The following is a 54812-nucleotide window of genomic DNA, read 5'->3' as shown; positions in this document are numbered from 1 at the left end:
GGTTTCTCGGACCGAACGGCGCGGGCAAGACCACCACCATCCGCATGCTCGCCACGCTGATCCGGCCCACCGCGGGCCGGGCGCTCATCTTCGGCCACGATGTCGTCGCCGAGACAGCGGCGGTACGCGCCCGCATCAGCCTCACCGGCCAATACGCTTCGGTCGACGAGGATCTCACCGGCATGGAGAATCTCGTGCTGATGGGCCGGCTGCTCGGTCACCGGCGCCGCGCCGCCGCCGAACGGGCCCGCGAACTGCTGGCTGCCTTCGGCCTGGAAGCGGCGGCGGACCGGCAGGCGAAACGCTATTCCGGCGGTATGCGCCGGCGGCTCGACATCGCCGCGAGCATCGTGGTCACCCCGGCGCTGCTGTTCCTCGACGAACCGACCACCGGCCTCGATCCGCGCAGTCGCAACCAGGTCTGGGATGTGGTGCGGGCATTGACATCCGGCGGGACCACGGTGCTGCTGACCACCCAATATCTGGAGGAGGCCGATCGCCTGGCCGACCGGCTGGCGGTCATCGACCACGGCCGCGTCATCGCCGAGGGCACGACCGCCGAGCTCAAGGAGTCCGTCGGCGCCGGTGCGGTCCATGTCCGGCTGCGCGAGCCGGGACGGCGAGACGACGCACGGGCCATCTTGTCCCGGGTCCTGGCCGTGCCCGTGCACGCCGCCGAGGATCCGGTGGTGTTGTCGGCCCGTCTCACCGATCCCGGCCGCGCCGGGGCCGCCCTGAGTGAACTCGCCCGCGCCGGAATCGAAGTCAGCGATTTCGGTGTCGGCCGGAGCAGCCTCGACGAGGTCTTCCTGGCCTTGACCGGACACCACGCCCGATCCGACGCTCCCGAGGAGATCCCGGCATGAGCACCGTCGCCACCATCCCCGCTACGGCCGATCCGCTGCGGCCGCCCCGCCCCGGCGCAGCCGCCACCGCCGTGACCTTCGCCTGGCGTGCGGTGCTGCGGATAAAGCATGTGCCCGACCAGCTTTCCGACGTGACCGTGTTCCCGCTCATGATGCTGGTCATGTTCACCTACCTGTTCGGCGGCGCGCTGGCGGGTTCCACCGGTGAATATTTGCAGTCTGTGCTACCCGGCATTCTGGTCATGACGGTCACCATGACCACCCAATCCACCGCGGTGGCGCTCAATGCCGATATCACCAAGGGCGTCTTCGACCGCTTCCGCTCCCTGCCGATCTGGCAACCCGCCCCACTGGTCGGAGCGCTGCTGGCCGACCTGGCCCGCTATGCGATCGCCGCGACCATGATCGCGGGAGCCGGTGTGCTGCTGGGCTTCCGCCCCGACGCTGGCCTGCCCGGACTCCTTGCCGGCATGGGTCTGGTCCTGCTGTTCGCCTGGAGCCTGTCCTGGGTCTGGACCAGCCTCGCCCTACTGGCCCGCACCCCCGAATCGGTCATGTTCCTGGCCATCCTCGTGACCTTCCCGATGAGCTTCGTCAGCAATATCTTCGTCGACCCCGCCACGCTCCCCCGCTGGCTCGAAACGGTCGTCGACATCAACCCGATCACACACCTGGTCACCGCCGTGCGCGGCCTCATGCACGGCGACCCGGTCGGCACCGAGATCGGCTGGGTGCTCGCCACCTGCGCCGCGCTCATCGCGGTATTCGGCCCACTGACCATGCGGCTCTACCGCCGCGAACGCTGAGCCGGCGACAGCACTGCCCGCCGGGCGTGGCTCATTAGGCTGGCTTCGTGGATTTCACACCAGATTTCGAGCGCGGCGGGTGGCTGCTGGCGCGGGTCGGCGAGGACGGCGTCGGCTGCGTCGCCGGTACCGGCTTCGAGGCCTACGCCCGGATCCTGCACCCGGTCGAGGCCACCCGCCGCGACGCCACGATCACCGACGAGTGGGGCCGGCCCGCAATCGTGGCGGAGGCGATGTGGCCGTGGGCCGAAGTCGCCGCACGCAATGGCCGAGTCATGCATCCGCTCGTGCAGTGGCGCAACCTCACCGACGGCGAAGCCGAGGCGGCCAGGACCTTCGACGACGGCTGGACAGTCGGCCAAACCGTCGAGGGATGGTTCGACCCGACCCTGCTGGCCGCCCTCACCGTCCACCTCCGCGCCGCCACCGACACACCGGAACAGGTGACGGCCGCAGTCTGGAATGGCTTCGGCGAACCGAACGACTCCTCCACCGCCTTCTTCGTCTCCGCCACCGACGACGATCCGCAGCCCGCCGACCACGAGCGCACCCGATTCGCCACCGAACTCGCAGCCGCCGTCTCGCCGGCGGTCGAACGAGCAGTCGAGACAGGCCCTTTCCTGCACTGGCCGGGACGCGACTTCCTGCTCTTCGACACCGGCCTCTCCGACCTCGCCGACCCCACCTGGGTACACGCGGCGGACCTGGGATGGACCACCGACTCCCCCGGAGCGACCCCCCAACTACTCTGGCCCGCCGACCACACCTGGGTCGTCGCCAGCGAGATCGACTTCGACTCCACGATCGTCGCCGGCTCCCGCACTCTGATCGACGCGGTCCTGGCCGACGATCGCTTCGAAGCCTTCGAGATCGCCGAGGACTCGGACCTGAGCTGGGACGGCGACACCATCAACCCCGCACCGAAGCACTGAGAGTCCGGCAACCGCCGGCCGACCCTCGGCGTCCGATTTCTTCAAGACTGCGGGGTGCTGCCCTGCCTACGGTTTCGGTATGACTGTGCAACTGAATGTGATCGGAATCGTCGTCTCGGATATGGCTGCGGCCATTGGGTTCTATGAGCGGCTCGGGGTGGAGTTCGCGGACGGGGCTGCCGGGGAGCCGCATGTGGAGGCGCGGCTGGCCGGGGGGATGCGGTTGGCGTTCGATACGGAGGAGACCATTCGGTCGTTCCATGCCGAGTGGAGGGCGGGGCGCGGGGGCGGGCGGATCGGGCTGGCCTTCCAGTGTGAGAACCCGCGGGCGGTCGATGCGAAGTTCGAGGAGTTGGTGGGGGCGGGATATCACGTGGAGCTCAAGCCGTTCGACGCGTTCTGGGGGCAGCGGTATGCCACGGTTCTCGATCCGGATGGCAATGGCGTGGACTTGTTCGCGGCGTTGAGCTGATCGGGATTCTGTCAGGGTTCGAGCAGGCGGCTGATGGGCGTGCCGGCGAAGTCGCGGATGTCCCGGGACAGGTGGGCCTGGTCGGCGTAGCCGGTGCGGGCGGCTGTTTCGGCGAGCGGTGTGCCGGCGCGGGCCAGGGCCAGGGCGCGTTGCATGCGCAGGATGCGGGCCAGGGTTTTGGGGCCGTAGCCGAAGGCCGTGAGGGATATGCGGTGCAGGCGGCGGGGGCCGAGGTCGAGGAGGTCGGCGGTGGCGGCTACGGAGGCGCCGGCGCGCAGGTGGGTGACGATGTGCGCGAGCATCGGGTCGGCCGGATCGGTGCCGGCGGCCAGCCAGTGCGCGACGGATTCCAGGCCGCGCATGGGGTTTTCGGCGCGGGCGATCAGGTCGGTTGCGTGCCGGGCATCGGCGGGGGTGAGGACGTCGGCCAGTTCGGCGCGGGTGTCGCGGAGTTCGTGGGCGGGGACGCCGAGCAGGGCGGGGGCGGTGCCGGGGTAGAAGCGCAGGCCGGAGATGCGGACCGCGGGGCCGACCGTCGGCCGGTAGGCGCGGGTGTCGGGCCCGGCCACACGGAGAACGCCGTCTATCCACAGCAGGTCCATGCAGCCGTCGGGCAGAACCGCCGTGGCGGCGTCGAGGGCGAAGTCACGGGTCCACACCACCGCGCCCGGGACCTCGGAGGGCCGTTCGCGATAGCCGGGTGGTGGATGGACATCGACGCTGCGGGAGCCGTTTTCGATACCGACCTGGCGGAAAGCGTTGGAATCGGCCTTGTTCGGCATATCGCGCACGTACGCACACTGTGCATGATTGCACTCGATGCAATCATGCACAGGATGTCGTCGCGGGCTCTCGCTCATTCTTCCTTGCGTACCACGCGCTCGGGCCGGCCCGGCTTCCAGATGGTGATCTCGAGGTATTTGCCGTCGATGACCTCCACCGACGAGCCGCCGGTGAGGTCGGCGACGAAGAAGTGGTCGAAGGGTTTACCGCGGAAATCCATGCCGCTCTTCTCGAAGAAATCCTCCGCGAAGCGCTGGTGCAGCGCCGGATCCCGCAGATCCCGCACCACGCCGAACAGTTTGGCGTCGCCGTCGCCCACCATGGTGTCCATGGTGGCGGTGTGCAGGCAGAAACGCGCGTCGCGTTCCAGATCCTTGAACTTGGTGGTGCCGGGCATGCCGAGCAGCACCAGATTCCCCTCGAAGAAGACGGGTTCCATCGGGCTGATCCGGGGGGACCCGTCGGCCCGCAACGTCGCGAGCATGCACAGATTCTTGGCAGCGGCGTGGCGCCGCGTGAAGATCGTCGAAATGCGCGGCGCGGCTTTTTCGAACTCGGTCCAGTACGTCATGAATCGACCGTAACGCGGGCCGCGACCGGCTGCTTGACCGAAATTGCGCTGTGTGCCGGTCAGATCTTCGTGGCTGATTGCGCGAAGGTGAAAACGGCGTCGGGGTCGTAGCGCTGGGCGATCCGGCGCAGGCGCGGCGCGTTCGCGCCGTAGTAGGCCGTGGCCCACTCGGGGAGATCCGCCTCGATGTAGTTGACGTACGCGGTGTTGCCGACCAGATCGCCGAGGCCGGTGCGGACCTCGGCGACCGCGGCCCGCGCCTGCGGGGTCGCCGCGCCGACATAGATCTGGGCGGTGGCCAGCGCGCCGCGATGCGGGAAGGCGGTGTCGGTGGCGGCGATGCGGGCGGGCGCGCCGGTGAGGCTGTCGAACAGGACGTCCAGTCCTTCACGGTCCGTGAGCAGCGCCGTGAGGCGGCTCGGGTCCGGCAGCGCGGTGGTCAGGACGCGGGAGCCGGCCGTGAAGGATTCGCGGGGCAGGACGCCGGTGTCGTTCCAGCTCGGACGGCATTGCGCTGCCGAGTAGTTGGTGCAGCCGGCGAAATAGCGCATGGCCTGCAAGTAGTCCATGGCGATCGAGTAGCGGGCGGTGGGCCGGGTGCCGGTGGCCGCGATCAGCTTGTCCAGCAGGGCATTCGCGTCGGCCTCGGTGCCGACATGACAGCCGTTGATCCGGCAGGTGGGCGGGCTGCCCGCGGAGGTGCCGAGGGTGGACCAGAATTCGTCGGGTGCCGAGGCGGTGAAGGATTGCCATGCGGCCAGAACCTCGGTGAGCGATCCGACCGGGAACTGCGCCTGGAAGACGACCAGTCGCGGCGCTTCGGCGGTGCGGAAGGTGAACGAGGTGACAATGCCGAAGTTGCCGCCGCCACCGCCGCGCAGGGCCCAGAACAGGTCGGGTTCCGACTCCGCGGACGCGGTGCGCAGCACGCCGTCGGCGGTGACGATCTGCGCCGAAATCAGGGTGTCGCAGGTCAATCCGTACTTGCCGGTGAGGACGCCGAGACCGCCGCCGAGGGTGAGCCCGGCAATGCCGACGGTGGGGCACGAGCCGCCGGGCAGGCAGCGGCCCGCGTTCGCCAGGCCGGTGTAGACATCGATCAGGCGAGCGCCCGCGCCGATGACGGCGGTGCCGTCCGGGCCGACCTCGACGCTCGTCATCGATCCGAGGTCGGCGATGAGCCCACCGTCGGGTGTGGAGTAACCGGCATAGCTGTGCCCACCGCTGCGAGCGGCGATCGGAAGCTTCGACCGGGCCGCCGCCTCGACACACGCCTGCACATCCGACGCGGTGGCGCACCGGGCGACGGCGGCCGGTCGGCGATCGTCGAACGCCGTGTTGTACGCCAGTTTCGCGGTCGCATAATCGGAGTCGGACGGCAATGACAATCCGCCCGCGAGCCGATTCCGCAGCGCTCCCCAGTCCGGCTGCGCACCAGGCGAATCCGCGGACAGTCCCTTGCCCGCACCCACGCCGAGCGCCGCGCAGCCGACCCCCAATCCGGTCGCCCGCAGCATGTTTCGCCGACTGATACCCATAGCGCCGCCTCCCCCGAGGCAATACCCGGCGCCACTCGCGCCATGCCCCACCGCAACCCGAACTCCGACAGTCCGGTATCGCGCGGACGGCCCGCGTCGTTAAGGCGTCAGGCGAGCCACTCGTCGGCCAGTCGCGCCCAGTCCGACAGAACCTGCTTGCGGCGCAGGCGATCCCGCCCCACCATCTCGTCGAGGGTGGCGCCGCGCACCAGGTTGATGGTCAGCCAGAACGCGGACTCCAGCCGCTCCCGGGACACCTCGATCCGCTGCGCGCACGCATCCAGCAGCTCCTCGGTGAGGTCGTGCTGCACGCGCAGCATATTGCGCCGCAGCTCACGATCATTGGCGATCCCGACATACAACTCGACCGCCGCCTTGCCCAGTTTCCCCGCGAAGGGCGCGGTCACGAACTCCACCAGCGTCTCCCCCGCCGACGCCGCCCCCAGCGAGCGCACCCGCCGCTGCAGCGCCTCCCGCTGCCGCTCGGTCAGATGCTCGATGGTCTGCGCGAACAGCTCCTGCCGGGTATGGAAGTGATGCAGCTGCGCCCCGCGCGTCACCCCCGCCCGCGCGGTGATATCCGCGATCGAGGCGCTGGCGTACCCGACCTCCGCGAGGCTGTCGATGGCGGCATCCAGCAGCAGCGCCCGCGTCCGCAGGCTCTTCTCCTGATGCTTATTGGGGGGTAGGGCGGAAACCACGAGGTCAGTGTAACCAATCGAGGAAATTCCGTGCTGCCTTGCACGCAATTGGGTGTCGGTCGTACTGTGATGACCATGCCCGTCGATCGCCTGCTCCCGACCACCGAGGCCCGTGACCTCATCGAGCTCACCCGCGATATCGCCGACAAGGTCCTGGAACCGAATGTCGTCGAATTCGAGAAGCAGCAGCGCTACCCGGACGAGGCGTTCCGGGCGCTCGGCGCGGCCGGGCTGCTGAGCCTGCCGTATCCCGAGGAGTTCGGCGGCGGCGGCCAGCCCTACGAGGTGTATCTTCAAGTGCTCGAGGAACTCGGCGCCCGCTGGGCCGCCGTCGCGGTCGCCGTCAGCGTGCACAGCCTGTCCTGCCATCCGCTGTTCGCCTACGGCACCGACGAGCAGAAGGCGCAATGGTTGCCGGATATGCTCTCCGGCAACCTGATCGGCGCCTACAGCCTCTCCGAAGCGCACGCCGGCTCCGACGCCGCTGCCCTGCGCTGCCGCGCCACCGCGGCCGAGGACGGCTACCGCATCACCGGCACCAAGGCCTGGATCACCAACGGCGGCAAAGCCGACTACTACACCCTCTTCGCCCGTACCGGCGAAGGCTCGCGCGGCATCTCCTGCTTCCTGGTCCCCGCCGACACCCCCGGCCTCACCTTCGGCAAACCCGAGGAGAAAATGGGCCTGCGCGCCGTCCCCACCACCACCGCCGCCTACGACGACGCCTTCCTCCCCGCCGACCGCCTGATCGGCGCCGAAGGCCAGGGCCTCCCCATCGCCTTCAGCGCCCTGGACTCCGGCCGCCTCGGCATCGCCGCCGTGGCCACCGGCATCGCCCAGCGCGCCCTCGACGACGCCGTCGCCTACGCCAAGGATCGAGAAGCCTTCGGCCGCCCCATCATCGACCACCAGGGCCTCGGCTTCGTCCTCGCCGATATGGCCGCCGCCGTCGACTCCGCCCGCGCCACCTACCTCGACGCCGCCCGCCGCCGCGACGCCGGCCTCCCCTACTCCCGCCAGGCCAGCGTGGCCAAACTCGTCGCCACCGACGCCGCCATGAAGGTCACCACCGACGCCGTCCAGGTCTTCGGCGGCGCCGGCTACACCATGGACTTCCCCGTCGAGCGCTACATGCGCGAAGCCAAGATCACCCAGATCTTCGAGGGCACCAACCAGATCCAGCGCCTGGTCATCGCGCGGAGCTTGGCAAACGGCTGATTTTTCGCGGTCGCAGAGTCCGCGCGGCAGCCCGATTCACTGGTCACCGATGGCGGTGCTGCCCTACTGGTGGCGGTGCTGACGACCGTCTTCGCCGCCACACGCGCGCCGTGGGGAAATACGACGGAGAGATAACCTGCCGAGATCTCGCTGTGCCGATGATCTGACCGTCACCGCGCTGCCGGCCGATGGCTGAGCTGCTGAGATATCGTCCCCGGGCCGCTGCATCGCCGGTAAACTCCCTTATCGCACGCTGCCGGAGCGGATCGGGGTGGAACATGGGCGACGCAGGCGCGACGATCACCGTGGAGTCGGGCTGGATGCCCACGAACGAACTACTGCGCCTGCTGAATTCGGTGGAGCGGGAAGACGGGGTCGCGGTGTCCGCGGAAGGCGCCGAACACCGCGGGCTCGATCCGGCTATGGCGGTTGCTCTGATCTCCGGCAGTTTCGGCATGCTGGCCCCGTTCGTCACCGAATTCGCCAAACGGCTGTTCAAGGCGGAACCCGATGCGACGGTCGACATCGAGACCGACAACGGTCCGGTGGTGCTGCTGTCCTCGCTGCCGGAGGCGGTGCAGGCCCAGCTCATCAGCGACGCGATCAATTCCGGTGCGCTCCGGGTGCGGATCAACCTCGAACAGGAGGAGTGATGTCCACCGAGTGGGCGGCTCGGCTCGACCAGTTGGTCGAACAGGCGCTCGGCTCGGACCCGCCCGAACTGGATTTGCTGAACGCCGGCATGGCATACGCGGAAGCGGTGGATCCCACCGCGGTGCAGGACATCGCGCACGCCTGCGCGCGGATGCTGTTCCTGGCCGACAGACTGGCCCGACGGTACGGGATCGAGACAGCGGATCCACCGCTCATCGCTGGAATGAATGCATGCCTGTCCGCCTATGCTTCGACCGCCGATCCGGATCCGATGCTGGAGTACGCGCGGAAGTTGAATGGTTTTGGGTGGTCCGCACAGGCGATCATGCTGCTCGATTACGCGCTGCGGATCGACGCCCCGGTTCGCCCCGGTGCGCCGCCGCCGAGGGCGAGAGTGCACGCCCTACGCGGTGAGATGCTGCGTCGTCGCCGGGACCTGGACGGCGCTGATGTGTCCTTGACTTCGGCGCTGGCGGAGTTGACCGCGAATGATCTCGAAACGTCGCGCCTGCGCGCCGAGGTGCTCAACAATCTCGGCCTGCTCCACTACGACCGCGGTGACCTGACCGTCGCCAAGCAGATCTTCATCGAGGCACTCACACTCGGCGACCAGGTCGACCGCGATCCGGTGCATACGGCCATCACCCTGGACAATCTCGGCACCCTTGAATCGGCCATGGCCGCGGCGGCGGGCCCGCTGTGGATCGACGAGGAGTATGTGAATGCGGTGACTGCCGAACATCTCCGGGACGCCGAGTATTTTCAGGGCCGCGCCGCCGAATGCTTCGAGGCCGCATTGCCGGCTGCGGCCGAGCACTATGTCATCTCACTGCTCAACAGGGTCGACGTCGCCGCGCAGCAGCGCGAACACGATCGCGAGGACGAATACAGTCTTCGTGCCGTCGAGATCGCCGGTGAACACGAGATCTCCAGTGCCACGGTGAGCTTGGCGCTGGGTACCCGAGGCGATGTGCTCAACCGGCTGGGCCGGCAGCGCGAGGTCGTCGAGTTGCTCGCACCGCGCCTGTCCGACTGGATGCGCATGGCGCCGGAGGATCGCTCGGTCCCCGGCCTGCGGGCCCTGATGTCGGCCGCCTACCTCGAACACGACCCCGACCTGACCGCCCGGGCAGGACAGGCGCTCGTCGCCACCGACGAGGTCCTGCTGGCCCGCCGGATGGCGGGTGTACCGGAGACAACCGCCCGGACCATCTTCGCCGAGTACATGAGCCACACCGACGCGGTCATCGGGCATTGCCTTCCCCCCGAGCAGTCCGGTGACGCGCCGGAGTGGGTGTACGAGCTGCTGCTGAACCGCAAGGGCGTGCTCGCCGAGCGTCAGGGTCAGGCCTGGCTGCGGGCGCGAACCGAGGCGGGTGAACTGCTCGAGCAGGTGTGGGCGCTGCGCGCGGAGGTCGCACGCTGCGATCTCGAATGGACCGGTGAGAGCACCATCACCGCCGCGCGCCGCCGTCAGGAGGAGGCCGCGCGCAGGCTCGGCGCGGCGGAGACGCAACTGTTTCGGGCACTCGGAGAGGAATGGCGTCCGTTGCTGCGGGTCGCCGATGTCCGGTCAGGTCTTGGTGCAGGCCGTACGCTGCTGGACTTCGCGACCGAGCACACACCGAGTGGTCAGCGCGGCTACGTAGTCTTTCTTCTCGGCCCCGAGGGACCAATCCGCTATCGCAGGCTGGGCGATGTGCTCGAAGTCGACGTCGAGCTCGAGCGAGTGAGTTGGGAGCTGGCCGAACCGCCGACACCGGACACCGATCTGGACTGGAGATCGGTTGCCCGGCAACGGATCCCCGCAGTGGTGGCAGCGAGCCCGGAGCTCACCGAGGAAGTTCTGATTGCGCCGACCGGCGTGTGGGGCACACTACCGGTCTGGTGTCTGACGGATTCCGCGGGCACGGTGCTCGCCGACGATCATCTGCTCTCACTGGTGCCGAGCGCTCGTCGACTCGCGGACTCGGGCGGCAGCGCCTCCGACATCGAACCACCGGTCGTTCTCGGCGCGCCCGAATTCGATTTCGAGGTCCCCGAGGACGAACCGCTCGTCTTCTCCATGCGCCTCGCGTCCCTCGAGCACGCCCGCGCCGAAGCCGTCGACGTCGCCGCGCAACTCGGAGTCACCCCGATCATCGGCGCACAGGCCACGCGTGCCCGGCTGCTCTCGGTACGCCGTCCGCGCATTCTGCACATCGCCACCCACGGGATGTTCCTCGATGCCATCGGCCACCGCGCCGAACTCAGCGAACCCAAGGGCTACACCATGCGCTCCGTCGCCGGCGTTCCCGTCAAGATCGACGGCAATGAGCTGTTCGGAGACCGGATCGACAAGGCGCACACGGCGAGAACACGCCACCGCGCCCGGGTCCGCTGGCTGGAAAAGATCGGCCCGGCCGGGCAGCTGTCGCGCTCGGCCCTCATGCTCAGCGGATTCAACGCCTGGCTCGCCGGCGTCGAGACCACCCCCGAAGTGAGCGCCGGCATCGTCTCGGCGGGTGAGTTCGCGCTGCTGGATCTCACCGGAACCGAACTGGTGGTGCTATCGGCCTGCGAAACCGGTGTCGGCGCAGTGGATTACGCCGATGGCAGCCTGCTCGGCCTGCGCACTGCCGCACTAGCCGCCGGAGCGAAGTGCTGCATCAGTACCCTGTGGAAGGTCAACGATGCCGCTGCCGCGACCTTGATCTCGGCATTCTATCGGTATCTGTCGTCCGGTTCGTCGCCCGCCGCCGCGCTGCGCGACGCGCAACGCGACCTTCAGCGCACCCATCCCGCGCCCTACCATTGGGCCGGGTGGGCCGTGGAGGGCATCGGCTGATTCGGGCGGGGCACCAAGCCGATGGTGTCTCTTGTTCAGTACCGCCACACGAAATCCGGTACGAGCCCGATCACATCGTTCAGGAAGTCGGCGTAGAACAGCACTGCTTCCGGGCGCAGCCGGCCCGCGCGCACCGTGATCGCCCACTGGCCTTCGAACCTGAACCCGATTGTGTTCGCCCGGATGTCGGCCAGCAGCCACTCCATGGTCCGCGGGTTGAGCACGTGTGCCGATCAGCTTGCGATCCACTACAAGTCCTTCGACGGCCTCGGTCACACGGGCGTGGTAGCTGCCCTCCTTCTCACTGCCAGGCCACGGAGGAAGAGTGACGGACGGAGGCTGCGCAAGGATGCCCTCGACTCGCTGGTCGATCCGCTCGCGATAGTGACCGTCCATCAAGAACCAGTGACTGTCGCGCAGGAGGCGGAAGGTAGCGCTGTCGCTACCTCCGTTCGGGTGCTGGCAGGATGGGGTCGCACCCGCCGTCTCGGTACCGTGGCGGTGGTGATCAAAACCAGTGATGCCGCCCGAATGGCCTGGTCGAAGCCGGCCGCTGTAGCCGTGTTCGTCATTGCCGTGTTGACCCTCGGCTCCGCCTGTTCGGAGTCCGAACCCGGTGCGGGATCCGGTATTCCGCGCGACCAGCCCGGCACAACCCAGGGCGCGGGCGAAGTCCCCGGGACCACCCGGCCCCAGGAGCCCGAAGCGCCGTTTCCCTACCGGTCCGAGGACGTGACCTACCGCAACGGCGACATCACCATCGCGGGCACACTCACCGAACCCGAGGGCACCGGACCGTTCCCGGCGGTCCTGTTGATTCCCGGCAGCGGCTCGTCCAACCGCGACGAGGAAGCATTCGGGCACAGGCCGTTTCAGCTCTGGGCCGATACGCTCACCCGCGCGGGCTACGCCGTGCTGCGGGTCGACAAGCGCGGCACCGGCGGCACCGGCGGCGTGCTGCAGGACGCCACCTACACCGATCTGGCCGATGATGCCGCCGCGGGTGTGCGCTTCCTGCGTGGTCGCCCCGATATCGAGCACGATCGCGTCGGCCTGCTCGGGCACAGCGAGGGCGGCTTTCTGGCTCCGCTGGTCGCCGCCCGGCCCGATAGCGGTGTTGCGTTCGCCATCCTCCTCGCGGGCGCCGCCGTCCCCGGCGGCGACGCCGTGATCGAGCAGACCGAACTGGTGGCCGCCGCCGAGGGTGAGCCCGCGGACACCGCCGACAGCCAGGTGCGGCAGAACACCGAACTGGTCCGCCTGCTGCGCGCGGGAGATACAGCAGGCGCCAAGAGCTTTCTGAAGGACCAGGGTGCACCCGAGGACGAAGTCGCCAGGCTGACAAGTCCGTACTTCACCGCCCTCATCACTTACGACCCGGCGCCGGCTCTGTCCGCGCTCCGTATCCCGGTTCTCGCCATCTATGGCGGCAAGGACCTTCAAGTTCCCCCCGCCCAGAACGAACAACCCGCACGCGACCACCTGGCTGCCGGCCCGGACGCCACCATCCAGGTCTTCCCCGGCCTCAACCACCTCATGCAACCGACACAGACCGGGAAACCGAGCGAATACCCGACCATCGAAACCACCATCGCGCCCGAGGTTCTGACCTACGTCACGAACTGGCTGACACCACGCTTTCCCACTCGATAGCGCTGCCGCACACCGATCGACGGGAGATCATATTGCGTCGCTCGCCGGGTGCAGGCCGCCCGCGGGTGATACTGCTGGCGTGACCGGTTCCGGCGAGCAGGCGAATGATGATCAGGTTCCGGCCTGGGCGCGCAAGACCGCGGGGGAATCGCGGTGGGCGGCCACGGCGGCGGTGGTGGCGATCATTCTGATTCAGTATTACCTGCCGAGTCAGTTCACCCTGGGGCCGCGGTTGCTGATTCCGGGGCTGGGGCTGGCGCTCATGCTGGTGTTGATCGCGGCCAGCCCGTTCCGGATCGATCGGGAGGAGGTGTGGCTGCGGCGGGCGAGCTTGTTTCTGACCGCGGTGTTGAGTGTGGCGGTGGCGTGGTCGGTGGATCGGCTGGTGATCGGGCTCGTCGACGGGTCGGTGAGCAATGATGCTGCGGGGCTGCTGGTTTCGGGCGGGGCCATCTGGTTGACGAATGTGCTGGTGTTCGGGCTCGCCTATTGGGAATTCGATCGGGGCGGGCCGGCGGCGCGGGCGCATGCCCGGAAGCAGTATCCGGATTTTCTGTTCGTGCAGATGCAGAGTCCGGCGGCGGCGGATCCGGAGTGGGAGCCGCAGTTTCCGGATTATCTGTACTTGTCGTTCACGAATGCGGCGGCGTTCAGTCCCACCGATGTGATGCCGATGTCGCGGTGGGCGAAGTTCCTCATGATGATTCAGTCGGGGATTTCCCTGATCACCATGAGTCTGGTCATCGCCCGCGCGATCAACGTGTTGAAGTGACAGGGGTTTTCAGCGGTTGAACCAGCAGTCGACGACCACGAGCACGACGGCGGCGGCGACCAGGCCGAGGGTCACCGGTAAGGAGCCGGCGACGAGCATGAAGATCCAAGCGGCCTCGAGCAGGGCCGCGACGGGCAGCCAGACGAAGACATCGGGGCGGCCGAGCATGCGCTTGGGGGCGGCGGCGGCGCGCGGGGCGCGGGAGGGGGCCGACTGGCTGCGCCGGACGGGGGTGTTCGTCGCTCTGTTCACCCGCCGGAGATTACATTTCGAAGATCACATGCGCGCGGCGAGTGGGCGATCCGGTGTGGATCGCCCGGTTCGCTCACGGCCTCACAGCGGCTGGGTCGCGCTGACCAGCCAGCGACCGTCGGACTGCTCCTGCAGGGTCACCAGGGTGGGCGCGGTGAAGACGTGCGGGTCGGGGACGTCGATGACCGTCGTCGACTGCTTCACGACCACCAGCACCTTCGCGGTCTGCGCTTCCAGCGACTGCAGCGCGCAATTCGTTTCCAGCGGGTTGCTGCGGGATTGGGCGATGGTCATCGCCTCGCGCATGGGTCCGCTGTTGTTGGCGAAGTCCTGATTCCACGCGCCGGTGGAGCCGTTCAGGACGGCGGTGACGTACGCGTCGAGATTGCCGGCGTCGTAGGTGGTCAGGGTCGTCATGAAGTCGCAGGCGGCGCGCATGGCGGTCGCCTCGCGGTTCTCGGTCTTCTTGGCGTCCGAGATCTGCTGGCGCAGTTGGGTGATGGTGGTCTGCTGAGCGGTCACCGTGTCCTGTTCGCTCGAATACTTGCTGTAGTAGACGAGCGACCCGGCGATGCCCGCGACCGCCAGGACCGCGGCGCCCGCGGTGAGCGCGGTCCCACGCGAGGTCGCCGGTCGGCGCGGCGGCTCCGGGAACGGGACCGAATACGGCTGGAGCGGCGGAAGGGGTGGCCGTGAAGGTTCTTGCAACGACGGTGATTCGCCGCCTGGCGTGGACATGTGACTCCTGTCGGAATTGTTGTGCCCCGCGATGTTAGCCGCTGCATCGGCACATACCGACCGCACCGGGTGGGCGAGAATGGACGGGACCGATCCGGGAAGGGGACGTCATGCCGTTCGCCGCAGTACCGCCGACCGCCGCCTGGTCGCATCTGGGCTCGCGCACGGGATTCGAGGTCGCCTACTTCCGCCGGGCCGAGAACGGGTATCACATCCATGGCTGCACGACCGCCGTGGACGACGACCGCACCTGGTTCGTCGAATACGAGCTGAGTCTGGACGCGCACTGGGTCACCCGCGCGGCGCTGGTGCGCGGGCGCTCCGGGTTCGGACGGCGTACCGCGCTGTTGGAGGCCGATGGGGACGGGCACTGGATGGTGAACGGCGACAAGGCTGCCCGGCTGGACGGCTGCGTCGATGTGGATCTGGAATCCTCGGCGCTGACCAATGCGTTCCCGGTGCACCGGCTGGAGCTCGCGGTCGGGGCCGGGGCGGACGCGCCCGCGGCCTATGTCCGGGCCGCGGACCTGTCGGTGGGACGGCTGGAGCAGCACTACACCCGCATCGAGGACCATCACGGGCAGCAGTGCTACGACTATGTCTCCCCCGCCTTCGATTTCCGCGCACGCCTGGTCTACGACCGCTCCGGACTGGTCGTCAGCTATCCGGAGATCGCGGTCCGCGCGGCCTGAGCTCAGGCGACGATCAGCAGCACGCCGCCGACCAGGATGTCGACCACGCCGCAGAACTCGGCGAACGACCGCGCCACCGTGCGATCGGCGCGATGGTGTGCGAAATCCCAGAGGCCGTGCGCGATCCAGCCGCCGGCCACCAGATAGTGCGCGACACTCAGGTCGGCATAGTGGGCGGAGATCGCGACGGCTCCGAAGCCGACCATGCCGAGCACGGGAATCAGGAACGCGCGATCGAATCGTCCGGTGACGGCCGCCCATCCGCAGGTGAGGACGGCCAGCGCTACCGGGATCACGAAACCGGGAACCCGGCCCTGCAACCCGCTCAGCACGAAAACCACTCCCACCGCGCCGAATACGGGCCACGTGGCAGTCTGCCGCCCCGTGGCGGCGGTGAGCAGGTAGATCAACGGCATGAGCAGCAGAATCGCGGCCAGTACCCGCACGGTGGACTCCGCGCCGGTCGGCCAGATCAGCAAGGCCAAGACCAGCGCTAGCAGGCTCGGCCAGCGCTGCGCCGCGGCCGAAACCAGCTCTCCCGCAGTCCGATGCGCCGGTCCCGTCCGCGGCTTCCGGTCCATCTCGAGATCCCTCACATCCATGCCATCGACCCGCATGACCCCAGCGTCCGGCATCCGAGCCGACCGCTCGACCCCCACCGCCACCGATGTCCGTTTTCTTGGGATATAAGTCCGAACAGACACCGATCCCCCGTATCGTGAACCTCATGCGGGAGCGCACCGTCGCCGTCATCGGCTATGACGGCACCGAACTACTGGACATCGCCTGCATCACGTCAACCCTCAACGGCGCCAACCGCCTCGGCGGCACCCCGCCCTACCGCGTCCACCTCGTCACCCCCGGCGGCCGCCCCATCACCTGCGACTCCGGCCTGCGCCTCAATGGCGAACTCCCCCTGGAGCGCCTCACCGGCCCGCTGGACACAATGGTCATCGCAGGCGGCCTGGGACACCAAGCGGCAGCGGACAATTCCCGACTCGTCGCCCACATCCGCCGTCTGGCCGCCGTCACCCGCCGCATCTCCTCGGTCTGCACCGGCGCCACCCTCCTCGCCGCCACCGGCCTGCTGGACGGCAAACGCGCCACCACCCACTGGATAGCCGCCGACGACCTGGCCGCCCGCCACCCCCGCATCACGGTCGACCCCGACCCCATCTACATCCGCGACGGCGACATCTCCACCGCTGCAGGCATGACCAGCGCCCTGGACCTCATGCTCGACTTCATCGAAGAGGACCACGGCCCCGACCTCTCCCGCGCCGTAGCCCGCGGCCTGGTCACCTACCTCCAACGCCCCGGCAACCAAGCCCAGATGAGCATCTACACCGCCGCACCCCACCCCGACCACGCCCTGGTCCGAAAAGTCACCACCCACATAGCCGCCCACCTCTCCGACAATCTCTCCACCACCGCCCTCGCCACCCGCGAGGGCGTCAGCGACCGCCACCTCACCCGCCTCTTCGCCCAGCACCTCAACTCCACCCCCGGCCGCTACGTCCGCCGCGCCCGCGTAGAAGCCGCCGCCCACCTCCTGGCCACCACCGACACGCCAATAGCCTTGATAGCCACCCGCTGCGGCTTCGGCACCCCCGAATCCCTCCGCCAAGCCTTCCTCCGCCACTACGCCGTCTCCCCCACCCATTACCGCGCCACCACCTCCCGCCGCAGCCGCGAGTCCAGAACCGCGGACCTCTGAACTCACTGCATGTTCTCGAAATGCGGGTGGTCGAAGGAGGTCGGGCAGACGTAGATCTGCATGTGGTAACCGCGGCCGATAATCACCCTCGGCTGGTTCGACGCCTCGTGCAGCCCGACGGTGTCCAAAGGGTGCCTGCGGTCTTCGAGCGGGATCCAGCTGCGACTTCCCCCCTGCCATTCTCCGGAACTGATGGTGAGCAGCGGCCGATACTCGGCGTCGCAGACTTCGCAGTTCATGGGCTGCGGGTCGCAGAAGCTCCACGGTCCCCAACCGCCTACTTTCCACCCGGGAGCGACGGAGAGCTCGTACTGGTAGTAGGCGGAGCCGGGGCTCGACTCCCACTCCGGATCCTCTTCCGCCCAGTACCTGTCTCCCCAGTCGCGAAGTCGCTGCGCGAGTTCCTTCGGCAACTCGAGCGGCGCGGGGTACTCGCTCACGACTTCGGGATGCAGGACGCACGGGTCGAGAACGTAGCTCCCGAACTGCTCGACATCGGCGGGCTCCGGCGGATCGGTGAGCAGCTCATGGACGCTGCCGGAGCTCCTCCAGACGAGGCGGGTTGCGGGGAAATACTTTTCGTGGTCGAGGGGGCACCACAGCACTTGCAGGAGGTCCGTTCCCTCGGGGCCGGTCAGTCCGGGTATGTCCTCGAAATAGAGCTGAGCGACCGGGAGCATCGCATTCGGCTCGTCGTGCGCCGGATGTCCGGTCCGGAGGTCAGCGAGGTACTGCGGCGGTATACGATCGCGGGCTCCCTCCAGCATCCGGAGTCGGCGGATATTGGCGAGGGATTGCGGTAGGTCCCAGTGGATGTGCTCTTGCGCGCAGACCGGCCATTCTTCGTCGGCAGGCCAGAGCAGCCGACCGCCGATGGAGCTGTCGTGTTCGGTCGGCAAACCGAAACGGGGGTGCAGGCGCACTGCCCGCCGCACCAGCGGAGCCAGTTCCGGGAACACGGACGCGATGTCGACCGGCCGCGGTGGGGTGGTTCTCGCCATCGGAACTCCTTACAGCGCCAACGAGTTTCGGCGGCACTGTATATGCAGGGTCCGACAGAACCAGTCTTCTCAAGGTTCGGCGACCCAGCCTGCGACCAGTACCAGGCCGGTGGGGCGATGGACGGCGAGGAAGGCGAAGGGGCGGTCGAGGGTGAGTTCGAGGCGGCGGGACTTGGTTTCGGGTGGGTGCAGGAGGGCGGCGACCTGCATGGCGAAGGTGGTGACGGCGGCGGCTTCGAAGCCTTCGGCGGAGAATTCGGCGATGACGTCCTGGGAACCCGCACTGACGAAGAGGTCCTTGTCGAGAGTCGGGAATTGACCGGCGCGGGGGTCGGCGGCGGATTTCAGGCCGAAGAGGGGCGCGCTGGCGAGGAGGTCGTGGGCGGCGCGAATTTTGAAGGGGGGCAGGGTGAGTCGGAGGGTGTCTTTGGCTCCGTCGACGCTGCGGATGGTGAAGCCGTTGCCTGTCGCGCCTACGGGCAGGTTGGCGGCGGTGGTCGTCGGGATGGCGTTGACGAGGGCGGCTACGCCTTGGTCGAGGATGGCGCCGGGTTGCGAATCCGGTGTGCCCAGGAGGAGATGCACGTCGATGTCGTCGCGGCCGGCGACGATTACCCGGGTGACGGGGTTTTCGCCGTTGAGGACGGTTACCGCGTCGAGGTCGGTGGTGGTGCGGGTGAGCCAGTCCGGGTGGCCGGCCCATGAGCCGGTGGCCTTGTGGCGGGTCGGTTCGAAGAACTTGGTCCAGCGCGTCTTGACGGCGAGGGCCGTGGCCAGGACGAGCATGTCTTCGGCACTGAGCTGCAAAGGGAGTTGCTTGATGAGGCCCCGGGTGTGCTCGGCTACCCAGGAGTCGACCTGGGATTGGCCGGTCAGGGTTTCCACTGTGCCGTCGGGGAGGGCCGCGGACCAGGAGGGATCGGCGAGGGTGAGGCCCGGGCGCAGCCACAGGGCCAGGGCGGCCGAGGCGGCGTCGGCATGGTCGATGATGTCGAGCAGTTCGATGGCCTCGGCCTGGGCCGAAGCTGCGGGCCTGCCGATCGCGGCGGTCAATTCGGACTTCGCGGCATCGTCGGCGGCCGAGGCCAGCAGCGCGAGCAGCGGCCATAAACCGGCACCGGAGAGGACGGTGTTCGTGTCCGTCCGCAGGGTGTCGCACCAGCGGGCCGTCAGGTCGTTCGATGCGCGGACCGCCGCGCTGACCGTGGTCGCGTCCATGGCAATCAACGATAAACCGTTGCTGCGGCGCATCGGCCGCCGGACGCGCGTGATCGGCCCGGCGGATGCCGGGCCGATCACCGAACTGCGTTGGGAGACAAGGTCTGCGGCTGCTACCTCGCGGACTTCTTATTGTGCCTGCCTGCCATACCGGACCCGGCCGCGACCAGCTGCTCCTCGCGTTCCATGGACTGCTGGCCTTGCATCGACTGCTGGCCCTGGATGGATTGACCGACCTGATCGCGGCGGCCGGCGGCGTGTTTGCCGCCCTTGGACTTGGCCTTGCTGCGCTGTGACATCGAAACCTCCGTACCGATTCGATTCGGCCCGGCCTGAGCGGGCACATGAACCACCAACGGAACTCTCACAGCAACCGTTCAGACAACGGTGCACAGGAAATCGTGGTCCGGTACCGCGACCATGTCAACACCCCGCGCACAATCAGCAGGTCAGTTGCCCAATACGGCAGCGGTCCGGTCGCGAACGCGAGGTTTCCCGGGCGAGCGATCAGGACCGCACGGGACGGGCGGGGAGTTCGCAGCAACCGACGACGCACGGGGTCCCGTTCACCGTGCAGCCGAGGCTGGTGGTGGCGCTCAGGCGCAGCGGGGTGCCGCCCTTGCGGTACTCCTCGACGAGGTCGGCGACCATGCGGGCGAAGCGCGGGTCCGGACCGGGCGTGGCGGCGCGGGCGAAGGCCATGCCGTGCTCGGCGGCGCGCTCCTTGGCCTCGTTGTCCAGATCCCAGATGACTTCCAGGTGGTCGGAGACGAAGCCGACGGGGCACACCACGACCGCGTCGACACCCTGTTCGTGCAGGGCGTCGAGGTGGTCGACGATGTCGGGGGCCAGCCAGGGAATCTGCGGCGGGCCGGAGCGGGACTGCCAGACGACGTCGTAGTCGTCGAAACCGGTTGCGGCGGCGCACAATCGGGCGGCCTCGGCGACCTGGGCGCTGTAGAGGCCGGTGACTTCCGGTGGGCCGGAGGCATTGTCGGCCGAGATCGGGATGGAATGTGCGGTGAAGACGAGGCGGACGCGATCCCGGCGATCCTCGGGGATCTCGGCGACGGCGGCGCGGATGGCGTCGGCGAAGGCGTCGACGAACAGCGGGTGGTCGAAGAACTGGCGCAGCTTCACCAGATCGGGGGCGTCGGCGACGGCGGCGCGGGCGCGGACGATGTCCTCGTGGTACTGCTTGCAGCCGGAGTAGCCGCCCCACGCGGAGGTGGGAAACACCAGGGCGGAACGGATTCCGTCGGCGCGCATCCGCTCGACGGTGGCCTCGACCATCGGATGCCAGTTGCGGTTGCCGAAGTACACCGGCAGATCGATACCGCGGGCAGCGAATTCGGCCTCGATGGCCTTGATGATGTCGAGATTGAGGGCGTTGATCGGAGATACCCCGCCGAAGTGCAGATAGTGTTCGGCGACTTCGGCGAGGCGCTCGGGAGGTATGCCGCGGCCGCGAGTGACGTTCTCCAGGAACGGCATCACGTCCTCGGGGCGTTCGGGGCCGCCGAAGGACAGCAGTAGCAGCGCTTCCACCTGCTCGACGGCGGCCACGACAGAACTCCTTCGAAATCAGTGGGCGGCGGACCCGTTGGCGGCGAAGCCGTCCGCGGGGAACCAGGTGTTGTGGCTGGCGCCGCCGTCGACGTAGATGATGGAACCGGTGGTGCCGGGCAGCCAGTCCGACAGCAGCGCGCACACCGACTTGGCGACCACGGTCGGGTCGTCCACATCCCAGCCGATCGGGGAGGCGCCGTCCCAGTAGGTGTTCAGCATGTTCAGCTGCTTGGCGTCATCGGTGGCGGTGCCGGCGATGGCCTTGGCGGCCAGGGTCTTGATGGGGCCGGCGGCAATGAGGTTGGAGCGAATCTTCTTGGCCTCGCCCACTTCCCGCGCCACATAGCGGTTCACCGACTCGAGCGCGGCCTTGGCCACGCCCATCCAGTTGTAGTACGGCATGGCGGTGCGCGGATCGAAGTCCATGCCCACGATGGAGCCGCCCTCGTTCATGACGGGCAGCACGGCCCGCGCCAGCGAGGCGTAGCTCCACGCCGAGATCTCGAAAGCCTTGGCGGCGTCGGGACCCGGGCCCTCGAGGAACGGCCGGGCCTCGGGGCCCATGAGGGTGCGCGGGGCGAAGGCGATGGAGTGCAGCACGCCGTCCACGCCCTCGGGGGCGAGCTCACGCAGCTTGTCCGGCAGGGCCGCCAGATCCTCTTCGCTGGTGACGTCGAGGCCGATGGCCGGGGGGACCTCCTGCGGCAGGCGCTTGGCGATCCGGTCGATCAGCCGCAGCCGCTCCGGGATTCCGGTGATCAGGACCTTCGCGCCCTGCTCCTGCGCCTTGGCGGCGGCGTGGAAGGCAATGGACGAGTCGGTGATGATGCCGGTGATGAGTACGGTCTTGCCTTCGAGCAATCCACCCATGGGTTGGTCGGTTCTCCTCGTTCAGAAGTTGTGGTGGCCTATGGAATTGGTGTGCTAGCTCAGTGGCCCATACCCATTCCGCCGTCGACCGGGATGATGGCGCCGGAGATGTAGGCGGCGTCGTCGGAGGCGAGGAAGCTGATGGCCGCGGCGACCTCCTCGGCCTGGCCCATGCGACCGGCCGGGATGACCTTGAGGGCGAATTCCTTCATCTCGTCGGTCATCTCCTCGCGGGTCATGTCCGTGTCGATGAGGCCGGGCGCCACCACATTCGCGGTGATGTTGCGGGAACCGATCTCACGGGTGATGGCGCGGGCCATACCGACCAGTCCGGCCTTTGAGGCCGCGTAGTTGACCTGACCCGGTGCACCGCCCTGGCCGACGACCGAGCCGAGGAAGATGATGCGGCCCCACTTGGCCCGCAGCATGGCGCGATTCGCGCGCTTGGCGACCCGCCAGGCGCCGGTCAGGTTGGCGTCGATGACATCCGAGAACTGGTCCTCGCTCATGCGCATGAGCAGCGTGTTGGCCACGATGCCAGCATTGGCGACGACCACTTCGACCGGACCCTGCTTGGCTTCGACCTCGGCGAAGGCCTGATCGACCGACTCCGAGTCGGTCACATCGCATTTCACCGCGAGCAGGCCCTCGGGCGCACCCGAGCCGCGGTGCGTGACCGCCACCTTGTGCCCGTCGGCGAGCAGGCGCTGGGCTACCGCGAGGCCGATGCCGCGGTTTCCGCCGGTCACCAGTACCGACCGGGGTGTGATGTTCGACATAGAGGCAAACCTATCTGTTCGTGTTCGGGACTCGGCGCGCGGTACCGATTTACGGGCAGTTACGGCGTTTACGGCAAACGCTGACGATAGAGCAGTGCGGTCACCACACCGGAGGCGGTCACCAGCAGACCGAGCAGCAGCCACGGCCGGCTCGCATCACCCATCGTCATCTCATAGCCGATTTGTTGCTCGAGTGTGTCGTAGACCGCGGTGAGCTCTTCCAGGCTGGAGGCAGTGTAGAAGTCGCCGCCGGAGAGTCGCGCGATCTCGCGCAGCGCGTCGTCGTCGACCGGCACCCGGACCCGCTGCGAGCCCTTGCCGTCCTGGTCCGGGATCTCCACCGTGCCCCAGGTGGTGCCGAACGAAATCGTCGACACCGGAATGCCTTTCTCCTTCGCCAGACGCGCGGCGGTGAAGCCGTGGCGGGGATTGTCGACATCCTTGTCGTCGGGCACGGTCTGCTTGCCGTCGGACATGAGCACGATGCGCGCCGGCGGCGGGGTCTCCGCGCCGCCCAGCACCGAGGCGAGCGTGTCGATGGACTGCAGGCCGGCGAGGATGCCCTCACCGGTGGCGGTGCGCTCGGACAGCTTGATGTTGTCGATGGCCGCCTTGACCGCTTCCCGGTTGGTGGTCGGCGACATCTGCACCGAGGCGGTGCCGGCGAAGGTCACCAGGCCCAGATTGATTCCGGGCGTGAGGCCGTCGGCGAATTCCTTGGCCGCCTTCTGCGCGACCTGCAGGCGGCTGGGCGGCACGTCGGTGGCTTCCATGGACAGTGATACGTCCATGACCAGCACCACGGTTGCCCGGTTGCGCGGAACCTTCTTGGCCGCGGTCGGGCCGGCCGCCGCGACGGTCAGGAAGACCAGACCGACCAGCATGAGCGCAATGGGCACGTGCCGGAATCGCCCGGGCTGACTCGGCGCGACCTTCTCCAGCATCTCCATATTGGAGAAGCGCAGCACATGCTTGCGCCGCCGTTGCTGCACCAGCACGTAGATGAGCGCGATGAGCCCCACCACGATCAGGAAGGCCAGCCAGTATTGAGAGGTGAAATGCGAAATGCTCACTGTCGCGGCACCCGCCCGGCATTCGGGGCGCCGAAGGTGTGGCGCCGGGTGGACACGAACCGGACCACATCGGCGATCCAGTCCCGATCGGTTTGCAGCTCCATGACCGGCGCACCGCAACTGCGCAGCGCCAGCTCGACCTGATCGCGATGCTTGCGCGCGGCCTTGGCGTATTCATCGCGCAGTTTGGGCGTCAGGCTGAACTCGCGGGTGCGCCCGGTCTCGGGATCGTGCAGCACCACATCGCCGATATCGGGCAGCGAGATATCCCGGGGATCCAGCACCTCCACCGCCAGCAGGTCGTGGCGGCCGGAGATGGCGCGCAGCGGGCGCTGCCAGTCGATATCGCCGAGGAAATCGGAGATGACCACGGCCAGACCGCGTTTGCGCTGCGGCCGGCGCAGCGAGTCGATGGCGCCGCGCAGATCACCGCGCACACCGTCGCCGGCGTGCGGGGTGGTGGCGATCTTCTTCAGCATGGACTGCGCGTGCACCCGGCCGCTGCGGGCCGGAATGCGAATCAGCTGTTCGCCATTGGCGACGATGGCGCCGATCCGATTGCCGCCGCCGGAGGTCAGATGGGTGACCGCGGCCGCCGCGGCAATGGCGAGATCGCGCTTCTGGCAGGCGGCGGTGCCGAAGTCGAGGCTGGCGGACAGGTCCACCACCAGCCAGGTCTCCAGCTCGCGGTCGGCGATCATCTGCCGCACGTGCGGATGCGTGGTGCGGGCGGTGACCGACCAATCCATCTGGCGCACATCGTCACCGGGCTGATACATGCGGGCGTCGCCGGGTTCGGAACCCGGGCCCGGAATCAGTCCGAGGTGGTCGCCGTGCAGCACGCCGTCCAGACGGCGGCGCACGGTGAGTTCGAGGGTCTTCAACGCGGCCGACAACCGCGGGTCGGTCAGCTCCCCCGCACGGAAGGAGGGCGGGGCGTGTGAGGAACCGCTGGGCGATGACATAGTCACGGGCGCAACCTGATCCGAGGCTCGCGCCTCACTTGGGCTGCGGCTGGCCGGGCACCCCGGGCATCTGGCCGTTGGGCGGCTGCGGGATGGCGGGCTGCGGCGCGCCCTGCGGCGGCTGCGGAATACCGCCGTGCGGGCCCATGTTCGGGGCGGCGGGCGCGGCGGCCGGGGCCGGCATGGGCGCGGGGGCGGCCGAACCGCCGGGCGCGACGGCCTGGGTGGCCACCTGCGGCAGGCCCACGGTCTGCAGCACGCGGCGGATCACGTCGTCGGGGCTGACCTCGTCGGCGAGGGCGTCGTAGGACAGCACCAGGCGATGCCGCAGCACATCCGGGATCACCTCCACGACATCCTGCGGGACCACGTAGTCGCGGCCGCGGATCAGGGCTACCGCGCGGGCGGCGGCGATGATGCCGAGGCTGGCGCGCGGGGAGGCGCCGTAGGCGATCCAGCCGGCCACATCGTTCATGCCGAATTCGGCGGGCTTGCGGGTGGCGGCGATGACGCGCACGACGTAGTCGACCAGCGCGTGGTGCACGAAGGTATTGGCGGCCAGCTGCTGCAGCCGCACCAGCTCCTCCGGATCGAGAATGCGCTTGGCCTCCGGCGGGGTGACGCCCATCCGGTAGATGATCTCGCGCTCCTCCTCGACGGAGGGGTAGTCCACGACCACCTTGAACAGGAAGCGGTCGCGCTGCGCCTCGGGCAGCGGGTACACGCCTTCGCTCTCGATGGGGTTCTGGGTCGCCATGACCAGGAACGGGTTCGGCATCGGGTAGGTCTTGCCGCCGATGGACACGTGCCGCTCGGCCATCACCTCGAGCAGCGCCGACTGCACCTTGGCGGGTGCGCGGTTGATCTCGTCGGCGAGCACGAAGTTCGCCACGACCGGGCCCAGCTCGGTGTCGAACTCCTCGCGGCCCTGGCGGTAGATGCGCGTGCCCACCAGGTCGGTGGGCACCAGGTCGGGGGTGAACTGGACGCGGGAGAAGCTGCCGCCCACCACCTTTGCGAAGGTCTCCACAGCGAGGGTCTTGGCGATGCCGGGAACACCCTCGAGCAGTACGTGACCCCGCGCGAGCACGCCCACCAGCAACCGTTCGACCAGCCGATCCTGACCGACGATCACTCGTTTGACTTCGTAGATCGCCTTCTCCAGGGTCTGGACATCGCGCTCGAGGGTGCTGGGCGCCGGCTCCTTCGCCGTGCTGACCGTGCTCACACCATCTGTCGAAGCCACCAATTTCCCCGCTTTCGCCTCAGTCTCTGTGCGTTCCGCCCCAACTATTCCAGGTATCGGCGACTATTGCCGCACCCGGTTGGGATCAAACGCCCGCGCGCGCCTGTCGGAAGGGGCCGCGGGCGGCTTTCGAGACTGCCGCGGCGTGTCTCAGTGCCGGATCTCGGTGTCCGAATTCGCGCGATCGCCCTGCGCGACCAGGTCCCTGATCAGCGGCAATCGCGACATTACGAAGTCGACGCCGGGATTGACCACGCCGCGCAGCAGGGACAGCACTTCCCATTGGCGTGGCGCCACGACCTGGGCGGCGCGTTGCTCGATGCCGCGCACCAGGGCTGCGGCGCCCTGTTCCGGGGTCAGGCGCTGGCTCAGCGGCCACGGGACCAATCCGGTGCCGCGCGCGCCCAGCGGATCGGTCGACTCGTCGAATCGCACCATATCGGTGTCGACGAAGCCGAAATACACGACCGAGGTGCTCGCACCGTGCGGAGCCAATTCCACGCGCAGCGCCCGGCCCAGCTGCTCGACACCGGCCTTGCTGGCGGCATAGGGGGCCACGAACGCGCCCTGGGTGAAGGCGTAGATCGAGGCGACGAGCGAAATATGGCCGCGCCCTTCGAGAATGTGCGGCAGCGCCGCATCCGCGGTGTGGTAGGCGCCGAGCAGATTCACCCGGACCACGTTTTCGAACTCCTCCGGGCGCATACCGCGCACCGTGGCGACTTTGGCGGTAACACCCGCATTCGCGACCGCCACGTCGAGGCGGCCGAATTTCGCGACGGTCTCGTCCACCGCGCGCTGCACCGCCTCCCGATCGGCGACATCCGCGCCGATTCCGAGGACGCCGGTTCCGATGCTCGCGGCGACGGCGGCGGCATTGTCGGGATCGCGGCCGGTAATGGCGACTTCCGCGCCCCGCGCTTGCAGCGCCTTCGCGGTCGCCAATCCGATTCCGCGGGTTCCGCCGGTCACCAGCGCGACCTTGCCGCCCAATTCGAAGCTGCCCACGAGCGGTTCTCCCTTCCGGTCCGCGACCGGTGTCTCTGCGGTGGGCGAACAGCTCCGGGCGCCCGGAATACGTTACTTCAGCAGCGAATTATAGAGCGCTGCAGTCGGTTTCGCAGTTCTTCGCGAACCGTCCGGCGCTCGCCGCTCCCCCGGTTGTGCTCAGGCCTTACCCAATGCCTTGGCCAGTTGGGATTTCGTCATCGTGGAGCGGCCCTTGATATTCCGCTTCTTGGCCTCGTTGTAGAGCTGATCGCGGGTCGGCCCCTTCGGGCCCTTGCTCCCGGACCGCTGACCACCGCGCTGCTGCGGGGACTTGTCCTTGACCGAGCTGCGGCTGGCCGTTTTGCTCTGCCCCGACTGGGCGCGGTTCTTGTTCACCGTGCGGGCCGCGATTTCCTTCGCGCGCTTGGTGCCCTCGCCGCGCTCCTCGGCCGATTCCTTGATGTGCTCGTACTGGCGTTCCTGCTTGCCGGTCCATTCCTTGGGCATTTCACACCTCCCGGATCGAATTCGCCATCCGTGCCGTCGCCATACCCGGCCCGCGCCCGCGCAAACGAACGGCGCACACCGGGTATCGGAGTTCACGTCCGGATCAGGCGGCGCTCTCCTCGATGGAGATCACCATTCCCGTCATGGCGTCGACTTCCACCTCGTAATCGGTTCCGGTGCGGGTCCGCAGATCGATTTCCCAGGCCGGGCTGCCGTCGGCCATATCCAGTTCCACCGATTGCACGGTCGCGCCCATGAGGGCGTCGCGCGCCATCTCCATGGCCTGCTGGTCATTGACCACGGGCTGCACGGCCGGGGCTGCCAGGGCGGGCCCGGCGCCCACGCCGAGGGCGGCCGCGGCGAGGACCGCGCCGAACGCACAGCGGCGCACGGTGCCGCCGCGTCGATTGTTTGCCGTCATGATGATGCTCCTCCTTGATCACTGATCCCCGTGAGCGCGGACGGGTCGGTTTCGGTGAAGAGCGCTCTTGCGACGGCACTACCACCGATTCGCCGGTTCATGCCCCGATACGGCGGCCGACCGCGTCGTTCCGGGTCAGGAGAAGGAGCTCGGGCGAAGTTCTCAGCCCTGCGGGGGTTTCACGGCTCCGCGTTGTTCGGCGGCGGTTTCCAGATAGGCGCCGAGTTCGGTTTCGAGGGTTCGGTCCAGGGCCTGGGCGAGGCTGTTCTGGACCGCGGTGACGCCCAGTTCGCGCAGGTGATTGAGCATCTTCGTGGTCGCGGCGGTCTCGGCGTCGGTGTCCGGTAACCAGCCCGGGCCGTGGTCGGCGACGATCTGGTCCTTGGCGGCGGTGACCATGAGGCGGGCGATGTCCTCGACCCGCTGCACCACGGCGGCGTAGACGTCGATGAGGCCATTGAGGCCGAAGCCGTAGCCGTGTAGGGCGGCGAAGGTTTCCAGCAGTTCGGGCTGGGTGAATTCGACGGTCTCTTCGTCCAGTCCGGCCAGCCCCAGGGCGGCGAGGCGGTCGAGTTCGTCGCCGGTGACCGGATCGTCCTCGCCGCCGAGGAAGGTGTCCACCAGTTCTCGCGGAACCACCAGGGGCTCTTCGGATTTGCCCCAGGTGGCGGTGACGGCCTGTTGCAGGCCGAGGACTTCGCTCAGATCCTTGCCGGTTTCCCAGCTGGTGATGAAATCGGTGATGTGGGCGATGGTGAACCCGCGTTGCAATAGCGCGTCGATGATTCGCAGCCGGGCTAGGTGGGAGTCGTCGTAGATGAGGGCGCGGCCGCTGCGGCGGGTGGGCGTGGGTAGCAGGCCGCGTTCCTGATAGGCCCGCACATTGCGGGTGGTGGTGCCGGCGGCGCGGGCGAGATCGTCGATGCGGTACTCCGCCATCCTGGTCGCGCCCTCCCTGTCTCGCGGTTGCCGGTCGATGAAGCGCAGCGCCCACGCCCCGGTGCGGGTGAGCACCGAGGGCATGGGCGGCACACCTCGTGTCGACATTAGCCGAGGGTGGCGATCGTTCCGTGCCCGGCGCTCGGGGTCTCGGCATAATCCCGGGCGGTTCGCGCCGCATTGCCCGGATCCCGGGGCGTGAGGACGTAATCCTCGAGCCGGACCTGCGCCAGCTGCCGCACGAACTGGGTGCCGAAGCCGGGGTACATGGTGGCGTTGAAGCCGTCCTCGGTGAGATACCAGCTGCGGCAGCCGGAATTCCAGGTGGTGGCCGACAACCGCCGCTGGATGCGGGCGTTGTAGCGGTCCTGCCGGTCGCGGCGCACCTCGAGCATGCGCAGGTCCCGTTTCAGCAGCACCCCGATGGCATCGGTGAGGTACTCGATCTGCGCCTCCATGTAGACCAGTGCCGAATTGTGGCCCGGACCGGAGTTCGGCCCGAAGGTGAGGAACAGATTCGGGTAGCCCGCCACCGTCACGCTCTTGAAAGCGTATGCGCCCCTGCTCCATTCCTCGCCGAGCAGGCGGCCGTCGCGCCCGGTGACCGGGATCGGCGCCCCGGTCTTGGAGATGTCGAAGCCGGTGGCGAACACGATGCAGTCGAAGCGGTGCTCGATGCCCTCGGCGGTGCGGATGCCGTGCGGGCTGATCCGTGCGATCGGCCAGGTGACCAGCTTGCAGTTCTCCCGTTGCAGGGCCGGGTAGTAGTCGTTGCTGATCAGCAGCCGTTTGCAGCCGGCCCGGAAATCCGGGGTGAGCTGGCGGCGCAGCCACGGGTCGGCGACCTGGGAGCGCAGGTGCAGCCGGGCGACCGACTCCACCACCCGCGTGAGCGGGGTATTCCACACCACGCCCAGCGCCACCGATTCGTGGCCCCAGAACCAGGCGTCGCGCGCCAGTTTCTGGGTGACCGGCGCCTGGCGGTACAGCTCTTTGGTGAGGGGGTTGGTGCGCCGGTTCACTCGCGGCAGCACCCAGCCGGGGGTGCGCTGGAAGACCTTCACCGAGGCGGCCCGCTCGACCAGTTCCGGAATGATCTGCACCGCACTGGCTCCGGTGCCGACGACGGCGACCTTCTTGCCGGTGAAGTCGTAGTCGTGATCCCAGCGGGCGCTGTGGATCTTGTGGCCCTCATAGGTTTCGATGCCCGGTATGTTCGGCAGGCTGGCGTTCGACAGCGGACCGGAGGCGACGACGACACTGCGCGCCTTCACCTTTCGTCGCTTGCCCGCGAAGCTGATATCCCACAGCCCGCTCGGCTCGTCGAATTCCAGGCCGGTGACGGTGTGGCCGAATCGAATGCCGGGTCCGATGCCGAATTCCTCCACCATGGCCTCGATATAGCCGAGGATCTCCCCGCTGCCGGAGTAGGTGTGCGACCAATCCGGGTTGGGCGCGAAGGCATACGAGTACAGCCGCGACGGAATATCGCAGGCCGCACCGGGATAGGTGTTGTCGCGCCAGGTGCCCCCGACGCGGTCGTCCCGCTCGAAAATCGCGAAGTCGGTGATGCCCTTCTGCCGCAACCGGATCGCGGTGCCGATGCCCGCGAAGCCGGCGCCGATAATGGCCACGTCCAGTGGCTTGGCCGCGGCGTTCATGCGACCGGCTCGTAGGTGAGTTCCTTCGACCACGTGGGCTGCGGTTTCAGGAAGCGTTCCGGGATGCGGGCGGTCAGCCCGACCATGGCGTCGGCGAACAGGTGGTAGGGGTGGCCGCGGTCGATCACCCAGCTGGCGTGCATTTTCACAATGCGATACATGGGCACGCGGTTGGCGATCGGGGTGCGCTCGCCCACCGCGCGGAATCGGCGCATGGCGGCGTAGAGCTTCTCCTCGTCGACGCCCATCTCGACGATATTGTCGCGCATCTTGTTCAGCAGCGGCACGTAGCTGAGCACGCCGACGATGAACGACGGCTTGGCCCAGCCGCCGACCAGATCGATGGCGAGCTTGCGGGCGGTGGCGTGGCCCAGCAGCTCCATGACCGCGTAATCGGTTGCCAGATGCCGGGATTCGTCGGCATTGATCTTCTTGAAGACCTCCTGCGCCACCGGATCGGAGATCTCGTCGGTGATGAATTTGATGAGCGCGCCGTCCAGGGCCACCTCGAGCATGGGGATCACCGTGCCCAGGAACGACAGCGACATCTCGTCGGCGTGCTTGTCCAGGAAGTCGATCACGAGCTTCACATTGATATTCGGCTCGGGAATCTCGTCGCCGTCGAGCATCCCCCACCGGCGCATGAGCGCCAGTTCGGCATTGGCATGCCGCTGCTCCTCGGCGTGAAAGTAGCGGTAGATCTGCTTGAGCGTCTCGGTCGGGGCCTTCTGCGCCATGGCGGCGAAGCCGCGCGCGCCGACATTCTCGATCCACATGAGATCGGCCATGAACGGCTTGAGTTTCGCGTGTAGTTCGGGCTCGATGAGCTCCGCACCCGGTGCGTCCCAATCGATATCGGCCAGCGCCCACTGCCGGGACGCGATCTTGGCGAGCATATTGTCGAAGTCGAAGGACATGTCAGACTCCAATCTTCTCGGACTGCGGGAGCACCCGGTTGAGCACGCCGAGGGCATGGGTGTAGAGGGCCGGGAACTGCCGTTTGAGCAGCCAGACGGCGTGCGCGTCGAGCTGCGGCAGCACGTAGAGCCGGCCGTGATCGTGGGCGTCGAGGGTGGTGCGGGCGACCCGCTCGGGTGCGAACCCGGTCCAGCGCATGAGCTCATCGGCCAGGCGGGCCGACGCCGAGCCGATGCGACCGTCGCGCACCACATTGGTCTTGACGAAGGTCGGGCACAGCACGGTGACCGCGACCCCGCTGCCGGACAGTTCGGCGGCCAGGGTCTCCGACAGCGACATGACCCCGGCCTTGGACACGTTGTAGACGGCCATACCGGGTGCGGCGGCGAATCCCGCCGCGGAGGCGACATTGATGATGCCGCCGCGCCCCGCCGCGCGCAGCTGCGGCGCGAAGATCTCACAGCCGTGCACCACACCCCACAGGTTGATGCCCAGCGCCCACTCCCAGTCGTCGAAACCGATGTCGCCCACCGGTTTTCCGCCGATGCCGACGCCCGCGTTATTGATGACGAGGGTCGGCGGGCCGTCGAAGGCCAGCTCGGCATGGTCGGCCAGGGCCTCCACGTCCGCGCGGCGGGACACATCGCAGAACATCGAGTAGGCGGAGCGGCCGTAGGTGCGCTCGATCAGCGCCACGGTCTCATCGGCGCGGTCCTTGTCGATATCGGCGCACAGCACTTCGCCACCGCGAGCGGCGATTTCGAGCGCGAAAGCGCGCCCGATACCGCTGCCCGCGCCGGTCACCACCGCTTTCGCGTTCCGTGTCCGGCGTTCCCCGAATACCGGCAGGACACTGTCGAGAATCCCCATGATCAGCCCACTTTCGTCCGGGTCGACGCGTCCGCGCGCGATAGCGCCTCGGCAATGAAGTCCCGCGTGCGCCGCAGCGCGGGCACCGCTTCGGGAACCAGCAACGGCAGCGCCTGGAAGACGTGAATGCGGCCCGGCCACAGCTCGAGATCGCAGCGCACACCGGCGGCGACCGCCATATCGTGCAGCTGCCGGGCGTCATCGGCGAGCATCTCTCCCGCGCTGGCCTGCACCAGTAACGGCGGGAGCGCCGCGCCCGGCGGCACGCTCAGCCGCAGTCGCGGCGAATCCGGCTGCTGCCCTTCGGTATAGAGCTCGATGAGCCGCCGCCCGACGGGTGCGGGGGCCATGGGGTCGGGCAGCCGCCGGTCGCGGCGCTCGGCCAAGGTCAAGGTCAAGTCCAGCAGCGGCGAGTACATGAATACGCCCGCGGGCTGCGGTGTTTCGCCGCGCAGGTTCTGCAACAGCAGATCCAGCGCCAGATGCCCGCCTGCCGAATCCCCGCCGACCACCAGGTTCTCCGCGCGATACCCATTGGCCAGCAGCCACCGGTAGCCGGCCTCGACATCCTCGGCCGCGGCGGGGAACCGATGTTCGGGGGCGAGCCGGTAGTCGATCGAGAACACCGGCAGCCCGGTCACTTTCGACAGCCGCGACGCCAATCCCCGATGGGTGCGCGCCGAGCACACCACATAGCCGCTGCCGTGAATGTAGTAGATGGCCCGGTCGCCGTGCGCCACACCGGCCGCCCGCACCCATTCGCCGCGCACCGCACCCGCCCGCACCCGCGTGACGCGCGTGCCCGGCAGCGGCGGCCCGAACGCGGCCATCACACCGGCGATCAGTCCCCGTCCGGCTCGAATTCCCACCCGATTGGGCGGCAGTACGCCATTGATTCGTCGCAGGCCGACCACCGACGCAGCCGCCGCCACCCGCGCGCGCCGCGAGGCCGTTGCGGGTACCGCCGCCGAGCCGAAGGTCGCCGTTGACCCTGTTCTCGTCATGGTTAGAGAATCAGTTACTAATGTGCCACTTGTCAATGGCACATTCGTGGCAGGATCGAAACGGTGGTGTCACCCCGGCGGGAGCCGGAACCCCACTTCCGCGCCCCCACCGGGGTGATCGCCGGCGAAGACGGTCCCGTCGTGGGCGGCGATGATGTCGTGGACGATGGCCAGGCCGAGGCCCGATCCGGGCGTGGATCGGGTGCGGTCGGCGCGGTAGAAGCGGTCGAAGATCGCCTCGCGGTCGGCCGGATCGATGCCGGGGCCGCGATCGCGCACGACCAGGCGGGTGCGGTCGATGTGGACGGCGACCGGGGTGTCGGCCGGGCTGTATTTGGTGGCGTTGTCGAGCAGGTTGTCGACCACGCGGGCCAGGGCCTGCGGGCGGGCCGTCACGATCATCGGCTCGTCGGCGGTGACGGTGATCGTGCGTCCGGTGCGGCGGCGGAACCGTTGTGCGCAGTCCTCGGCCAGGTCGGCCAGGTCGACCGTGGCGAGCGGTTCGGCCGTGTGCTGGTCGGTGGCGAGATCCACGAGCTCGCCGACGAGGGCGTCGAGGGCCTTGGCTTCCTGGACGAGGGTGGTGAGGACCTGGGCTTCGTCGTCCGGGCTCAGTCTGCCGCGGGCGCGTTGCAGCAGTTCCGCGCTGCCGCGCACCGAGGTCAATGGCGTGCGCAGTTCGTGGCCCGCGTCCTGGACCAGGCGCTGCTGCTGGGCCCGGGACATGCGCAGGGCGGCGAGCATGGAGTTGAAGCTGCGGGTCAGCTCGCCGACCTCGCCGCTGCCCGGGTCGGGCAGCAGGGTGGACAGATCCTGGGTGGTGGTGATGTGCCGGGTGGCGGTGGCCAGGCGACGGATGGGACGCAGGATGCGCCCGATCAGCAGCCAGCTCAGCACCGCCACCACCGCGACGGCGGCGGCGGTGATCGAGGCTGTGCGCCAGAGGAATTCGTCGTCGATGCGTTCGATCTCGGCGTAGTTCTGGCTGACCATGACCGCTCCCCCGCCGTGCGGGCGGGCCTTGGTCAGCACCCCGTAACCGATTGCGTCGATATCGATTTCGGTTTCGTTGGCGCCCTGCCCGGCGGCGGCGATGGCACGGTCGGCGTCGGTGACCGGCAGGGGTGCGCGGCCCGGCGTCAGGACCTGCACCGTGCCGTCGGGCAGCAGCAGCTGCTCGGTCATGTCCGGGCGCACGGGAAGCGGGGCGCCCGCGTCCAGGATCGCGAGCACGGTGTCGGCGCGATCGGACAGGCCGCGATCGACCTCGGCGGCGATCAGTGGGGCGACACTGCGGTAGGCGGTGACCATCGAGACCAGGATGGCCGCGATCACCGCGGCCACCGCCACCGCGGTCAGACGGGCCCGCAACATCACGGCACCCGCACGGTGTAGCCGACATTGCGGACGGTGTGGATGAGCCGGGGCGCGCCGTGCTGCTCGGTCTTGCGGCGCAGATACCCGATGTACACATCCAGCGACCGGGATTGGGTGTCGAAGTCGAAACCCCAGATGTGTTCGTAGATCTGGCTTCTGGACAGCACCACCCGCTCGTTGCGCATGAGCAGTTCCAGGACGTCGAATTCGGTGCGGGTCAATTCGAGCAGTTCGCCGCCGCGGCGGGCCTCCCGGGCGGCCGGATCCAGCACCAGATCCGCGACCGTCAGCAGTCCGGCGGTGGCATCCTGGCCGGGATCGGGCGCGCTGCGCCGCAACAGCGCCCGCAGCCGCGCCAGCAACTCCTCGGTATCGAATGGTTTGGGCAGGTAGTCGTCGGCCCCGGCATCGAGCCCGGCGACCCGATCGCCGACCTGGTGCCGCGCGGTCAGCACCAGGATGGGCAGCCGGTCGCCGCGGCGACGCAGCATCCGGCACAGCGACAGCCCGTCCAGGCGCGGCATGGCCACGTCCACCACCGCCAGATCCGGTCGCTGCCGCTCCAGCAACTCCAGGGCCTGCCGGCCGTCGGCGGCGAGCACCACCTGGTAGCCCTCGAAACGCAGCAGCTGATCCAGGGTGGAACGCACATTCGGGTCATCCTCGACGATGAGCACCGTCGGGGCGGGCGCGGCGGAGTTTGCGGCAATCACCGGGTTATTCTGGCTGGCGGGGGACGTGGTCATCGGAATCGGCTCGCTCAGTCGGTGACCGGAGCCACCGCGATCGGCGGAATCGCGGCCACGCAACCGGTGTCGGTGGTGGCGCCGGTGCGAATGAATTCGCCGACGATGCCCACCACGCAGCCGCTGGGTTCCATATCCGGCACATGCCCGGTGTTGGGCACCGAAATGAACGTCGAGCGCGGGAATTTCGCGGCGGCGAGCTTGCCGTTGGCGTCCGGGGTGATGGCGTCCAGATCACCGGAGATGACCAGCACCGGCACATCCGGCATCGGGTCACTCACCTGGTCGGGCCGCTGGTGGTTCGCCACTCCCGGCCAGCGGATGCACGAGTCGCCGCCGTCGCGCTGCCCTTCGCCGAAGCCTTCGGCACTGAATGCCCCGACCCCCGCCGGCGCCTTGGCCAGCGCGTCACGATACTGCTGTTCCCGCTGCGGGATGCTCGCTTCCATCGACCACAGCGGCGCGTAGTCGTTGCAGGTCACCGTGACATAGGCATTGATGTTCTCGTAGGAGGGCTCGACAGTCGTGGCTTTCACGAATTCGACGAGCTTGCTGTCGTCACCGCGCACGGAGGCGTGCAGCGCCGCGGGCAGCATGCCCAGCGGCGTCATCGCCTGCGGATTCGCACCCACATTGCTGGTCGCGGCCTCGAAAACGAGTGTGGCGAGCTTGCCTTCGGTCAGCGCCACCGGCTTACCGACATCGACGGTGAGCGGCTGTGTCCGCAACCGCTGCGCCACCGCAGTCAGATCCGCCACCGCGGTATTCCCGTCACACACCCCGCTGCGCTCGCAGATCCGTTGCAGCGCCAGCGAAACCGCCTCGGCGTTGGGCCGCTGCAACCGGTCGAAATCACTCGGATAAGCACCCGAGAGCACCATCGATTGCACCGTCTCCGGATGCCGCTGCGCGTAAACCGGCGTGAGGTAGGTCCCATACGAGATCCCGTACAACACCACCTTCGGAATCCCGAGATGCTCTCGCACAGCATTGAAGTCGTCAGCCGTCGCCGCCGACGTATACCCCGCCGCCCGCGCCCCCAGCCGTTCCCCGCAGCGCCCCACCGCTTCTCGCTGCTGCTCCCGCGTCCCGAGCCGGAATTCCTCCTCCCCCACACCGCAATCCACCGGACTCGACAACCCGGTCCCTCGCGGATCGATCAACAACAGCGAGTGCTCATCCAGCACCCCCGCCGACAACGCCGCCGCCTCGGCCGCATGCGAAATCATCGGCACCCCCGGCCCACCCGGATTGGGCACGATCGTGCCCTTGTTCGCCAAGTCACTCCGCCCCTGCCGCACCAGCGCATAGTGCACATCCACCTTCCCGAGCGCAGGCTGCCCCTCCACCAAAGGCCGCTGCACCACCCCGCAATCCACCTGATGGCCCGGCACAGTCGGACACCACTCCGGCCGGCCGGCGACCGAGGACTCCCCACTCGAGCACCCCGCGATCACCCCACCCGCCACCACTGCGGCCATCGCCAGCCCCGCGGCCGAGCGCACAACCCCGCGCATACGAATCTCCCTCGTCGATCCCGATCCCGGAACCTCTCCGGAATGTCGAGACCGATCCTGCGCACCGGAAGTCAGAGCCACCGCAAGCCAACGGCAAAACCAGGTAAGAATCCGCCGGGGGCGGGTGGATTCCGCCCGCACGGTGTCGGTGCCGGGTGCGTGCGCCGTGCCGAAGCGCGCTATGGAATGAGAGCCAGCTGGCGGGACTGGGCTACGAGAGAGCCGGTGGAATCCCAGATTTCGAAGTCCTCTTCGTGAAAGCCGTCGATGACGTAGTTGGTGGCGATGCGGCAGCGGAGCCAGCCGGGGGCGGGACGGCGGCGGATGTGGACGGTGAGTTCGATGGTGGAGGAGCCGGGGACGCCGAGGTCGAAGATGACGGGGGCGGCGGCGTCGACGAGCAGGGCCAGGGCGATGGGGTCGGCGGGGCGGTCGTCGGTGAAGCGGGCCCAGCAGTCGACGGTGGTGGTGCCGCCGGGTTCGCCGCGCCAGAAGCCGGGGAGTTCGGGGACGCGGAATTCCACCTGTTCGCCGATGGTGGCGCCGCCGGGGGTGGCGCCGAGGGCGGCCATCGGGTCGACGCAGCGGTCGGGGGCGGGGAGGGACGGGGGTTCGTTGCGGACGAGAGTGCGGCCTCGAGCGGCCGAGAAATCGGTGAATGTGGCCAATACACGGATGATTTCGCGGTCGTCGCGGGTGAGGACGGCCTGGCCGGCGCCGGTGCGGCGGCCGATGCGGGCGATCTCGGTGCGGATGCGGGCGGGGCCGACGCTGCCGGGGCGCAGGTAGTGGGCGGAGGCGGAGAGCAGGTCCGGTTGCGGGAGTTCCCGGCGCAGGGCCTGCAGGCAGGCGGCGATCAGGTAGCCGCCATTGGCGTGGCCGCCGAAGGATTTCCAGCGATCGGAGACCTCGAGCCCGTACTCGTGGTCGCCGAGGCGGGTGCTCGCGGTGTCGGTGTCGAAGGCATGGGACGCGGTCGCGGTCATCGCAATTCCTTTCGCTCGCACCCATGCTCGGGCGGGGATCGCACGCGCGTCGATTCCCTGTGAGGTAATGCGCGGCACGGATTTCCGGGAAACGGCAACGAAATGATCACGGCTGGGTACAGTTTTTTGAAACGTCGACCCTCCAAAGAATCGATCGTTCGCCGGAGTCCCGGACTCCGCTGATCCACCGAGGACGTGCTGTGCCGCTTCACCGAGATACCCCCGGTTCCCTGTCCGTCCAGGATCTGCTCGGTGTGATCGACACCGGTGCGGCGACCAGTCATCGCGCGGACACCGGCGCGTCGTGGCGGGTCCGCTCCGTCTCCGGCGCCGCGGTCGCGGCCGGCGCGCTGCTCGCCACCACCGTGCAGATGACCCCGGCCGCCGCCACACCCGCGCCACCGCCCGTGGAGCCGGATCCGATTGCGAGCGTGCTGAAGTCGATCGAGGAGGCCATTGCGGCCGCCACCGGCGCCGCGCCGGTCGCCGCTCCCCCGGTCGAAGCGCCCGTGGCGGAACCGGAGCCCGAAATTCCCGCCCCCGCGGTGGAAGTCGCGCCCACTGCCGAACCCGCGGCCGCCCCGTTCGGATTGGCAGGTCTCCCCGCCGAGATCCGCGGTCCGCTCGCCCAAGCCGAACAAGCCATCAAGGGTCTGCAAGAGCAGGTCGCCCCGCTGGTGCCCGCACCCCAGATCGCGGCCCCGCCCGCCGTCCTGCCCGTGGGCGGCGCGATCAGCTCCGGCTTCGGAACCCGCTGGGGCTCATTCCATTACGGCGTCGACATCGCCGACGCCCTCGGCACCCCGATCCATTCCGCCATGGGCGGCACCGTGGTCGAGGCGGGCCCGGCCTCCGGATTCGGCCTCTGGGTGCGGGTCCTCCAGGACGACGGCACCACCGCCGTCTACGGCCACGTCAACGACATCTACGCCCACGTAGGCCAGCGCGTGAATGCCGGCGACGTGATCGCCTCGGTCGGCAACCGCGGCCAGTCCACCGGCCCGCACCTGCACCTCGAGATCTGGGACGAGAACGGCAGCAAGATCGATCCGGTGGCCTGGCTGGCCGCCAATGGCGTTCTCATGGAACAGCATTGGGGCGCGGACTGACGAGGAGCCGCCCGTGCGCACCGGCATCTTCCTGAGCTACGCCGGAGACTTTCCCGAGGCCGCCGGATCGACCCTGCCACACCTGGTCCCCCGACGGGCCACCGCACGATGCTCTTACTCCGCGTCCCCCGTGCGTGGTTCGTAGCGGGGGCCGACCACGGCGATGGCGGCGTCGACGGCGACGTCGATGATGTCGCGGATGTCGCCGCCCGCTTCGACGGTGGAGGCGATGAGTTCGCGGAAGCCGCCGTAGAGGAAGGTGGCGGTGCGGCGGTTCGGCGGGTGCTGCACGCCGGGGGCGTCGAATTCGGGTGTGGCGGCCAGTCTTTGGATGAGGTCTATGAAGGCTTCGGCGGCGTCGTGGTGGAGTTTGGCGGCGGCCTCGCCGAGGGCGGGGGTGTCGCGAATCCAGGCCAGGGTGATGGTGGGGTCGTGGCGGGAGGCGTCTATCCAGGCGTGAATGGCCTGGCGGACCTGGGTGCGCCAGGGGGCGGCGGGGTCGACGGCGTCGGAGATCTGCTGGATGGTTTCGCTGTTGCGTTCGGTGAGCAGGGCGATGAAGCAGTCCTGTTTGCTGTCGAAGTGTTCGTAGAAGGTGCGGCGGGAGGTGCGGGCATTGCGGACCACATCGGCGACGGTGGTCTCGCGGTAGCCGCGTTCGCGGACGGCCTCGGCCATGGCTTCCAGGAGCCGGCGCCGGAAGGCGGATTCCGGCGCGGGCTCGGTGGCGGTGCTGGTGGCAGGCTCGGCGCGGGTCACGACCAACAGGTTAGTTCGCCCCGCGCCGGGCCGATCACGGCGTGGCGCGCAGTGGAACATGAGCCGGATCCGTGGCTCGCGCGAACCGGATGGTGCCGTCCTCGATGCGGCCGTGGCGCAGGGAGAGCACATCGTGGGCGTAGTTCATGCCCAGCCGCCAGGGCCGGCGCGAACCGGCGGAGGGGAAGCGGTGGATGGCGCGCTGGACGTAGCCGGATTGGAAGTCCAGCAGCGGCGCCTTGGCGATATCCGGATCGGGCCACGGGGTGCAGCGGTCGTAGCCGCCCGAATCCATGTGGCGCAGTAGGCGGCAGACGAATTCGGCGGCCAGGTCGGCCTTCAGCGTCCAGGACGCGTTGGTGTAGCCGATGGTGAAGGCGAAGTTGGGGACCCCGCTGAGCATCATGCCCTTGTAGGCCATGGTGTCGGGCAGGTCGACGGCGCGGCCGTCGACGGTGAACTGGACTCCGCCGAACGCCAGCAATTGCAAACCGGTCGCGGTGATCACGATGTCGGCGTCCAGTTCGGCGCCGGAGGCCAGCCGCAGGCCGGTGGCCGTGAACCGGTCGATCCGGTCGGTCACCACCTGGGCGCGGCCCGCTCGGATCGAGCGGAACAGATCGCCGTCGGGTACCAGGCACAGCCGTTGATCCCACGGGTTGTAGTCCGGGTTGAAATGGACGTCCACCTCGTAGCCGGCGGGCAGTTGCGCCGCGTTCTGCTTGCGGATGAGCTCGCGGATCATGGCCGGGCGCCGACGGCTGAGCTGGTAGATGAGCGTGCTGATCAGCACGTTCTTCCACCGGGTGATGGTGTAGGCGCGCCGCGGGCCCAGCCAGGCGCGCAGCCGCGTGGCCACGGCGTCCTCGGTGGGAATGGACATGATGTAGGTCGGCGAGCGTTGCAGCATGGTCACCCGGGCCGCGGTCTCGGCCAGCGCCGGGACCAGGGTCACCGCCGTCGCGCCGCTGCCGATCACCACCACCCGCTTGCCGGAGTACTCCAAGTCTTCGGGCCAGTGCTGCGGATGCACCAATTGCCCTCGGAACTCCTCGATTCCGGCGAACTCGGGCGTGTAGCCCTGATCGTAGGTGTAGTAGCCGGTGCACATGTACAGGAACCGGCACGTGAGCATGGAGGTCCTGCCATCGTGCTCGACGGTCACCGTCCAGCGCCCGTCCGCCGTGCACCACGCGGCGCCGATCACCTTGTGCCCGAACCGGATACGCCGGTCGATGCCGCCATCGGCCGCGGTATCGCGAATGTAGTCCAGGATCGAGGGGCCGTCCGCGATCGCCGCGGCCTGCGTCCAGGGCCGGAAACGGTAACCGAGGGTGTGCATATCGGAATCCGAGCGCACCCCCGGGTACCGGAACAGATCCCAGGTTCCGCCGATTGCCGTGCGCGCCTCCAGAATCGCGTACCGGCGGCCCGGAAACGCCTCCTGCAGATGGTGTGCCGCGCCGATGCCCGACAGGCCCGCGCCGACGATCAGCACGTCGAAATGCTCGCTCATGTCGTGGCTCCCGCCCTGGCGCGGGCCTCGAGCCGCCGCTGCAGCACCGCGATCACGTCGTAGTAGTGGGTCGGTGCGACCCGCGTGAGCACATCGAACACGTACGCGTCGGGGCCGACCATGATGCGCGCCTTCCCGCGTTCGACTCCGCGGCAGATGATTTCGGCCGCCTTCTCCGGCGAGGTCTTGGCGAGCGCCTCGAACTCCGCGGCCAACTGCTCGGGGGTGCGGCCCAGACCCTCGGGATCCTTGCGGACCCGGGCATTGCGCGCGATATTGGTGGCGATCCCACCAGGGTGCACGTTCACCGCCGAGACCCCGGTCCCCCGCAGCTCCTGGCGCAAGGCGTCGGTGAACCCTCGCACCCCGAATTTCGCGGCACAGTACGCACTGTGATACGGCACGCCGGCCAGCCCGTACACACTCGAGGTGTTCACGATGACGCCCAGATCCTGCTCGACCAGGATGGGCAGGAACGCGCGGGTGCCGTTGACGACCCCGTCGAAGTTGATCCGCCGCAACCATTCGTCGTCCTCGGGGACCGCGTCGAGCACCGAGGACGCCACCGCCACACCGGCATTGTTGAACACCGCCGCCAGCGGCGCGGTCAGCCAGTCGCGGACCTCGGCGGCGAAGGCCAGTTGCGCGCCGGCGTCGCTCACATCGAGCACCCGGGTGAGCACCGGGCCGCTCAGCGAGGCCGCGGTCTGCTTCAGGCCGCTCTCGTCGATATCGGCGATCGCCACGGGTGACCCACGGCGAGACAGCAATTGGGCGAGACCGCGGCCGATGCCGGAGGCGGCCCCGGTGATCATGACGGGATGACCGGACAGTGGTCTACGCGTGCGGGGCATCGGTACTCCTGGCGGTGCGGATATGGGAGTCGATCAGATCGGTGAGCGCCGGCCAGACGCCGGCGGGCAGGTCGTGGCCCATCCCCGGCAGCGTCTGCGACCGCGCGCCCGTGATGGCCCGCGCGGTGACCGTTGCGCCGGTCGGATTCACCATCAGGTCCCGGTCACCGTGCAGGACCAGGGTCGGGGCGACGATGGCGGCGAGTTCCCTTGTGCGGTCGCCGGATTTGAGAATGCCCGCCAGTTGACGGCCCACGCCTGCCGCCGGGCGCGGGTCGCGATCCCAGGCGACCGCCGCCGCGGTGCGCACGGCGTTCTCGTCGAACGGGTAGCCGCGCGAGGAGATGTGCCGGTACATGCGGACCGCGCCGGCTATGTGCTCCGCGCGGGTGCGGGCCGGGCGGGCGAACATCAACCGCCAGGTCGACAGCGCCGGTCGGCCCACCCGTGCCGCGCCGGTGGTGGACATGATCGAGGTCAGCGAGGCCACCCGGTCCGGATAGCGGGCCGCGACGGTCTGCGCGATCATCCCGCCCATGGACATGCCCGCCAGGTGCGCGGACTTCAGCCCGAGCACGTCCAGCAGCCCGACCGTATCGGCGGCCAGCTCGCCGAGATCGTATTGCTCTGCGTGCCAGCGCTTTCGCAGGAAGTCCACCGCACCGGGCGGCCGAAACCGGAAATGCGTCGACCTGCCGACGTCACGATTGTCGAAGCGAACGACGTCGTAGCCGCGCCCGGCGAGCAACTCGCACAATCCATCCGGCCACTCGTGCAGCTGCTGCCCGAGTCCGGCGATCAGCACCAGCGGGACCTCGCCACCACCCGATCGCCGGTAGCAGAGCGTGACGCCGCGGCCCACATCCACGAGCCGCTCGGTCATGCGGTCACCTGCGCGCTGTGCGTGTCGGCCACGACAGCGGGGCGAGGCGGGCGGCGGTGCACCACGGCGCGCCCCTTCTTGGCGGGAGCCAATGCGACGCCGCGGAAGTGAGTGCGCTCATCCGGCGCGGTGGTCGGCTCGAGTGTGAAATCTCGCAGTAGCGTGCGCAATACGATGTTCATCTCCATCGTGGCGAAGGCCGCCCCGATACACCGCCGCGCGCCGCCGCCGAACGGGATCCACTTGAACGTGCCCGGCCGGACGCCGACGAAACGGTCCGGATCGAAGGCGCGGGCCTTCGGGAAGAGCTGCTCGTTGTCGTGCATGAGCCGAATGCTGACCAGGACGTTCTGCCCCTTGGGCAGCGTCCACCGCCCCAGTTCCAGCGATTCCGCCCGAACCTTGCGCACCGTCGAGTCGATGACCGGCCGCACCCGCTGCACCTCCAGCAGCGTCGCCTCCCGCAATTCCGATCCGCCCGCATCCACCTCGGCGACCAAGCGCCGCAACACATCCGGATGCCTGCGCAACCGCTCGACCGTCCAGGCCAGCGAGGTCGCGGTGGTCTCGTGACCGGCGGTGAGCAGGGTCAGCAGCTCATCGGCGATCTCACCGCGGGTCATGGCGCCGCCGTCGTCGTAGCGCGATTGCAGCATCATGGCCAGCACATCGTCGCGCTCCCCGAGGTGCTCATCGGCGGCCGCCCGGTCGATGAGCCGGCCGACGATCTCGTCGTAATGCCGCCGATGGGCGGCGAAGCGCGCCCACGGCCCGAAGCGGCCCAGGAACTTCTCCGGCACCGGCAGGGCGGCCAGCGCCGACCCGAGCAGCACGAGTTTGGGCACCAGTTCGCGCAGTTCGTCGAATTCCTTGCCCTCGGCGCCGAATACGGCCCGCAGGATCACATTCAGCGTGATCCGCATCATGGACTCCATGGTCGCGAACTCGCGCCCCTCCGGCCAGGTGGCGAACTCCCGGACCGCCTCCTCCTCGATCAACGCCTCGTAGACCTCGAGCCTGCGGCCATGGAACGGCGGCGTCAGCAGTTTGCGCTGTTTGCGGTGCTCCGCCCCGCGCAGCGAGAACAGCGAGCCCGGCCCGAGGAACTGCCCGAGATTGACGTCGACATTGTCGGCCGCCTCCGGGGACGCGGTGAACAGCGCCTTCACCTCGGCCGGATCGGACAGCACCACCATGCGACCGAATCGGGGCATGTAGATGGTGAAGGCCGAACCGTATCGGTCGTGCAGGCGTCGCCACGCGCGGGTGCGCCCGACCATCACCTCCAACCCTTGGAGAAAGTCCGGAGTCGTTGGCCCGTCGGGCAATTTCACCGTGGTCATGCCGCATCTCCCAGCGTGGTACACCTGTGTACCGGTCTGACGGTACAGCGACGTACCAGACTGTGGCAAGGGTCACTTTCGCGCCGGATGCGGCTGCGTCAGCAGCGAATTCCCGGCTCGCTCCAGATATCCGGGACCACCACCGCGATCGAGCGGCCCTGCGGGTCGAGCACGTGGCCGAGCAACTTCTCGTGCCGCAGCGTCACAAGGCGTTCGGCGATATCGAGCTCGGGATGCTCTGCGGTGAGCCGGGATTCGAAACGCAGCACATCGGCGACCGAATGCAGGCTGGCCTGCAGCACGAGATTGTGCGGGCCGCTCACCGCGGCGCAATTGCGGGTCTGCGGCAGCGCGACGAGGGCGTGGCCGATGCGCTGGATATCGGCCGCGGGCACGGAGGCGCGGAAGGTGACGGCCACGGGCCAGCCGCCGAGGGGGCGGGCGAAATCGCAGCGGAAGCGGAGCAGGCCGAGTCGGGTGAGCTCGTCCATCCGGCGTTTCACCGTGGCGGTGCCGGCGCCGAGGACGGACGCGAGGGCAGCGTAGGACGTGCGGCCGTCGTGAGCCAGGGCGGCGAGCAGGTCGCGGTCGAGATCGGTGACGCGATTGCGGTCACGGGCCGAGGGCGGCCGCGCGGACGGGGTGACGAGCTGGGTGCGCTGATCCGGGGCGAGGGCGTCGATGCGCCAGTCGCCGCCCTCGGTGAACAGGTGGGTGATCAGGTGTGCGCGGACGTCGGTGATGTGCGGGATGGCGGGCAGGACATCGAGGGTGTAGCGCGACATGGCGGCCAGGTCGCCGGTGCCCACGGTGGCCCAGATGTGGTGTCCACCGGCCACGCGTTCGAGCGTGAGCAGGTGCGGGTGCCGCGCCAGCTCGGCGGCCACGGTCGTGGCCCGCCCGGCGGCGCAGGCGATTTCGAGATAGGCGGTACAGATCAGTTCGAGCAGCCTGGGTCCGGGAGAGGTGCCGACCCACGCCGCGCCGCGGCCGTTGAGGCGCTGCCAGCGCCGTGCCGCGGTGACCGGGTCGACGCCGAGCGCGGCGCCGAGCTCGGTCCACGAGGCCCGGGGCCGCAGTTGCAGCGCGTGAATGAGCGCCAGCTCGTCCTCGCTCAATAGCTCGCGGTTATCCTGCATCAGAGGCACTCGATCCGTTTCTTTCCTGCATCTGCACCGTATCGACAGGTTAATCCTGCACGGTGAACGGCACACCGTCGAGGAAGGAAGGTCCCGGCAATGGCGTTCGGCGACTATCAGAACGAGATCTATTTCAACGGCCTGCGCGGCGTGGTCCCCACCCTGCCGGTGCACTTCGCGGAGCTGCGCGACCGCGCCCGGGCCGCGCTGCCGCCCTCGATCTGGTCCTATGTGGCCGGCGGCGCCGGCGACGAGCGCACCCAGGACGCCAATGTCGCCGCCTTCGACCGCTGGGGCCTGATCCCCCGCATGTTCGTCGGCGCCAAGGAGCGCGACCTGTCGATCGACCTGTTCGGAATGACCCTGCCCACACCGGTTTTCCTGGCGCCCATCGGCGTCATCGGCCTGTGCGCCCAGGACGGCCACGGCGATCTCGCCACCGCCCGGGCAGCGGCCCGCACCGGCGTCCCCATGGTCGCCTCGACCCTCACGGTCGACCCCTTGGAGGACGTCGCCGTCGAATTCGGCGACACCCCCGGCCTTTTCCAGCTGTATACCCCCACCGACCGCGACCTCGCGGCCAGTCTGGTGCAGCGCGCCGAAAAGGCCGGGTACAAGGGCATAGTCGTCACCCTCGACACCTGGGTGACGGGCTGGCGTCCCCGCGACCTGTCCACCGCCAACTTCCCTCAGCTGCGCGGCCACTGCCTGGCCAATTACTTCACCGACCCGGTCTTCCGCGCCTCTCTTCAGCGCACGCCGGAAGAGGATCCGCAATCGGCGATCCTGCGCTGGATCCAGGTCTTCGGCAATCCCCTCACCTGGGACGACCTCCCCTGGCTGCGCTCACTGACCGATCTCCCCCTGATCGTCAAGGGCATCTCCCACCCCGATGACGCCAGGCGCGCCGTCGACGGCGGGGTGGACGGCATCTACTGCTCCAATCACGGTGGCCGCCAAGCCAATGGCGGCCTCCCCGCCCTCGACACCCTCCCCGACGTCGTAGCGGCCGCCAACGGCGTCCCGGTCCTGTTCGACTCCGGCATCCGCAGCGGCGCCGACATCATCAAGGCCCTGGCCCTCGGCGCGACAGCCGTAGGCATCGGTCGCCCGTACGCCTACGGCCTCGCCCTCGGCGGCGCCGATGGCATCGTCCACGTCCTGCGCTCCCTGCTCGCCGAAGCCGACCTCATCATGGCCGTCGACGGCTACCCGGCGCTCGATGACCTGACGCGCGAAGCACTTCGGCCCGTTTCCTGATCAGTCCTGGCTGACGATGGTTGTCGTGGTGAAGGTGGGTGCGGGGTCGGGGTAGCACGCGACCGGGATGTCCAAGGGGCCGAAGGGTGTTCGAACGTTGGCGGTGAGCGTCAGGCCCGGGTCGGCGTAGCTGGTGCCCGCCAGCGTGGTGGTGATGGCGCCCGCATCGCCCGCCGTCACATTGGCCGTGATCGACGGCAGAGTGAAGGTGGAGCCGCCCCGGATCGGCTCGGTCACCCTGACCGCGAGCCTGCCGCCCGAGTCGTCGAGGGTGGCGGCGACCGTGCCGCCCGACAGCGAGGCGGAGACATAGGTCGAGTTGGCCGGGTACGGGGCCAGCAGCTGCATATCGCGCACATTGTTGATCGTGTAGCCGCCGGCGGTCGCGGGGACCGATCCCGCGGCCGGCGTCAGCGTAATCGCGACGGGGGCACCGGGATTGGCGGATGCGGGTGCTGTGCCCGTCACGTCGATGGTCATTGTCATGGTCTGGGGACCGCCGATCGGCGGCGTTGCCTGACATTGGAAATTGACCGTGGTCGTGTTCAGCGGCGCAGCACCCGTGGGTGATGCGAGCGCACTTGTGGCCGCGAGCGCCAACGGCGCGATGGCGGCGAGTTGAATGAGCAGGGACGCTTGCGATTTCATCGGTGTCTCCGTCCTCGAATAGAGGGCAAAGACTAACGTTTCGAACTGGACTTGCGACCATGTCGGCCGACTGGGGAGCCGCGATATCCCTCGCGCGGATGCATTCCCCACTTGAATTCCCCAGACCACCGCACAACCGACTGTGCAATGGTTGGCATCTCTCTCCACTGGACCAGAGGTGTGTCTTGCGAAATCTAATATCTCCCTTGGTATTCGGCGCGGCATTGGGCCTGGCGGTAGTCGGCCTGCCCGGCCTGGCCGATTCCGCCGCCGCAAACAACCCGCCGCCCACCGAACGCAGCGTGACCGATATCGTGCCCATCCCCGTACAGGCCGAACCGGACTCGACCGCGAATTTCACGCTGACCGCGAACAGCGTGATCCGCGCGGAGTATCAGGCCCAGGAGGTCGCCGACTACCTGGGCGGCCTGCTGCGTCCCGCCACCGGATTCTCCCTGCCGGTGGTGGATCCGAGCGACCGGGAGCAGCCGGGGATCACCTTCGAACTCGGCGACGCCGGACCGCAGGTCGGCGATCAAGGCTACCGGCTCGCGGTGGCCGAGGACGGAATCACCCTGAGCGCCAACACCACCGACGGGCTGTTCGGCGGCGTGCAATCGCTGCGGCAGCTGTTCCCGGCGGCGATCAACGAATCGTCGGTGCAGCAACGGGATTGGACGGTCGGGGGCGGCACCGTGCTCGACTACCCGCGCTTCGCACAACGTGGCGCGATGCTCGACGTGGCCCGGCACTTCTTCACTCCCGATCAGGTCAAGCGCTATATCGACCAGATCGCCCAGTACAAGATCAACACACTGCATTTGCATCTGACCGACGACCAGGGCTGGCGCATCGAGATCAAGAGCTGGCCGAAACTGGCCGAAATCGGCGGGCAGACCGCGGTGAACGGCGACCCGGGCGGCTATTACACCCAGGAGCAGTACACCGATATCGTCAACTATGCGGCCTCGCGGCACATCACCGTGATCCCCGAGATCGATATGCCCGGGCACGTCAATGCCGCGCAGGCCTCCTACGGCGAATTGAACTGCGATGGCAAACCGGTGCCGCCGCGCACCGATATCGAGGTGGGCTACAGCTCACTCTGCATTTCCAGCCCGACGACCTACCAATTCGTGGACGACGTCATCCGCGAGATCGCGGCGCTGACACCGGGACCCTATATCGATCTCGGCGGCGACGAAGCCCATAACACCTCGGCCGAGGATTACAACACCTTCTTCCAGAAGGTGACGCCGTTGGCAGCCCAGTACGACAAGAAGATTCAGGGCTGGCACAATATCGTCGTGACGAATCCGCCCACCTCGGCGATTCCGCAGTATTGGGACACCGCGAACCGCAATGCCGACGTCGCGGCGGCAGCGGCACGGGGCAACAAGATTCTGATGTCGCCGGCCAACAAGGCCTATCTGGATATGAAGTACAACCCGAATTCCCCGCTCGGTCTGCATTGGGCCGGCTATGTCGAGGTGAAGGACGCCTACGACTGGGATCCCGCCACCTTCCTCGAGGGCGTGTCGGAGAGCCAGATCATCGGCGTCGAGGCGCCGCTCTGGTCGGAGACGCTGCGAACCAGCGCCGATATCGAGTACATGGCATTCCCGCGACTGGCCGGCGCCGCCGAAATCGCCTGGTCCCCGCGTGCCACCCACAATTGGGAGAACTACCGCGAACGGCTCGCGAAACAGGGGCAGATCTGGACCGCGCAGGGCATCAATTTCTATCGCTCTCCGCAGGTCGACTGGAAGCCGGCCGGTTAGGCCCGAGCGTCACGAAGTCCGCCGTGAGCCTTCGAGATACGCGACGATCGCGTTGGTGAGGCCGCGGCGGGCTTCGTCCAGGTCGGAGTAGGTGCCGAGTTGTTTTTCCGAGGTGATGCCGCGCATCGAGCCGGGGAGGAAGGCGGCGACCTCGCGGACGCGGGCGGGATCGACGTCGAGGCCGGCGAAGGCGCGTTCGCAGGCGCGGGCCCAGGCGTCCTTCCAGGAGGCCAGTTCGGCTGCGGTGCGGGGGTATTGGTTTTCCAGTTCGGCGCGGTCGTGCGGCAGGGCGGCGCGCAGGGTTTCGATGGCGCGGGAATCGCTGGCGGTCAGGCCGCGGTAGAGGATCTCGACGGTGGCGGCGACGCGGTCGCGCAGGGGCGCTTGCGGATTCACCACCGAGACGGGGAGGTCGCCGCGGCGTTCGGCGGTGCGGTGCAGAACGGCCGCCCAGAGGCCGTCGATATCGCCGAACTGGTATTTGACCGCGCCCCAGGTGGCGCCGATCTCCTTGGCTATACGATTGGCCGAGACCGCGGTGCGGTCGCCGGTGGCGAGGGCCTGCAGGGCGGCGTCGAGCATGTTCTCGCGGGTGGCCACGCCCCGGCGATTGGTGCGCCTGCCATTGCTCTCCGCCTCGGTCATCTTCGGCATCCTAGCGCGCGGGCCGGCCGTGGAATCGCCACGGCTCCAGGTCTTCCCAGGTTTCATAGAACCTTCTACGATTCTGGGATGGCGAAACCACCGCTGTCCATGGTCCCGACCGGCTGGTTCCAGGTGGCATGGGCGGCCGAGATTCCCGTCGGCGCGGTGCATCGGATGAAATACTTCGGGCGCGAGCTGATCGCGTGGCGGTCGGCGACGGGGCAGGTGAGCGTGATGGACGCCTACTGCGAGCATCTCGGGGCTCATCTGGGGTTCGGCGGGCATGTCGAGGGTGAGCGCATCGTCTGCCCGTTTCACGAGTGGGAGTGGGATCGCGACGGGCGCAATGTGCGCATTCCGTACGAGGATCGGCCGAATCCGGTGCGGCGCATACGCAGTCATCCCGTGATCGAGCGGAACGAATCCATCTACATCTGGCATGACGTCGCGGGGCGCAAGCCCTACTTCGATGTGCCCGATGTCTTCACCGGATTCGGCGACGGGCGCACCGCCGCCGACTACTACCCCGCCTATCCCGGCGGAACGCTGTATCGGGAACGCCTGGAATTGCATCCGCAGTATGTGCTGGAGAACGGCGTCGACTTCGCGCACTTCAAGTTCGTGCACAAGGTGCCGTTCGTGCCGACGTTCACCCGCCAGGAGTTCGACGGGCCGGTGTCGTATGTGGATTTCACGGTGACCTTCGACGCCGAGACCGGCGTGTCGGCCGAGGACGTGCACAGCGGGGTGGAGGCCGTCAATGCCGGGCTCGGGGTGGCCGTGACCAAGAGCTGGGGCATGATCGACAATCGCACGATCTCGGCGGTCACCCCGGTCGACGAGGGCACCTGCGATGTGCGGTTCACGGTGTGGATCGGCTGCCCGCCCGGGCGTGATCGCAGCCAACCCTCGCGCAGCGCACAGCAATTCGGCCAGGCCGTCATCGATCAGCTCCTCGCCGACATCCACATCTGGTCGCACCAGCGCTATTCCGATCCGCCCGCGCTCGCCCGCGCCGAATACGCCGGTTTCAAGGCGCTGCGCACATGGGCCACCCAGTTCTACCCAGACCCACCCGGAAAGACCGCACCATGAGCGAGACTCGCAACCCGATCCGCGTATTCCAGGTCGCCACAGGCAATGTCGGCACCGAGATGATCAAACGCATCCGCAATCATCCCGACCTCGAACTCGTCGGATTGCACTGCTACACACCGGAGAAGATCGGCCGCGACGCCGGAGAGATCGCCGGGCTCTCCCCCATCGGCGTCACCGCCACCGGGTCGGTCGACGAGATCATCGCCGCCGCACCCGATGTCCTCACCTTCCACGGCGTGTTCCCCGACGAGGACCTCTACGTCGAAGTCCTGGAAGCAGGGATCGACATCGTCACCACGGCCGACTGGATCACCGGCCACCACCGCAACCGGAATCACCCCCACCCCTCCGGCAAACCCACCACCGAAATCCTCGAAGAAGCCTGTCGCCGTGGCGGATCCACCTTCTACGGCACCGGCATGAATCCCGGCCTCATGCAGATCCTCGGCATCGTGCAATCCTGTGACGTGGCCGATCTGGAGAACGTCACCGTCATCGAATCGGTCGATGTCTCCTGCCATCACTCCGTGGACTCCTGGCAGATGGTCGGCTACGGCCGTCCCGTCGACGATCCGGCCCTTCCGGCCATGCTGGAGAAGGGAACCCGGGTGTTCGCCGACGGCGTGTACCTGATGGCCGACTGCTTCGGCCTGGAACTCGACGACGTCATCTTCAGCTACGAACTCGGCGCCTGCACCAAGGACATCGACCTGGGCTGGTACCACCTGCCCAAGGGTTCACTCGGTGCCAACTACCTGAAATACCAAGGCGTCGTCGACGGCGTGCCCAAGGTCGAGGTACACATCGAATGGCAGATGACCCCGCACACCGACCCACACTGGAATGTCCAGGGCTGCTACATCACCACAATCCAAGGCGACCCCTACATCTCCAGCAAGCACCGCATCCTCCCCAAACCCGGAACCGACTTCACCAACCCCGCAGCCTTCGCCTCGGTCGGCATGACGGTCACCGGCCTGCCCGCCCTCAACGCCATCAACGCCGTGGTCGCCGCACCGCCCGGCGTGATCACCAGCGCGGATCTGCCGTTGCGTGCCTTCGCCGGCCGCTTCAAACCGTGATCCCGGGTTCGCGGGACCGCTCGCTCATCGGGCACGATGGACCAAACGAATGCTCGAAAGGATCGGCAAGACATGAAGACTCGGCTCAACTGCCCCTGCGGCGAATACATCCTCGGCACCGATGAGGACGACCTGGTCGCGAAGACCCAGGCCCACCTGGCGGAGAAACACCCCGGCCACGACTACAGCCGCGACGAAATCCTGTTCATCGCCTACTGACGAGTTCGGGGCGGTCAGCCTTTGACGACCTGCGTCCCGCCCGCGATGTTGTCGTGCCAGCCCTGCTTCGTAGAGCTGGCACTCACGGTCACCGCAATGCCGATAGCGGCGAAGAACCAGAGGATTCCGCCGATCCACGGGATCAGATTGAGCAGCATGTACGCATTGCGCAATGCCGACTCCTTGACATTCGGCTTCGCAGCGCCGCCCGCCCCGTTCACATGCAGCCCGAGAACCTTCTTCCCCGGCGTCGACCCGGTCGCCACCTCGAACAGCACGAAATACAGGAATCCGAACCCCGCGCCCGGCAGGATCGAAATCCACCCCGGCACATCCGCCACCCGATCCAGCAACCAGAACAAAACCCCGCCGATGATCCCGGCAATGATCCAGTCGATGAACCGGGCCACCGCCCGCCCCCCGATCCCCGCCGGCGCCACCACTCCCCGCCCGATGCTCTGCTCGTATCCACCCGCGGTCATCGTTCCTCCTCGTACCTCGATCAACGAACGACTTCCGCCAATTCTTCCGTAATCTCCCGCTGCTGCACCAGATCCACAATCGGCGCCCTCGCGCTCAGCTCCCCGTTCAACTCCCCCGCCGCGGTAACGGTCCCCACCACCATCCCCCCGAGAATGACGTACACCTCCCGCAGATTCGAATAATCCAGCACCACAAGCACTTCCTTATCGGGCAGCGGCTCTACCCGGCAGTCCGCACCGCGCGGCGGCTGATCCCAGGGCACCTGGCACGGCTCGGCCCCCGCAGGAATACTCCCCGCATACTCGTAGATATTGACATGGAACCAACCGGATTCCGCCCCTTCGGCAATGCCGGCTTCCGTCATGCGCAGCGCGGCGTTCAGTTGACTGGCACTGAACCCGGGCAAGGTCCACGGCACCCCACCACTCTCCCCCGCCCCGATATTCCGAGGCTCAGCAGTCAACGAGGGCACCTCCCCCACCACCACGAACCCCCGCCCCTCCAACCCCGCCCGCAGCACCCCCGGAACATCCACCGAAGCCTCCGCCGACCGACCCCCCGCTGGATCGCCCGAACGCGGCGAACCACACCCACCGGCGAGGAGGGCCACAAGAACAAGAAGCATTACCGGCCAACGCATTACCGATATTGTCTCGCGCCCGTGATTCACCGGGGCGGGTTTGGGCTCGTGCGCCTGCAGTAGAGCAAGCGCGACCAAATATCGTTGGCGCAACCAACATATTTAGGTATAGTTGGCGACGCCAACGTTGGAGTCTCCAACGTTTGGCCATCGCTACGACAACGAAGGAGGACGCCATGTCCACCACCGCCCTGGTCGCCGACCGCATCGAAATCGCCGACCTGTTCACACGTTTCGCGCTCCTGCTCGATGAGCGGCGGTGGGACGACGTCGGCACCGTGTTCACCGATGATGTGGCGGTCGAGTCGCCGCGCATCCACGTCCGCGGCATCGACAAGGTCGTCGACTTCCTGCAGGAGTCCGAGGTCGACGGGGAACAAACCCAGCACACGAACACCGACTTGCTGGTGGAGGTGGACGGGGATCAGGCTGCGGTTTCGGCGAATTCGATCGTGTACTACTTCCGCGAGGGGCAATCACCCCATCAGACGGGCGGTCTCCGGCAGATCAGCACCGTGGTGCGGACGCCGGCGGGGTGGCGGATCAGCGAGACGCGGATCGTGCCCGGTTGGGTCCGTCAGGTGTAGGTCCTCGTCTCGACCCGCTCGGATCGTCGCCGTCGAGGCCGAGAGCGGTGGGCGCCAAGTCTGGGACAGCGAAAGCGGCGTGCCATTGGCCACGGCCGTGCCCTTCCCGGCGCCTTTCCTCCGGTCGTCGTCGACAACCGCTATTACATCGATGGCGGGGTGTGGTCGGCGACCAACGCCGACATCGCCGCGGACTCGGATGTTCTCGTGGTCATCGAGCCACTGGCACACCGGGTTCCGCGCGGGCACCTGCGAAACGAACTCACCCGCACGTCCGCCAAGCGGACTCGCTGGCGCAGGAGTTGACGAACTCGGGCCGGCTGGCGCCGGAGCGGTGATTCGGCGTGGCCGGCAACGGATTCGAGTCGGGCAGGTTGCTCAGGAGGCGATGCGGACGGCGTAGGGCATGATGCCGTCTTCGCGGACCGGGGAGACGCGGACTACGTCGCCGGATTGGGGGGCTTCTACCATTTTGCCGTTGCCGAGGTAGAGGGCTACGTGTTGGCTGCCGCCGGGGCCCCAGAAGATCATGTCGCCGCGTTCGCGGTCGGAGACAGGGACCCGGGTGCCCATGGTGTATTGGTAGCCGCTGTAGTGCGGGAGGGAGACGCCTATGCCGGCGAAGGCGTAGATCATGAGGCCGGAGCAGTCGAAGCCCACTTTGCCGTAGTCGCCGTGGCTGTCGGCTACGCCGCCGTCGCGGATACCGAGGGTGGGGCCGGCTTCGTCGCCGCCGCCCCAGGCGTATTGGACGTCGAGTTGGGACATGGCGCGGTCGACGACTATTTCGACCAGGTCGGCGCGGGAACCGTTGGGGCGGGTGGGTTGCTGGTTGTAGCGGGCGGGCGGGGGTGAGTCGTCGAGGGCGGTGTGGGGGCGGTGTCCCTGGGCCGCCTCGGCGGCGCGGTCGTTGGAGG

Annotated in this window: 58 protein-coding genes (2 of these 58 running past the window's edge); 18 read left to right on the top strand and 40 right to left on the bottom strand. The window is 68.1% G+C overall.

The genetic code is table 11. The features are described from left to right. The 4 genes from ACFVIV_RS21880 to ACFVIV_RS21865 form a co-directional block, all read left to right on the top strand. Nucleotides 1–866 carry the 3' portion of an ATP-binding cassette domain-containing protein gene (locus tag ACFVIV_RS21880; protein ID WP_379199053.1) on the top strand. Its footprint begins 103 nt before the window's first position, so 866 of the gene's 969 nt are visible here — the last part of the coding sequence; its start codon lies beyond the left edge, outside the window; it ends in the stop codon at nt 864–866. Continuing rightward, nucleotides 863–1672, top strand: a complete 810-nt coding sequence (locus ACFVIV_RS21875) for an ABC transporter permease (RefSeq protein WP_379199051.1) — start codon at nt 863–865, stop codon at nt 1670–1672. The genes ACFVIV_RS21880 and ACFVIV_RS21875 overlap by 4 nt, the downstream gene beginning before the upstream one ends. A gap of 47 nt (nt 1673–1719) precedes the next feature. Beyond that, nucleotides 1720–2604 (top strand): hypothetical protein, encoded by an 885-nt coding sequence (locus ACFVIV_RS21870; protein WP_379199049.1) that lies wholly within the window; start codon nt 1720–1722, stop codon nt 2602–2604. Nucleotides 2605–2683: 79 nt separating this feature from the next. Next, the gene (locus ACFVIV_RS21865) at nt 2684–3076 is read left to right on the top strand and encodes a VOC family protein (RefSeq protein ID WP_379199047.1); all 393 of its coding nucleotides are present in this window, start codon (nt 2684–2686) and stop codon (nt 3074–3076) included. 11 nt (nt 3077–3087) lie between these two features. On the opposite strand, the gene ACFVIV_RS21860 is transcribed toward ACFVIV_RS21865, so the two are convergent. The 4 genes from ACFVIV_RS21860 to ACFVIV_RS21845 form a co-directional block, all read right to left on the bottom strand. Continuing rightward, a complete protein-coding gene (locus tag ACFVIV_RS21860) occupies nt 3088–3858 on the bottom strand; it encodes a helix-turn-helix domain-containing protein (RefSeq protein WP_379199154.1) in 771 nt (256 codons plus the stop codon). 74 nt (nt 3859–3932) lie between these two features. Further along, on the bottom strand, nt 3933–4430 hold the full coding sequence (locus ACFVIV_RS21855; protein ID WP_379199045.1) for a pyridoxamine 5'-phosphate oxidase family protein: 498 nt from the start codon (nt 4428–4430) through the stop codon (nt 3933–3935). 59 nt (nt 4431–4489) lie between these two features. Then, nucleotides 4490–5968, bottom strand: a complete 1479-nt coding sequence (locus ACFVIV_RS21850) for an FAD-binding oxidoreductase (RefSeq protein WP_379199043.1) — start codon at nt 5966–5968, stop codon at nt 4490–4492. 107 nt (nt 5969–6075) lie between these two features. Continuing rightward, entirely contained in the window at nt 6076–6669 is a 594-nt protein-coding gene (locus tag ACFVIV_RS21845; RefSeq protein WP_379199041.1) for a TetR family transcriptional regulator, read from the bottom strand. Between the two features lie 75 nt (nt 6670–6744). Here ACFVIV_RS21845 and ACFVIV_RS21840 point away from each other — a divergent pair, with 75 nt between their 5' ends. The 3 genes from ACFVIV_RS21840 (at nt 6745) to ACFVIV_RS21830 (ending at nt 11368) form a co-directional block, all read left to right on the top strand. Next, complete coding sequence (locus ACFVIV_RS21840) at nt 6745–7887, top strand: acyl-CoA dehydrogenase family protein (protein WP_379199039.1); 1143 nt, start codon at nt 6745–6747, stop codon at nt 7885–7887. Nucleotides 7888–8165: 278 nt separating this feature from the next. Next, nucleotides 8166–8540: a hypothetical protein gene (locus tag ACFVIV_RS21835; protein WP_379199037.1), complete on the top strand. Its 375-nt coding sequence runs from the start codon at nt 8166–8168 to the stop codon at nt 8538–8540. Beyond that, nucleotides 8540–11368, top strand: coding sequence for a CHAT domain-containing protein (locus tag ACFVIV_RS21830; RefSeq protein ID WP_379199035.1), 2829 nt, complete (start codon nt 8540–8542; stop codon nt 11366–11368). The genes ACFVIV_RS21835 and ACFVIV_RS21830 overlap by 1 nt, the downstream gene beginning before the upstream one ends. Nucleotides 11369–11403: 35 nt before the next feature. Here ACFVIV_RS21830 and ACFVIV_RS21825 read toward each other — a convergent pair whose 3' ends face one another. After that, on the bottom strand, nt 11404–11574 hold the full coding sequence (locus ACFVIV_RS21825; protein ID WP_379199033.1) for a hypothetical protein: 171 nt from the start codon (nt 11572–11574) through the stop codon (nt 11404–11406). Here ACFVIV_RS21825 and ACFVIV_RS21820 point away from each other — a divergent pair. Further along, complete coding sequence (locus tag ACFVIV_RS21820) at nt 11573–13021, top strand: alpha/beta hydrolase family protein (RefSeq protein ID WP_379199031.1); 1449 nt, start codon at nt 11573–11575, stop codon at nt 13019–13021. The genes ACFVIV_RS21825 and ACFVIV_RS21820 overlap by 2 nt on opposite strands. Nucleotides 13022–13100: 79 nt before the next feature. Beyond that, the gene (locus ACFVIV_RS21815; protein ID WP_379199029.1) at nt 13101–13793 is read left to right on the top strand and encodes a hypothetical protein; all 693 of its coding nucleotides are present in this window, start codon (nt 13101–13103) and stop codon (nt 13791–13793) included. A gap of 9 nt (nt 13794–13802) precedes the next feature. Here ACFVIV_RS21815 and ACFVIV_RS21810 read toward each other — a convergent pair whose 3' ends face one another. Both ACFVIV_RS21810 and ACFVIV_RS21805 read right to left on the bottom strand, forming a co-directional pair. Further along, nucleotides 13803–14045 carry a hypothetical protein gene (locus ACFVIV_RS21810; RefSeq protein WP_379199027.1) on the bottom strand — a complete coding sequence of 81 codons (243 nt, stop codon included), beginning with the start codon at nt 14043–14045 and terminating at the stop codon, nt 13803–13805. A gap of 81 nt (nt 14046–14126) precedes the next feature. Next, nucleotides 14127–14783 (bottom strand): hypothetical protein, encoded by a 657-nt coding sequence (locus ACFVIV_RS21805; protein ID WP_379199025.1) that lies wholly within the window; start codon nt 14781–14783, stop codon nt 14127–14129. A gap of 110 nt (nt 14784–14893) precedes the next feature. On the opposite strand from ACFVIV_RS21805, the gene ACFVIV_RS21800 reads away from it, so the two are divergent. Continuing rightward, on the top strand, nt 14894–15475 hold the full coding sequence (locus ACFVIV_RS21800; protein WP_379199023.1) for a putative glycolipid-binding domain-containing protein: 582 nt from the start codon (nt 14894–14896) through the stop codon (nt 15473–15475). Nucleotides 15476–15477: 2 nt separating this feature from the next. Here the strand turns inward: ACFVIV_RS21800 and ACFVIV_RS21795 are convergent, their stop codons facing one another. Further along, nucleotides 15478–16056 carry a hypothetical protein gene (locus ACFVIV_RS21795; RefSeq protein WP_379199021.1) on the bottom strand — a complete coding sequence of 193 codons (579 nt, stop codon included), beginning with the start codon at nt 16054–16056 and terminating at the stop codon, nt 15478–15480. Between the two features lie 146 nt (nt 16057–16202). On the opposite strand from ACFVIV_RS21795, the gene ACFVIV_RS21790 reads away from it, so the two are divergent. After that, nucleotides 16203–17192 (top strand): GlxA family transcriptional regulator, encoded by a 990-nt coding sequence (locus ACFVIV_RS21790; RefSeq protein ID WP_379199019.1) that lies wholly within the window; start codon nt 16203–16205, stop codon nt 17190–17192. Nucleotides 17193–17194: 2 nt separating this feature from the next. Here the strand turns inward: ACFVIV_RS21790 and ACFVIV_RS21785 are convergent, their stop codons facing one another. The 21 genes from ACFVIV_RS21785 to ACFVIV_RS21685 all read right to left on the bottom strand — a co-directional run bounded on the left by ACFVIV_RS21785 (nt 17195) and on the right by ACFVIV_RS21685 (nt 37849). Further along, nucleotides 17195–18193 carry a hypothetical protein gene (locus tag ACFVIV_RS21785; protein ID WP_379199017.1) on the bottom strand — a complete coding sequence of 333 codons (999 nt, stop codon included), beginning with the start codon at nt 18191–18193 and terminating at the stop codon, nt 17195–17197. A 69-nt stretch (nt 18194–18262) separates the two neighbouring features. Beyond that, nucleotides 18263–19411, bottom strand: a complete 1149-nt coding sequence (locus tag ACFVIV_RS21780) for a serpin family protein (protein WP_379199015.1) — start codon at nt 19409–19411, stop codon at nt 18263–18265. Nucleotides 19412–19524: 113 nt separating this feature from the next. Beyond that, nucleotides 19525–19710 (bottom strand): hypothetical protein, encoded by a 186-nt coding sequence (locus ACFVIV_RS21775; protein ID WP_379199013.1) that lies wholly within the window; start codon nt 19708–19710, stop codon nt 19525–19527. A gap of 208 nt (nt 19711–19918) precedes the next feature. Continuing rightward, complete coding sequence (locus tag ACFVIV_RS21770) at nt 19919–20977, bottom strand: ferrochelatase (RefSeq protein WP_379199011.1); 1059 nt, start codon at nt 20975–20977, stop codon at nt 19919–19921. A gap of 18 nt (nt 20978–20995) precedes the next feature. Beyond that, nucleotides 20996–21850 (bottom strand): NADH-dependent enoyl-ACP reductase InhA, encoded by an 855-nt coding sequence (gene inhA, locus ACFVIV_RS21765; RefSeq protein WP_379199009.1) that lies wholly within the window; start codon nt 21848–21850, stop codon nt 20996–20998. A 59-nt stretch (nt 21851–21909) separates the two neighbouring features. After that, the gene (fabG1, locus tag ACFVIV_RS21760) at nt 21910–22629 is read right to left on the bottom strand and encodes a 3-oxoacyl-ACP reductase FabG1 (protein ID WP_379199007.1); all 720 of its coding nucleotides are present in this window, start codon (nt 22627–22629) and stop codon (nt 21910–21912) included. Nucleotides 22630–22697: 68 nt separating this feature from the next. Next, nucleotides 22698–23702 carry a VWA domain-containing protein gene (locus tag ACFVIV_RS21755; protein WP_379199005.1) on the bottom strand — a complete coding sequence of 335 codons (1005 nt, stop codon included), beginning with the start codon at nt 23700–23702 and terminating at the stop codon, nt 22698–22700. Continuing rightward, complete coding sequence (locus ACFVIV_RS21750) at nt 23699–24667, bottom strand: DUF58 domain-containing protein (RefSeq protein ID WP_379199152.1); 969 nt, start codon at nt 24665–24667, stop codon at nt 23699–23701. The genes ACFVIV_RS21755 and ACFVIV_RS21750 overlap by 4 nt, the downstream gene beginning before the upstream one ends. 34 nt (nt 24668–24701) lie before the next feature. Continuing rightward, nucleotides 24702–25916: an AAA family ATPase gene (locus ACFVIV_RS21745; protein ID WP_379199003.1), complete on the bottom strand. Its 1215-nt coding sequence runs from the start codon at nt 25914–25916 to the stop codon at nt 24702–24704. A gap of 147 nt (nt 25917–26063) precedes the next feature. Further along, a complete protein-coding gene (locus ACFVIV_RS21740) occupies nt 26064–26921 on the bottom strand; it encodes a short-chain dehydrogenase/reductase (RefSeq protein ID WP_379199001.1) in 858 nt (285 codons plus the stop codon). A 159-nt stretch (nt 26922–27080) separates the two neighbouring features. Continuing rightward, nucleotides 27081–27410, bottom strand: coding sequence for a plasmid stabilization protein (locus ACFVIV_RS21735; protein WP_379198999.1), 330 nt, complete (start codon nt 27408–27410; stop codon nt 27081–27083). A 103-nt stretch (nt 27411–27513) separates the two neighbouring features. Then, complete coding sequence (locus ACFVIV_RS21730; protein WP_379198997.1) at nt 27514–27831, bottom strand: PepSY domain-containing protein; 318 nt, start codon at nt 27829–27831, stop codon at nt 27514–27516. A 162-nt stretch (nt 27832–27993) separates the two neighbouring features. Beyond that, nucleotides 27994–28878, bottom strand: a complete 885-nt coding sequence (locus tag ACFVIV_RS21725; protein ID WP_379198995.1) for a MerR family transcriptional regulator — start codon at nt 28876–28878, stop codon at nt 27994–27996. Beyond that, nucleotides 28878–30431, bottom strand: coding sequence for a flavin-containing monooxygenase (locus ACFVIV_RS21720; RefSeq protein ID WP_379198993.1), 1554 nt, complete (start codon nt 30429–30431; stop codon nt 28878–28880). Before ACFVIV_RS21720 ends, ACFVIV_RS21725 begins: the two co-directional genes overlap by 1 nt. Further along, nucleotides 30428–31348, bottom strand: a complete 921-nt coding sequence (locus ACFVIV_RS21715; protein WP_379198991.1) for a ferritin-like domain-containing protein — start codon at nt 31346–31348, stop codon at nt 30428–30430. Before ACFVIV_RS21715 ends, ACFVIV_RS21720 begins: the two co-directional genes overlap by 4 nt. A 1-nt stretch (nt 31349) precedes the next feature. After that, nucleotides 31350–32219, bottom strand: coding sequence for an SDR family NAD(P)-dependent oxidoreductase (locus ACFVIV_RS21710; protein WP_379198989.1), 870 nt, complete (start codon nt 32217–32219; stop codon nt 31350–31352). A 2-nt stretch (nt 32220–32221) separates the two neighbouring features. Further along, on the bottom strand, nt 32222–33223 hold the full coding sequence (locus ACFVIV_RS21705) for an alpha/beta hydrolase (RefSeq protein ID WP_379198987.1): 1002 nt from the start codon (nt 33221–33223) through the stop codon (nt 32222–32224). 69 nt (nt 33224–33292) lie between these two features. Beyond that, the gene (locus tag ACFVIV_RS21700) at nt 33293–34597 is read right to left on the bottom strand and encodes an ATP-binding protein (protein WP_379198985.1); all 1305 of its coding nucleotides are present in this window, start codon (nt 34595–34597) and stop codon (nt 33293–33295) included. Continuing rightward, entirely contained in the window at nt 34597–35310 is a 714-nt protein-coding gene (locus ACFVIV_RS21695) for a response regulator transcription factor (RefSeq protein ID WP_379199150.1), read from the bottom strand. The genes ACFVIV_RS21700 and ACFVIV_RS21695 overlap by 1 nt, the downstream gene beginning before the upstream one ends. 50 nt (nt 35311–35360) lie before the next feature. Then, on the bottom strand, nt 35361–36863 hold the full coding sequence (locus ACFVIV_RS21690; protein WP_379198983.1) for an alpha/beta fold hydrolase: 1503 nt from the start codon (nt 36861–36863) through the stop codon (nt 35361–35363). Between the two features lie 179 nt (nt 36864–37042). Continuing rightward, nucleotides 37043–37849 carry a thioesterase family protein gene (locus tag ACFVIV_RS21685; RefSeq protein ID WP_379198981.1) on the bottom strand — a complete coding sequence of 269 codons (807 nt, stop codon included), beginning with the start codon at nt 37847–37849 and terminating at the stop codon, nt 37043–37045. A gap of 200 nt (nt 37850–38049) precedes the next feature. Here ACFVIV_RS21685 and ACFVIV_RS21680 point away from each other — a divergent pair, with 200 nt between their 5' ends. Continuing rightward, on the top strand, nt 38050–38958 hold the full coding sequence (locus ACFVIV_RS21680) for a M23 family metallopeptidase (RefSeq protein ID WP_379198979.1): 909 nt from the start codon (nt 38050–38052) through the stop codon (nt 38956–38958). Between the two features lie 114 nt (nt 38959–39072). Here the strand turns inward: ACFVIV_RS21680 and ACFVIV_RS21675 are convergent, their stop codons facing one another. The 6 genes from ACFVIV_RS21675 to ACFVIV_RS21650 form a co-directional block, all read right to left on the bottom strand. Continuing rightward, nucleotides 39073–39717, bottom strand: coding sequence for a TetR/AcrR family transcriptional regulator (locus ACFVIV_RS21675; protein WP_379198977.1), 645 nt, complete (start codon nt 39715–39717; stop codon nt 39073–39075). Nucleotides 39718–39751: 34 nt separating this feature from the next. Next, complete coding sequence (locus ACFVIV_RS21670; RefSeq protein WP_379198975.1) at nt 39752–41233, bottom strand: flavin-containing monooxygenase; 1482 nt, start codon at nt 41231–41233, stop codon at nt 39752–39754. Further along, nucleotides 41230–42087, bottom strand: coding sequence for an SDR family NAD(P)-dependent oxidoreductase (locus tag ACFVIV_RS21665; protein ID WP_379198973.1), 858 nt, complete (start codon nt 42085–42087; stop codon nt 41230–41232). The genes ACFVIV_RS21670 and ACFVIV_RS21665 overlap by 4 nt, the downstream gene beginning before the upstream one ends. Next, a complete protein-coding gene (locus ACFVIV_RS21660; protein ID WP_379198971.1) occupies nt 42071–42970 on the bottom strand; it encodes an alpha/beta fold hydrolase in 900 nt (299 codons plus the stop codon). The genes ACFVIV_RS21665 and ACFVIV_RS21660 overlap by 17 nt, the downstream gene beginning before the upstream one ends. Further along, entirely contained in the window at nt 42967–44313 is a 1347-nt protein-coding gene (locus tag ACFVIV_RS21655) for a cytochrome P450 (RefSeq protein ID WP_379198969.1), read from the bottom strand. The genes ACFVIV_RS21660 and ACFVIV_RS21655 overlap by 4 nt, the downstream gene beginning before the upstream one ends. A gap of 98 nt (nt 44314–44411) precedes the next feature. Next, nucleotides 44412–45452, bottom strand: coding sequence for an Lrp/AsnC family transcriptional regulator (locus ACFVIV_RS21650; RefSeq protein WP_379198967.1), 1041 nt, complete (start codon nt 45450–45452; stop codon nt 44412–44414). Between the two features lie 99 nt (nt 45453–45551). Between ACFVIV_RS21650 and ACFVIV_RS21645 the strand changes: the two genes are divergently transcribed. Next, entirely contained in the window at nt 45552–46712 is a 1161-nt protein-coding gene (locus tag ACFVIV_RS21645; RefSeq protein ID WP_379198965.1) for an alpha-hydroxy-acid oxidizing protein, read from the top strand. On the opposite strand, the gene ACFVIV_RS21640 is transcribed toward ACFVIV_RS21645, so the two are convergent. Further along, nucleotides 46713–47360, bottom strand: a complete 648-nt coding sequence (locus ACFVIV_RS21640; RefSeq protein ID WP_379198963.1) for a hypothetical protein — start codon at nt 47358–47360, stop codon at nt 46713–46715. A gap of 185 nt (nt 47361–47545) precedes the next feature. Between ACFVIV_RS21640 and ACFVIV_RS21635 the strand changes: the two genes are divergently transcribed. Then, the gene (locus ACFVIV_RS21635; RefSeq protein ID WP_379198961.1) at nt 47546–49141 is read left to right on the top strand and encodes a beta-N-acetylhexosaminidase; all 1596 of its coding nucleotides are present in this window, start codon (nt 47546–47548) and stop codon (nt 49139–49141) included. A 9-nt stretch (nt 49142–49150) separates the two neighbouring features. On the opposite strand, the gene ACFVIV_RS21630 is transcribed toward ACFVIV_RS21635, so the two are convergent. Then, complete coding sequence (locus ACFVIV_RS21630) at nt 49151–49786, bottom strand: TetR/AcrR family transcriptional regulator (protein WP_379198959.1); 636 nt, start codon at nt 49784–49786, stop codon at nt 49151–49153. 87 nt (nt 49787–49873) lie between these two features. On the opposite strand from ACFVIV_RS21630, the gene ACFVIV_RS21625 reads away from it, so the two are divergent. The 3 genes from ACFVIV_RS21625 (at nt 49874) to ACFVIV_RS21615 (ending at nt 52185) form a co-directional block, all read left to right on the top strand. Next, nucleotides 49874–50881: a Rieske 2Fe-2S domain-containing protein gene (locus tag ACFVIV_RS21625; protein ID WP_379198957.1), complete on the top strand. Its 1008-nt coding sequence runs from the start codon at nt 49874–49876 to the stop codon at nt 50879–50881. After that, the gene (locus ACFVIV_RS21620) at nt 50878–51966 is read left to right on the top strand and encodes a dihydrodipicolinate reductase (protein ID WP_379198955.1); all 1089 of its coding nucleotides are present in this window, start codon (nt 50878–50880) and stop codon (nt 51964–51966) included. Before ACFVIV_RS21625 ends, ACFVIV_RS21620 begins: the two co-directional genes overlap by 4 nt. A gap of 72 nt (nt 51967–52038) precedes the next feature. Continuing rightward, entirely contained in the window at nt 52039–52185 is a 147-nt protein-coding gene (locus ACFVIV_RS21615; protein ID WP_379198953.1) for a DUF1059 domain-containing protein, read from the top strand. A gap of 14 nt (nt 52186–52199) precedes the next feature. Here the strand turns inward: ACFVIV_RS21615 and ACFVIV_RS21610 are convergent, their stop codons facing one another. Both ACFVIV_RS21610 and ACFVIV_RS21605 read right to left on the bottom strand, forming a co-directional pair. Continuing rightward, nucleotides 52200–52667 carry an RDD family protein gene (locus ACFVIV_RS21610; protein ID WP_379198951.1) on the bottom strand — a complete coding sequence of 156 codons (468 nt, stop codon included), beginning with the start codon at nt 52665–52667 and terminating at the stop codon, nt 52200–52202. Nucleotides 52668–52687: 20 nt separating this feature from the next. Further along, nucleotides 52688–53086 (bottom strand): hypothetical protein, encoded by a 399-nt coding sequence (locus ACFVIV_RS21605; RefSeq protein ID WP_379198949.1) that lies wholly within the window; start codon nt 53084–53086, stop codon nt 52688–52690. A gap of 398 nt (nt 53087–53484) precedes the next feature. Between ACFVIV_RS21605 and ACFVIV_RS21600 the strand changes: the two genes are divergently transcribed. Then, nucleotides 53485–53895 carry a nuclear transport factor 2 family protein gene (locus tag ACFVIV_RS21600; RefSeq protein ID WP_379198947.1) on the top strand — a complete coding sequence of 137 codons (411 nt, stop codon included), beginning with the start codon at nt 53485–53487 and terminating at the stop codon, nt 53893–53895. Between the two features lie 378 nt (nt 53896–54273). Here ACFVIV_RS21600 and ACFVIV_RS21595 read toward each other — a convergent pair whose 3' ends face one another. Then, nucleotides 54274–54812: the final stretch of an NlpC/P60 family protein gene (locus ACFVIV_RS21595; protein WP_379198945.1), read on the bottom strand. It continues 850 nt past the right edge of the window; 539 of the gene's 1389 nt are visible here — the last part of the coding sequence; its start codon lies off the right edge, out of view; its stop codon occupies nt 54274–54276.

The organism is Nocardia sp. NPDC127526, assembly GCF_042672265.1.
In the GTDB taxonomy this organism is placed as follows: Bacteria; Actinomycetota; Actinomycetes; order Mycobacteriales; family Mycobacteriaceae; genus Nocardia.
The sequence above is the reverse complement of the archived record's forward strand: the minus strand, read 5'-3'. Positions and strand labels throughout refer to the sequence as shown.

Excerpts from the sequence above, each read along its gene's own strand:
- ACFVIV_RS21875 (WP_379199051.1), top strand. The coding sequence starts at position 863 with ATGAGCACCGTCGCCACCATCCCCGCTACGGCCGATCCGCTGCGGCCG.
- ACFVIV_RS21865 (WP_379199047.1), top strand. The coding sequence starts at position 2,684 with ATGACTGTGCAACTGAATGTGATCGGAATCGTCGTCTCGGATATGGCT.
- ACFVIV_RS21860 (WP_379199154.1), bottom strand. The coding sequence starts at position 3,858 with ATGCCGAACAAGGCCGATTCCAACGCTTTCCGCCAGGTCGGTATCGAA.
- ACFVIV_RS21855 (WP_379199045.1), bottom strand. The coding sequence starts at position 4,430 with ATGACGTACTGGACCGAGTTCGAAAAAGCCGCGCCGCGCATTTCGACG.
- ACFVIV_RS21850 (WP_379199043.1), bottom strand. The coding sequence starts at position 5,968 with ATGGGTATCAGTCGGCGAAACATGCTGCGGGCGACCGGATTGGGGGTC.
- ACFVIV_RS21840 (WP_379199039.1), top strand. The coding sequence starts at position 6,745 with ATGCCCGTCGATCGCCTGCTCCCGACCACCGAGGCCCGTGACCTCATC.
- ACFVIV_RS21835 (WP_379199037.1), top strand. The coding sequence starts at position 8,166 with ATGGGCGACGCAGGCGCGACGATCACCGTGGAGTCGGGCTGGATGCCC.
- ACFVIV_RS21830 (WP_379199035.1), top strand. The coding sequence starts at position 8,540 with ATGTCCACCGAGTGGGCGGCTCGGCTCGACCAGTTGGTCGAACAGGCG.
- ACFVIV_RS21820 (WP_379199031.1), top strand. The coding sequence starts at position 11,573 with ATGGTCCGCGGGTTGAGCACGTGTGCCGATCAGCTTGCGATCCACTAC.
- ACFVIV_RS21825 (WP_379199033.1), bottom strand. The coding sequence starts at position 11,574 with ATGGAGTGGCTGCTGGCCGACATCCGGGCGAACACAATCGGGTTCAGG.
- ACFVIV_RS21805 (WP_379199025.1), bottom strand. The coding sequence starts at position 14,783 with ATGTCCACGCCAGGCGGCGAATCACCGTCGTTGCAAGAACCTTCACGG.
- ACFVIV_RS21800 (WP_379199023.1), top strand. The coding sequence starts at position 14,894 with ATGCCGTTCGCCGCAGTACCGCCGACCGCCGCCTGGTCGCATCTGGGC.
- ACFVIV_RS21795 (WP_379199021.1), bottom strand. The coding sequence starts at position 16,056 with ATGGACCGGAAGCCGCGGACGGGACCGGCGCATCGGACTGCGGGAGAG.
- ACFVIV_RS21790 (WP_379199019.1), top strand. The coding sequence starts at position 16,203 with ATGCGGGAGCGCACCGTCGCCGTCATCGGCTATGACGGCACCGAACTA.
- ACFVIV_RS21785 (WP_379199017.1), bottom strand. The coding sequence starts at position 18,193 with ATGGCGAGAACCACCCCACCGCGGCCGGTCGACATCGCGTCCGTGTTC.
- ACFVIV_RS21780 (WP_379199015.1), bottom strand. The coding sequence starts at position 19,411 with ATGGACGCGACCACGGTCAGCGCGGCGGTCCGCGCATCGAACGACCTG.
- ACFVIV_RS21775 (WP_379199013.1), bottom strand. The coding sequence starts at position 19,710 with ATGTCACAGCGCAGCAAGGCCAAGTCCAAGGGCGGCAAACACGCCGCC.
- inhA (WP_379199009.1), bottom strand. The coding sequence starts at position 21,850 with ATGGGTGGATTGCTCGAAGGCAAGACCGTACTCATCACCGGCATCATC.
- fabG1 (WP_379199007.1), bottom strand. The coding sequence starts at position 22,629 with ATGTCGAACATCACACCCCGGTCGGTACTGGTGACCGGCGGAAACCGC.
- ACFVIV_RS21750 (WP_379199152.1), bottom strand. The coding sequence starts at position 24,667 with ATGTCATCGCCCAGCGGTTCCTCACACGCCCCGCCCTCCTTCCGTGCG.
- ACFVIV_RS21735 (WP_379198999.1), bottom strand. The coding sequence starts at position 27,410 with ATGCCCAAGGAATGGACCGGCAAGCAGGAACGCCAGTACGAGCACATC.
- ACFVIV_RS21730 (WP_379198997.1), bottom strand. The coding sequence starts at position 27,831 with ATGACGGCAAACAATCGACGCGGCGGCACCGTGCGCCGCTGTGCGTTC.
- ACFVIV_RS21725 (WP_379198995.1), bottom strand. The coding sequence starts at position 28,878 with ATGTCGACACGAGGTGTGCCGCCCATGCCCTCGGTGCTCACCCGCACC.
- ACFVIV_RS21720 (WP_379198993.1), bottom strand. The coding sequence starts at position 30,431 with ATGAACGCCGCGGCCAAGCCACTGGACGTGGCCATTATCGGCGCCGGC.
- ACFVIV_RS21715 (WP_379198991.1), bottom strand. The coding sequence starts at position 31,348 with ATGTCCTTCGACTTCGACAATATGCTCGCCAAGATCGCGTCCCGGCAG.
- ACFVIV_RS21710 (WP_379198989.1), bottom strand. The coding sequence starts at position 32,219 with ATGGGGATTCTCGACAGTGTCCTGCCGGTATTCGGGGAACGCCGGACA.
- ACFVIV_RS21705 (WP_379198987.1), bottom strand. The coding sequence starts at position 33,223 with ATGACGAGAACAGGGTCAACGGCGACCTTCGGCTCGGCGGCGGTACCC.
- ACFVIV_RS21700 (WP_379198985.1), bottom strand. The coding sequence starts at position 34,597 with ATGTTGCGGGCCCGTCTGACCGCGGTGGCGGTGGCCGCGGTGATCGCG.
- ACFVIV_RS21690 (WP_379198983.1), bottom strand. The coding sequence starts at position 36,863 with ATGCGCGGGGTTGTGCGCTCGGCCGCGGGGCTGGCGATGGCCGCAGTG.
- ACFVIV_RS21685 (WP_379198981.1), bottom strand. The coding sequence starts at position 37,849 with ATGACCGCGACCGCGTCCCATGCCTTCGACACCGACACCGCGAGCACC.
- ACFVIV_RS21670 (WP_379198975.1), bottom strand. The coding sequence starts at position 41,233 with ATGAGCGAGCATTTCGACGTGCTGATCGTCGGCGCGGGCCTGTCGGGC.
- ACFVIV_RS21665 (WP_379198973.1), bottom strand. The coding sequence starts at position 42,087 with ATGCCCCGCACGCGTAGACCACTGTCCGGTCATCCCGTCATGATCACC.
- ACFVIV_RS21660 (WP_379198971.1), bottom strand. The coding sequence starts at position 42,970 with ATGACCGAGCGGCTCGTGGATGTGGGCCGCGGCGTCACGCTCTGCTAC.
- ACFVIV_RS21655 (WP_379198969.1), bottom strand. The coding sequence starts at position 44,313 with ATGACCACGGTGAAATTGCCCGACGGGCCAACGACTCCGGACTTTCTC.
- ACFVIV_RS21650 (WP_379198967.1), bottom strand. The coding sequence starts at position 45,452 with ATGCAGGATAACCGCGAGCTATTGAGCGAGGACGAGCTGGCGCTCATT.
- ACFVIV_RS21645 (WP_379198965.1), top strand. The coding sequence starts at position 45,552 with ATGGCGTTCGGCGACTATCAGAACGAGATCTATTTCAACGGCCTGCGC.
- ACFVIV_RS21640 (WP_379198963.1), bottom strand. The coding sequence starts at position 47,360 with ATGAAATCGCAAGCGTCCCTGCTCATTCAACTCGCCGCCATCGCGCCG.
- ACFVIV_RS21630 (WP_379198959.1), bottom strand. The coding sequence starts at position 49,786 with ATGACCGAGGCGGAGAGCAATGGCAGGCGCACCAATCGCCGGGGCGTG.
- ACFVIV_RS21625 (WP_379198957.1), top strand. The coding sequence starts at position 49,874 with ATGGCGAAACCACCGCTGTCCATGGTCCCGACCGGCTGGTTCCAGGTG.
- ACFVIV_RS21620 (WP_379198955.1), top strand. The coding sequence starts at position 50,878 with ATGAGCGAGACTCGCAACCCGATCCGCGTATTCCAGGTCGCCACAGGC.
- ACFVIV_RS21615 (WP_379198953.1), top strand. The coding sequence starts at position 52,039 with ATGAAGACTCGGCTCAACTGCCCCTGCGGCGAATACATCCTCGGCACC.
- ACFVIV_RS21610 (WP_379198951.1), bottom strand. The coding sequence starts at position 52,667 with ATGACCGCGGGTGGATACGAGCAGAGCATCGGGCGGGGAGTGGTGGCG.
- ACFVIV_RS21600 (WP_379198947.1), top strand. The coding sequence starts at position 53,485 with ATGTCCACCACCGCCCTGGTCGCCGACCGCATCGAAATCGCCGACCTG.